Genomic DNA, 56,197 nt, shown 5'->3' with positions numbered 1-56,197 from the left:
GTTTAACACGGCAGTTCCCTTAGGGAAAACAAAAAATTACAGCGCCTTCATCGTACCTTTCGGCAGAACGGCAGCCACGAAATCACGTTTGACCACAACTTCCGTTGTATCGTTCAGCGCGATAGCTACATAGCCGGTTTCCGCGACTTTGGTTACGCGTCCAACCAGGCCACCGGTGGTCAGCACTTCGTCACCTTTGGAGATTGAGTCCATCAGTTTTTTGTGTTCTTTGCTGCGCTTCTGCTGCGGGCGCAGGATCATGAAGTAGAAGATCAGACCAAAAACCACCAGCATAATCACCAGCGAATACGGGCTTCCCTGTGCTGGCGCGGCGGCTGCCACTGCGTCGGAAATGAACAAGCTCATTAATTTTCCCTCATTGTTTAATTATCAGACGTTTAACGGTGGAACCGTCTTGCCCGTCCGCTCGTAGAATTCGGTAACAAAGCGCTCTAATCTACCCTCTTCAATAGCCTTGCGTAAACCCGCCATCAGGCGCTGGTAATAACGCAGGTTATGAATCGTGTTCAGACGCGCGCCCAGTATTTCGTTGCAACGGTCAAGATGATACAGATAAGCGCGGCTATAATGGCGACACGTGTAGCAATCGCACTCTGCATCCAGCGGCGACGTGTCATCTTTATATTTCGCGTTACGGATTTTCACTACGCCGTCGGTAACGAACAGGTGGCCGTTACGAGCGTTTCGGGTAGGCATCACGCAGTCAAACATATCAACGCCGCGACGGACGCCTTCAACCAAATCTTCCGGCTTGCCGACGCCCATCAGGTAGCGCGGTTTGTCTTCCGGGATTTGCGGGCAAACGTGCTCAAGAATACGGTGCATGTCTTCTTTTGGCTCGCCGACCGCCAGGCCGCCCACAGCGTAACCATCAAAGCCGATCTCTACCAGCCCTTTTACCGAGACATCTCGTAAATCTTCGTAAACACCACCCTGAATAATACCGAACAGCGCGTTTTTATTACCAAGCGAATCAAAGCGGTCGCGGCTGCGTTTTGCCCAGCGCAGCGACATTTCCATGGAATTTTTTGCGTAATCCCAGTCGGCAGGATAAGGGGTACATTCATCGAAGATCATCACGATATCGGAACCGAGATCGTACTGGATCTCCATCGACTTTTCGGGATCGAGGAAAATTTTATCGCCGTTGATTGGGTTGCGGAAATGCACGCCCGCTTCGGTGATTTTGCGGATATCGCCCAGGCTAAAGACCTGAAAACCGCCGGAATCGGTCAGAATAGGGCCTTTCCATTGCATAAAGTCATGCAGATCGCCATGCAGCTTCATGATTTCCTGGCCCGGACGCAGCCATAAATGGAAGGTGTTGCCAAGGATAATCTGCGCGCCGGTATCCTGTACCTCTTCCGGCGTCATGCCTTTTACCGTGCCGTAGGTGCCCACAGGCATAAATGCCGGGGTTTCCACCACGCCGCGATCGAAGACCAAACGGCCACGGCGCGCGCGCCCGTCAGTAGTATCTAATTCAAACTTCACGTTACCTCCACCAGAGAGACAGTCTGATGATTCAGAGTAAATCACCGCGCAAGATGCGCGCTGAGTATCACAACCGGCCAAACCGGCTGCTAAAAATTATTGGCTGACCTGCTCGTTAATTGCCTGCGGGTTGCGGGTAATAAACATCGCATCGCCATAGCTAAAGAAACGGTACTTTTCGGCCACGGCCTGCTGATAGGCGTGCATGGTATTGCGGTAGCCCGCAAACGCCGAGACCAGCATAATCAGCGTCGATTCCGGCAGATGGAAGTTAGTAACCAGCGCATCGATAACCTGGTATTCGTAGCCGGGATAGATAAAAATTTTGGTGTCGTCAAAAAATGGCGCAATCAGCGCATCCTTTGCCGCCGCCGCCGCGCTTTCCAGCGAGCGAACAGAAGTTGTCCCTACGGCAACCACGCGATTGCCGCGCGCTTTACAGGCCAGCACCGCGTCTACCACTTCCTGCGGCACTTCGGCATATTCGGCGTGCATAATGTGATCTTCAATGCTTTCTACGCGAACCGGCTGGAAAGTACCGGCGCCCACGTGCAGCGTAACGAAAGCCGTTTCAATCCCTTTAGCGCGTAGCGCCTCCAGCAGCGGCTCATCGAAATGCAGCCCGGCGGTAGGGGCCGCTACCGCGCCCGGACGCTCGCTGTACACGGTCTGATAAAGCTCGCGGTCCGCGTCTTCATCAGGACGATCGATATAAGGCGGCAGCGGCATGTGGCCAACGGCATCCAGAATATCCAGTACGGCACGTTCATCATCAAAATGCAGCTCAAACAGCGCGTCGTGACGGGCAACCATCGTCGCCTTCACGCTTTCATCATCACCCAGCAGCAGTTCAGCGCCAGGCTTAGGCGCTTTTGAAGCGCGAATGTGCGCCAGTACGCGATGCTCATCCAGCATGCGTTCAACCAGCACCTCTATTTTTCCGCCGCTGGCTTTACGACCAAACACGCGCGCCGGGATCACCCGCGTATTATTGAAAACCAGCAAATCGCCCGGATTGAGTAAATCCAGCAAATCGGTGAACACCCCATGCGTTAGCTCGCCGTCCGGCCCGTTAAGGGAAAGCAGACGGCATCCGCTACGCTGGGCCTGCGGATAATGGGCAATCAAAGATTCGGGTAACTCAAAAGAAAAATCGGCAACGCGCATGGTCATTCACTGTCAGAGAAATCAGGGCGCACATTCTAGCTGAAATCCCGTCGTTTCTAAACAATCCGCGTTATCTAATGACCGATGCGGCTATAACATAACCACAATCAAAGTAAAAAACAGCTGCTGACCTGCGCAAATCAGAGGTTGTTAAGAGAGTATCAGGACAAACTGTGCGCAACGACGGTTTGAAAATCTCCCCTGCCCCTTTCATTTTCCGCAAACGTGAAAGAAGCAGGTATACTGCCGCGATGAACTTTCTTGCACATCTTCATCTGGCCACGCTTGCCGATAGCTCGCTGCTTGGCAACCTGATGGCCGATTTCGTTCGTGGCAATCCACGAGAAGTCTGGCCCGACGAGGTCGCGCTCGGCATTTTGCTGCATCGCCGCATTGACGTTATGACCGATGCCTTGCCGGAAGTCCGCACTGCGCGCGGCTATTTCCGGGCAGAAACCTATCGCGTTTCGCCTATTGCGCTGGACGTCATCTGGGATCATTTTCTGTCACGTCACTGGGATAAAATTGTTCCGGAAACGTCTTTACCAGACTTTTTACAGCAGGCCAGGACGCTAATAAGCCCCCACCTGCCCGGCACGCCAGAACGTTTTCAAAATTTGAACCGCTATCTGTGGACCGACCGCTGGATGGAGAAGTACGCCGAAGCGCCTTATCTGCAAAATGTGCTGAGCGGGATGGCCAGCAGACGGCCTCGCCTGGCGGCGCTGGCGGACTGCTATCAGGATTTTACCGACAATTATCAGCTATTCGATGAGCTATTCTGGCAGTTCTACCCGCAGATGATGGCGAAAGCGCGACGGCAGTCGCTGTGAAAATTGATTGCTTCTTGCCCTTTTCATAAAAAAGGTTATTGTAGGCGATTGCCTTGAAAAAACATGGATTTTGATAGGTAAGACCTATCCGAGAAATCGGCGCTTATCGCTGGTTTGCAAACCGATGTCGCCCCATACTGGCGACCGTTTCCCTTAATTTATCCTTACAGGAGTGACTATGGTTCTCGTAACTCGTCAAGCCCCTGATTTTACTGCTGCTGCCGTACTGGGCAACGGTGAAATCGTTGAAAACTTCAACTTTAAAAAACACACCGCTGGTAAAGCCACCGTTGTGTTCTTTTGGCCAATGGACTTCACCTTCGTTTGCCCTTCTGAGCTGATCGCTTTCGACAAGCGTTACGAAGAGTTCCAGAAGCGCGGCGTGGAAGTCGTTGGCGTTTCCTTCGACTCCGAGTTCGTGCACAACGCATGGCGTAAAACGCCGGTTGAAAAAGGCGGCATCGGCGAAGTGAAATACGCAATGGTTGCTGACATCAAACGTGAGATCCAAAAAGCTTACGGTATTGAGCATCCGGACGCGGGCGTTGCCCTGCGCGGTTCTTTCCTGATCGACAAAGCCGGTGTGGTTCGTCATCAGGTTGTTAACGATCTGCCGCTGGGCCGTAACGTTGACGAAATGCTGCGTATGGTTGACGCGCTGCAGTTCCACGAAGAGCACGGCGAAGTGTGCCCGGCTCAGTGGGAAAAAGGTAAAGAAGGTATGGGCGCTTCTCCGGACGGCGTGGCAAAATACCTGTCTGAACACGCTGCCAAGCTGTAATTTTACTTAGCAGAACAAAGCTCGCTTCGGCGGGCTTTTTTGTGTGCCAAAAATGGTCGGGAGATAGTTACGTGTGGGATTATTACATTATTGATGTTGCGAAAGTGTACTTAACTGCTCGCTGTGCTACCCTGTCGACAGGTACACCTTAACGAGGGAAACAAGTGCCCCCAACAAAACCCGCTTATTCTTCAGAAATTTGCGCCCTTATCGGCAGGGCCGTTACCGAACTGCTGGAAGCTGGAGAGCCTGTAGGCAGACATAACATCCTGATTCGTCTTCAGGTTTATAGTGCACAAACCCGCGATGAACAGATGCAGGCCATTATCCAGCAAGCTTTCCGCTCACTTCTCGAACGCTTCCACTGATTTCTTACCCCGCCAAAAACGCCCGAGCGGCCGTTCCCCGTTTACCTGCCACGGCTCACTGAGGCTACTCAGAGCGTCCCTATGGGTTATGCGTCATCAGGTGTACGGGCGACCACCACTTCCAACGCCTGACGGTAGATATCAAGCTGCACAACATCAGAGGTGTTTTCCAGCTTTTCTATCAGTTTCAGGATGATGCTTTTATTGGTGACATAGCCGCCTGCCGCGACGATCTCTCTGATCACCGCACCAATAACTTTTGTTTCCTGAGCCAGTAATTCGCCTTCCTTCTGGAAGTGTTCGAGGATCCCGGACTCTGAAGATTGCTGCTGCATAATTTTCGCCTTTATAAAGGGGCGGAACAACGCCACCTGAAGTTATTCAATGTTTTTTAGTGCCGTTCGGCGGGCCTTCGCTGGTAAACAGATGCGTGACGTTATCGGTGTCACGGATCTCGTGCGTATAGCGATTGCTGCCGGATTTGATATTGTTTCTGACGTCGGTAATAGCCTGACGGCAGGCACGCTGTCGGGTCGCGTTTTTCTCTACCGCGCTCATCGCCTGCAGCTGGCGTATAAGAGCAGCGTTATTAATGGCGGCATCGCCTTTCAACAACGCGAGAACGGCCTCACCCAGAACTATATCAACCAGTTTTTCTTCGTCGTTTCTGTACATAACCGCTTCTCTGATTCAGTGATGTGAGCCCATAGAAAGGGTCACAGTTCCCGGTTGCCTGTTGTGATACGCAAAAAATTTGCCAGCCGCCGCCGACAAAGCATTAGCGAGAAAGCAGACCGGACCGAGCAGAAAAGTTACGAACTTTTATAATCATTCAAGCCCAGGAACTTAGTCCTCACGGCCAAACAGCATGCCAATCAGCTCGTGGTAATGCTTTTCCTGCTCTGCATCTGAAGCCAACTCAAGGCGCCTCAGTAATTTTGAGCAGATCGCTTTGCGATTAATATTTCTGCCAGAGCGCAGAATCTCAACAACAATCTGCCCCAACGTCTCTTGTTGAGAGGGCATCATCGCCTTACTGAAGTAACGACTGATATCGTCTTCAGTTTTCGGGTTAGATCCATCCTGACGCATACAGCCCCCTTCAGTGGGTAGGTTAAAACGTATTTAAATTTTTCTGCGCTTAAGTTAACCATTTTCAGTAAATGTGTACAGCTATTTTGAAGTTGTACAACGAAAAAAAGTTGTTGCAAAAGGGGCTGCTGACAGGGTATTGCTCTGTGGTTACGGGCAATGAGAGGGTTATTTTGGCTCTTCATGCTCATATCTCTTTGTTTTTTACTCTTTCTGCTCACATTTAGCACAATCGACCGCTGCGGTTTAATAACAGGGACTTTACGCATGTACAAGTTTGCTCTTTGGTCATCTGGCGTGCTGCTCTCGGCTTTGTCCATCCTGGTTTGCCCCTGTGCAAAGGCCGAAACGCAGTATGTTCTGGAGAAGGTGGTTGAGGTTAGCCGACACGGCGTTCGCCCTCCTTCGCCAGATAACCGTAGCGCGATAGAAGCGGGTTCCGCCAGGCGCTGGGCCAGCTGGCAGACAACGGATGGCTACCTGACGGGACACGGCTATACCGCCGCCTGGCTGAAAGGCCGTTTTGAGCGTGATGGCTATCTTAAAGCGGGACTGTTAAGGACAGGCTGCCCGGCTAAGGGGGATTTTTACGTGCGCGCCAGCCCCATGCAGCGTACCAGAGCAACGGCTCAGGCCATAGCCGAAGCGGCTTTTCCCGGCTGTGGCGTAGTGGTTCATTCGGAAGAGAAGGACGACCCGCTATTTCATTATCCGCCGGGCAGGGCCAGCAAAGCCGAGGCTGCCGCTCATTACCAGCAAGCGCTTCGCGCTTTGGGCGGTAATGTGCAGGAAGCACAGCGGCGCTTATGGCCACAAATTGCCGCATTGAAACAGGTCGTCTGCCTGCCACAGCAGCCCTGCCCCGCTTTTAGCCAGCGCTGGCAGCTTACCGTCTGGTCAAACGGTACGATTGGCATGCAGGGACTGGATACGCTGGCGGCTATGGCAGAAACGCTGCGGCTGGAATGGAGCGAAAACAAGCCGCTGAAAGAGGTCGCTTTCGGCAACGTGACGAGCCAGTCCGATCTGGTGAAGCTGCTGCCGCTGCTGAGTTTTAAGTATGATTACACCAATGATTTGCCCGGGGTGGCAAAACGTGGTGCCTCGCTGTTAATGGCGCAAATCCACAGCGCCCTGGCTTCAGGCATAAATATTGCGCCGCACCCTTCTTCCATAAATAGTCCGCCGGACGTGCGCTGGCTATTCTACGTCGCTCACGATATCAATATTGCCTGGCTGCGTACGATGCTGAATTTTAGCTGGCAGCAGGAGGACTATCCGCACGGCAATATCCCCCCTGGTGGCAGTCTGGTTTTTGAGCGCTGGCGGCTTGGCGACAAGCGCTTTATCCGTATTTATTTTCAGGCACAGAGCCTGACGCAGCTGCGCCAGCTGACGCCGCTCGGCCCAACAAATTTGCCGCTGCTGACAGAGCTAAATTTTAAAGGCTGTGCAAAAACACCGGTCGGCACGCTTTGCCCTTATCAGACCGCCATGCAGCGTATCGCGAAGAACATAGACCCATCATTGCGGCAGCCCGTCGCTTATCCTGATTAAAGCGTAAATATTACCGGGCCGGGTAATCTGCTGCGGCCCCCGCCTGCGTTTTGCCCTACTTATTGCGCTGGGGTTTGTCAGCCTGACGGTCAGCGCGGGCATTGTTGCCGATCGGCATACTCCCGGCAAACAGCAGCCAACTATCATCCACTCCGCTAACGGCACGCCGCAAATCAATATCCACACGCCCAGTAATAACGGTCAGGCCATCCGCGGTGCAGCCTCACCCTACCTTGTTGAGCAGATACACAAGCTGACCGAAGGTAACCCGTAAGCAAAAGCGATGGCCCATACGGTCGTTGGGGCGGTAGCATCTTACGTGCCCGCTAACTCAGTTCTGGTGGTATGCCAGACGCCCAGACCGAGAAGAATTATCGCAATGAATAAAGGTTAGGAGTAATAAATTATTCTTTTACTTGTAAAGCCGTTATAAAAATAACGCCAGACGGCAGTATCTGGCGTTAACTTTATCACTACAGCAAAAAACGCTTAGCGGTCTTCAATCTGAATAAGGGCGCCCCAGGTATCTATTTTAATAACGCGAATATATTTCCCTGAAAGCTCATCATAGATAGCCTTCCCGGGCAGTAAAGGCGCATCTTTATTAGACGAAGTTTCAGGCGTGGTGTCGACAAGTACGCTTTTAACCGAGCTGCCGCTGTAGTGCATTACACGCACAGTAACGCCGTTAACAAAGGGATCATTGCTGTCCCACTTTTCAAAAGTCCCCTTCGGCTGGCGATACTCCAGCACCAGGACAGAGCCATCATTACGCTTAATCCGATAGCCTCGTCGACCGTCTGAGCGGCTAACGGGTACGATCATATTTTCTGAAAAAAGAGGATAAAGATTATAAATGCCCGCTTTTGTAATTACAGGCATCTCTGTGTCATTTAACCAGGTGGTGTAATGCTGATAGTTCGCCGGATAGAGTTTGCTACCTCCGCCACCCATGGTGTCTGTAGCGTCACCTCCGCCACCTTGCGTACAGGCCGAATTAAGCTGGACGATCCCCCCTGTAACCGGACAGTTTTTTAAGGTTGCGGAATGCTGAAAACCTAAATTATGGCCAAACTCATGGGACCACATCCAGACTTTATGACCGACATTATTAGAAATAATCCAGTTCCCCGGCATGGCCGCTAAACCTTCAAACGAACAGGCGGAATTGCGCGAAATATCCACGAAAAGATAATCATAATCAGCCGGATTTACCCCCAACTTTAGCGCGGCAGCACGAGCGCTCGACAAAATATTGCTGGAGCTGCAGGTAGCAGGACGGTCGCCAATATTGACGTTACGCAGAAATGTCCCTATAAGATTAAGCTTCCCATGAGAGGCCTGCTTCATATAGTTATGAAGTGAGGCATCGCTATCCCGTTCCCCTAATACCGCTTTGCGAATAGGTTCCGGATCGTTTGGCGTAACGCCATTAAAGTGCGTTGCCATTAACAGAACTTTCTTGGTCCCCGTTATTGCTCGTACTGGCGCAGGGATCTCGCCAGCATAGTGCCATTGCATCTGCTCTACGTTGCTGGCGGTTGACATACCGATATTGGCGGCGGAAGTCGCATTAAGCGTTTGTTTTTTCCCCAAATCGTTATTGTATTTATTTCTTAAGGTAATAACGCCTGCCCTTCCTTCTTTTATATCCCATAGCCGCATTGAGGTATAACCGTCGCCGCTACAGGTGCCCAGGTTAACGGTAGTGCCGTTACCCAGAGTGCGTAAACATTTTTCCGAGGATTTATTGCGTATATAGTAATATGCTTCAAATTTTTCCAGCTTCCACTGTTGTGAACTAGCGTCACTACAGGCCGAAAAAAGTAAACTGGCTCCATCACTCGCAAGGGTTAAACAGGACGCATTGCCGATAGCGTTATTTTTCAGGGGATAAAAATCTTGCTGTGCGGCTGAGGCAAAAAAGCTGACGGCGAGGCTCGCAACGATTGGCGATAATAGTTTCCTTACTTTCACAGATATATCCTTATGAAAAAAAGAATAGTCTATGAGAAAAATATCCCTAAAGAATAAGTTATCCCATTAATTAATATTTTCTGCCCTCTTCTGTTAGCAGATAACAGGATACACAGTCTGAATAAGGCAGTTCATCAGGTCAGGTTGTTGGCACCAGCAAGAAACGTAGAGGAAAGCGTCAATATTGCCGCCGCCGTTAAGTTATCTCTTTCCGCTGGGTTCGTGTCTTACTGAGAGCATCTTGCAGGCGTGGAAGCGAGGAAGGAAGCCGCCTTCATCGAAGGCGGCTTTTTATTATGCTTTGATTCTCTTTTTCACCAGCATCCAGCTTGCCAGCAGCAGCACTATCCAGCCGATGCCGACGTAAAGCGACACGCGGGTATCCGGGAAGTAGCCGATCAGGCCGATGATAAAGAACAGGAACAGAATGCCGACGATAGCGGTGAACACGCCGCCAGGCATAGCGAACTTAAGCTCTTTCGCCTGGGCTGGCGTCAGCGAGCGGCGGAAGCCAATCTGCGCGAACAGGATCATAATCCACACCCAGACGGTTGCAAAGGTGGCCAGCGAGGCGATGACCAGGAAAACTTTTTCCGGCATCAGGTAGTTCAGATAGACGGCAATCAGCATGGCTACCATCATCACCAGCACCGTGATCCACGGAATGCCGCGACGAGATACGGTTGCAAACATCGCGGGCGCATGGCCCTGCTCTGCCATACCGTGCAGCATACGACCAACGCCAAACACATCGCTGTTAATCGCCGAAAGCGAAGCCGTAATGACCACAAAGTTCAGAATGGCCGCCGCTGCCGCAATACCCATATGCTGGAAGGTCAGCACAAACGGGCTGCCGTTAGTGCCCACCTGGTTCCATGGATAGATCGACATAATCACAAACAGCGTGCCTACATAGAACACCAGAATACGCAGCGGCACGGTATTAATTGCGCGGGGAATAGAGGTAGCCGGATCCTTCGCTTCGCCAGCGGTAATGCCGATAATCTCAATACCGCCATAGGCAAACATCACAATCTGTAGCGACAGCACCATCCCGATAACGCCGTGCGCAAAGAAGCCGCCGTTCGTCCACAGATTACTGATGCCGGTCGGCTTACCGCCGTTGCCGATACCCCAGAAGATAATCCCGATGCCCGCCACGATCATAATGATGATGGTGGCCACCTTGAACAGCGACAGCCAGAATTCGACTTCGCCAAAGACTTTGACCGTCGCCAGGTTAATGGCGCCGATAATGAGCACCACGCTCAGCACCCAGGCCCAGTGCGGCACGTCCGGAAACCAGACGCTCATATAGATGCCAAAGGCGGTGACGTCGGCAATAGCGACAATCAAAATTTCAAAGCAGTAGGTCCAGCCGGTGATATAACCCGCCAGCGGGCCGAGGTAGTCCTGGGCATAGCGCGAAAAGGAGCTGGACTGCGGGTTATTAACCGACATTTCGCCCAGCGCGCGCATGATGATATAGGCGATAGCGCCGCCGATAATATAGGCGAGGATGACGCTCGGACCGGCCATTTTCATCGCATCGGCCGAACCGTAGAACAGGCCGGTACCAATGGCAGAGCCCAGTGCCATAAAACGAATGTGGCGGGTACTCAGGCCCTTTTTGAGGGTATTATTTTCCATTTTTCATCTGCTTAAGTTCTGTCGACTTCTCCTGCCGGAGATGGGCAGGAGAAGGTATCACATTTTACTGCTGATGCGCATTCACAGCCTTCTGTCCCATGACGCGGTCGCACAGAACAACGACAACCAGCATAGCCAGCGAAGGCGGCAGCCAGGCCAGGCCTTGCTCAGCCAGCGGCAGGCTGCCGGTAAAAGCAGGCAGCGCGTCTTTAAAACCGGTGGTTTTAATGCCGTCGATAATACCGAAGATCAGGCTGACCAGCATGGTCGGCGCGATAATACGGCTGCTTTTATTCCACCAGCGCAGCGTAAAGCTCAGCAGGATCAGCACGATACAAGGCGGATAGATCGCCGTCAGCACCGGAATAGAGAACTGAATCAGCTGGCTAAGACCCAGATTGGATACCAGCATCGAGAACAGGCCCAGAATAAACACCAGCTGGCGATAGCTCAGCGGCAGATACTGCTGGAAGAACTCGGCACAGGCGCAGGTCAGGCCCACCGCCGTTACCATACAGGCAACGAAAATGAGCGCGGCAAGGAACAGGCTGCCTACGCTGCCAAAAGTATGCTGTACATAGGCGTGCAGGATGGCCGCGCCGTTGGCATTTTGATCGACGATAGAAGCACTGTCGGAACCCAGCTTAAACAGGGTCAGGTAAACCAGCGTCAAACCCACGCCCGCAATTAGGCCGGCAATGATGGTGTAACGTGTCAGCAGACCCGCTTCGCTTACGCCGCGGGAACGCGCTGCGTTAACGATAACGATGCCGAATACCAGCGCGCCCAGCGTATCCATGGTCAGATAGCCGTTAATAAATCCGCTGGAGAACGCGGCATGCTGATACGATTCCGTTGCCGGAGCCAGGCCGCCTGCGGGCCAAATCAGCGCGGCGATGCCCAGCACGCCCAGCGCAACGATCTTCAGCGGTGCCAGAATATGGCCAACGGTATCCAGCAGTTTGCCCGGATAGAGCGAAATACCAATCACCAGCGAAAAGTAGATCAGGCTATAAATGAACAAAGGCAGTGCGCCATCGCCGGTCAGCGGAGCAATACCCACTTCAAAAGAGACGGTCGCGGTGCGCGGCGTGGCAAACAGCGGCCCAACGGCCAGATAGCAGACCGTCGCCAGCACAATGCCTGCTGCTTTACCGATTGGCGAGCTAAGCGCGTCGATGCCCCCGCCGACTCGCGCCAGCGCAATAACGGTAATAACCGGCAGTCCAACCGCCGTCAGCAAAAAGCCAAGCGCCGCAATCCAGACATGTTCCCCGGACTGAATACCAACCATGGGTGGAAAAATAATGTTACCGGCACCAACGAACAGGGCAAAAGTCATAAAGCCCAGCGCGAGGATGTCTTTAGAAGTTAAACGTTTTGTCATAAGAAGCGGATATGCCTGTACTGGTGTTAAGTGAATGCGTGATGTTGGCTTTATTTCCCTGCACGCATCGATCGCTCAGTCTCCGTCGCGGCAGTCGATTTTCTGCCTGACGTCGAACGGCGTGATTACGCTGTTTATGTTCTTTTTCCAGGGAAATAAATTTAAAACGGCGCTAAGTAAAACGTTTATAGCGGAGAAAGACAATACGGGATCGAGAAACCAGAGTAATATAACGCAGAAATAGTACACACCAGTTAATAAGTCTGGTTTAACGGCTGGATGCCTTACATGATTTGTATCTTTTTTGCGCTTTGCGGCGTTATTTTCTGCACGAATTTACCGCTGGATGCACAAAAGGCGCGTATAAACGCGCCTTTTGCATTATTTGCCTGGCTTACCAGACCTGTTTAGCGATATCGACAACCAGACGCAGCTTGGCCCACTGCTGCTCTTCCGTCAGGCTGTTGCCCTCTTCCGTCGAGGCAAAGCCGCACTGCGGGCTCAGGCAAATCTGCTCCAGGCTGACAAACTGTGCCGCCTCGTTAATGCGCTTTTTCACCGTTTCCGCCTCTTCCAGCTCACCGTTTTTCGTGGTGATCAGGCCCAGCACAACCTGCTGCTTGCCCGGCCTGACAAAGCGCAGCGGCTCAAAACCGCCAGAACGCTCATTGTCATATTCCAGGAAGAAGGCGTCGACCTTCACCGTGCCGAAAAGGATCTCCGCCACCGGCTCATAGCCGCCTTCAGAAATCCACGTTGAGCGGAAGTTGCCGCGACAAACGTGCAGGCCTACGGTCATATCTTCCGGTTTGCCTTCCAGCGCTTTGTTCAGTACCTGCGCATAAATGTTAGCCAGCTCTTCCGGATTGTCACCGCGTTCGCGTATCTGACGCTTTTGATCTTCAGAACATAAATAGGCCCAGACGGTATCGTCCAGCTGTAGATAACGGCAGCCCGCCTCATAAAAGCCTTTAATGGCCGCACGGTACGTCAGCGCCAGATCGTTAAAATACTCTTTCAGGTCCGGATAAACGTTGGCGTCAATAACCTTACGACCACCGCGAAAATGCAGTACGCTCGGGCTTGGGATGGTCATTTTTGGAATAGCGTCGCCGCTGATGCTTTTCAGGAAACGAAAATCTTCCAGCATGGGATGATTGCCAAAGCCCAGCTTGCCGGTCACCTTCACGCCGCGAGCCTTGGTCTGCACGCCGTTGAATTGAATACCCTGCTCCGCCTCATAACGCTCTACGCCTTCCAGGCCGTCGAAGAAATCAAAGTGCCACCACGCGCGGCGGAATTCGCCGTCGGTAACCACTTTCAGCCCGCTGGCGCGCTGTTGCTCAACCACGTCACGGATGGCTTCATCTTCAATCTGGCGCAGCGCGGCGGCGTCGATTTCACCTGTCTGAAACTGTTCGCGAGCCTGTTTAATCGCAGCAGGACGCAGGAAACTGCCAACAACTTCGGCGCGATACTGGGCTGATTCTCTTTGCATTTTCGGTCACTCCTGGCCTGCGGACGGGCACATCATTTAACGGTAAAAGTGTTATCTTTAAACATCACCAGACTTCTGGATGTCTAAATGGCTGGAAGTAAGAATGTCATGAGAAAGATTTAACGGCAAACGAAGAAATTTCACATTACATGAAAAAAATTCATGTTGATGTGAAGAAGCCGGTATAAAACCGCTATGAGCAGGCGTAACGGAAACTGGCAAAACCGCTACGAGCAAGGCGTAACGGAAACTGGCAAAACCACTATGGGCAAGGCGTAACGGAAACTGGCAAAACCGCTACGGGCGGGCCGCAGCGGATATATGCAAGATAAGGTGGATACGGACAAGAGCAGCAAACACGTACAGGATACAGCGGATTCAGCAATTATAACGGACAGAGCATAACAGCCAGCCTTACTCGCCGATCATCGCCCTGACCCTGTTGAGCTGCTCATCAGAGAGCGGCAGATAGCCCGCCTGCCGCACCAGTGCCTGCCCCTGCGGCGACAGCGCATGCTGTAGGAAAGCTTTGGTCAATGGCTCAAGCGGCTGACCCGGCGCTTTATTCACATAGATATAAAGCGGGCGGGCATAGGGATAGCGTCCGCTGCGAATACTGGCGACGCCAGGCGCTATCCAGTTAACGCCGTCGGGCGAAACCAGCAGCGTTTTTACTCCCGTCAGATGCGCGCCCATGCTGGCGTAGCCGATGCCGTTCAGCGTGCTCGCTACCGCCTGAATGACGGCCGCCGATCCAGGGTATTCACCGACATCATTACGGAAATCGCCGTTGCATAATGCCTGCTGACGGAAAAAGCCCCAGGTGCCGGACGCCGAGTTACGGCCAAAACGCTGTAGCGGCCGATGCTGCCACGCCGGTTGTTTTAACTGTAAATCGCCCCAGCTATGGACGGTGAAGTCTGCGCCGCAGCGGCGGGTAACGGAAAAAATAGCGTCGAGCTGCTGAGCGTTTATCCTCTCAAGCGGATTATCCTGGTTTACCACCACCACTAAGGCATCCAGCGCCACCGGCACGGCCAGCGGCGCATAGCCATAGCGTTTTTCAAACAGCTGGCGCTCAACGGCCTGCATTGGCCGACTCATCGCGCCCAGCTGCGCTGCGCCTGCCGACAATGCCGTTGGCGCGGTAGACGAACCCGCAGCCTGAATCTGCACGTTGACGCCCGGATACTGGCGGTTAAAACTTTCTGCCCACAGCGCCATCAGATTGCCTAACGTGTCTGATCCCACGCTGCTAAGGTTGCCAGACAGCATCCCCTCGGCCGCCCCGGCTTTTACGCAACACAGCAGCATAAAAGCCAAAAGTAACTTTTTCATTAATCTTGTCCGCTCGCTCAGTGAACCGCATTCTGAGTCAATTGCTCACTCACGATCAACCTTGCCGGCAGTAAGAAGCTAAAACTGGTCTCTTTACCCGGCTGGCTGGCGATCTCCAGCCGCGTATTATGATGACCAAGCGCGTGCTTGACGATGGCCAGCCCCAGCCCGCTGCCGCCGGTCTGCCGGGAACGGGCCTTATCAACCCGGTAAAAGCGTTCGGTCAGACGAGGAATGTGTTCCGCAGCAATACCAGGCCCGTTATCCTTCACTTTAAACAGCGCCCCCTGCGCCGTTTTTTGCCAGCTGATATCAATGCGCGTGCCTTCCGGCGTATGGTTAACGGCGTTGTAAACCAGGTTGGAAATGGCGCTGCGCAGCTGTTCATCATTACCAAACACCCGCAGATGCGGATCGAAAGAGAAATGAATATCGTGCCGCCCCTGGCTAAGCGTCTCCGCCTCGCGCTGTAACAGTCGCAGCATCAGCGGCACATCCACTTTTTCCTGCAAATCCAGCGCGGGTGCCGCTTCAATCCTTGAAAGCGTCAGCAGCTGCTTAACCAGCGCATCCATGCGGCGCGTTTGTTCCTGCATAGTGTGCAGCGCTTTGTCCCGCGAAGGGCCTTCCAGCACCGCATCGCTCATCATCTCCAGATAGCCCTGCAGCACGGTAAGCGGCGTGCGTAGTTCGTGGCTGACGTTGGCGAAGAAGTTACGGCGCGCGCCTTCCAGCTGATGCATTTGCGTGACGTCACGCGATACCAGCAGCCACTGGCCTTCGCTGTAGGGCATTACCCGAAATTCCAGATGACGATGGCTGTTCAGCACCAGGGTTAAAGGGCGAGAAAAATCGCGATCGCGCAGGTAGTGAGTAAATTCCGGATAGCGCAGCAGATTTAAAATATTCTGTCCGTTATCTTCCGGCCAGCGCAGTCCCAACAGCTGCTGCGCCAGGCCGTTACACCAGAAGATGGTGCCCTCTTCCGTGGTCAGCACCACCGCATCGGGCAGGGATTCTGCGCCGCTGCGAAAACGTTTAATCAGATGCCCCAGCTCGCGACGACGACGACGGTTACGCGCCTGCATCTGATAAAGACCATAGAAGAGCGGTTCCCAGCTGCCGCGCCCCGCTGGCGGCGTGATACTGCGATCGATCCAGAGCCAGTGGGAAAGACGAAGCAGGTTAGAAAAATGCCAGCCCAGCACGGCCAGCACGGCCAGCAGCAGCAGCCACGGCAGATAGCCGGTGAGCAGACCGATAATCAGCGCTGGCAGACAGGCGAGCAGCAGCTCAAGCAGCAATCTCTTCCAGGAGAGGCGTTCCAGCACGGTGAAAACTCCAGTGGGGACGATCAGTAACGTGCAGAGAAACGGTAGCCCGTACCGCGAACGGTCTGCACCATACGATCGTGCCCGGTCAGTTCAAGCGCTTTACGCAGGCGGCGGATATGCACATCAACGGTACGATCTTCCACGTAAACGTTAGTGCCCCAGACATGATTAAGCAACTGCTCGCGGCTGTAGACGCGCTCGGGATGGGTCATAAAGAAGTGCAGCAGCTTATATTCGGTCGGCCCCATCTCCAGCGGCTGCGTTTCCGACATCACGCGGTGCGAAGACGGGTCCAGGCTCAGGCCCTGGATCTCAATCACCTCCTCCACCGCCATTGGTGAAATCCGGCGCATCACCGCTTTAATGCGGGCAACCAGTTCCTTAGGTGAAAAAGGTTTAATAATATAGTCGTCAGCCCCCACTTCCAGGCCCCGCACGCGATCCTCTTCTTCGCCGCGCGCCGTCAGCATCATCACCGGAATATCGCGGGTCATGGCTTCGCGCTTTAAATGACGGATAAACTGAATACCGGTGCCGCCTGGCAACATCCAGTCCAGCAGGATCAGATCGGGCCACGGCTCAATTAACATGCTGATCGCGCTGTCATAATCTTCCGCTTCTATTGGCTGATAGTCGTTTTGCTCCAGAACAAAACACAACATCTCACGGATTGGGGCTTCATCTTCGACTACCAGAATGCGCTTAGCCATCATTGCTCCTGCGTTTGTGACGGGATGTCACTGGATATGCGGCGTCATTATGCGTCAGATTTATGACACTTTTATGAAAAAAGCCTCAGCCATTCATCAGTTTTATAACACTTTCAGCAGGATGGAAATGCGTAGCTGAGGTTTTTTAGCCAGGCGTTTATAATCGGCCTTTCGCTTTTGCCATCCTGAAGGGATTCTATGCGACTCATTCATACCGCCGACTGGCATCTGGGCCAGTTTTTTTATACCAAAAGCCGTGCGCCGGAGCACGAGGCTTTTCTGACGTGGCTGGTCGCGCAGGTTGAGCTGCATCAGGTTGATGCCGTTATCGTGGCCGGCGACGTTTTCGATACCGGTTCGCCGCCCAGCTATGCGCGCGAGCTGTATAACCGCTTTGTGGTCAGGCTACAGCAAACCGGCTGCCAGCTGATTATTCTGGCGGGCAATCACGACTCGGTAGCCATGCTGAATGAATCCCGCGAGCTGCTGGCCTGCCTGAATACGCGCGTTATTGCCGCCGCCAGCGAAGATCCTGCCGACCAGGTGTTGGTACTGAATCGTCGCGACGGCCAGCCGGGCGCGCTGCTTTGCGCCATTCCTTTTTTACGTCCGCGCGATATCACGCTCAGCAAAGCGGGACAGTCGGGACGAGAGAAGCAGCAGACGCTGCTGGAAGCGATCACCCACCACTATCAGCGCAGCTACGCAGCCGCAACAGAAATGCGTGCGAAACTGAACGGCACGCTGCCCATCGTGGCGACCGGCCATTTGACCACCGTCGGCGTGACTAAAAGCGATGCGGTGCGCGACATCTACATCGGCACGCTGGACGCTTTTCCCGCCCAGGCTTTTCCGCCAGCGGACTATATCGCGCTCGGTCATATTCATCGTGCGCAGCGCATTGCCGATACGGAGCACATCCGCTACAGCGGCTCCCCCATTCCGCTCAGCTTTGACGAGCTGGGCCGTGAAAAAAGCGTTTTCATGGTCGATTTTGCCGACGGTCAGCTTAGCCAGGTCAGGCCGCTGGCGGTGCCGCTCTTTCAGCCGATGCAGATGATTAAAGGATCGCTGGCGGAGATTGAACGGCAGCTGGCAGCGATTCAGCCGCCGGAAACGGGCCAGCAGGTGTGGCTGGATATCGAAATTGTTTCGCAGACCTGGCTAAACGACCTACAGCGCCATATTCAGGAGCTGACTGAAAAACTGCCGGTCGAAGTTGTGCTGCTGCGCCGCAGCCGCGAACAGCGCGACAGCATCATTAACCGGCAGAATAACGAGACCCTGAGCGAGCTGAGCGTGGAGGAAGTGTTTCAACGCCGCCTGGCTTCAGAAGAAGAAGATCCGCAGCGCATTGCGCGCGCTACGCTGCTGTTCAGCCAGACGCTGGCCGAGATTGATGAGGAGCAGCCATGAAAATCCTGACGCTACGGTTTAAAAACCTCAACTCGCTAAAAGGTGAATGGAAAATTGATTTCACCGCCGAGCCTTTCGCCAGCAACGGCCTGTTTGCCATTACCGGGCCAACCGGCGCGGGTAAAACCACGCTGCTGGACGCTATCTGCCTGGCGCTCTATCACGAAACGTCGCGGCTGGGGAAGCTGTCGCAGACGCAAAACGATTTAATGACGCGCGATACTTCCGAATGCCTGGCTGAAGTCGAATTTGAGGTGAAAGGCGTCGCCTGGCGCGCATTCTGGAGCCAGAACCGGGCGCGAGGCGCGGTGGATGGCAACCTGCAGGCGCCGCGCGTAGAGCTGGCGCGCTGTGAAGACAATAAAATCGTCGCGGATAAAGTAAAAGACAAGCTGGAGATGCTTACCGAGCTGACCGGCCTGGACTTCGATCGCTTCACCAAATCGATGATGCTTTCGCAAGGTCAGTTTGCCGCTTTTCTTAACGCCGATGCCAACAGCCGCGCGGAACTGCTGGAAGAACTGACCGGCACGGAAATTTACGGTCGTCTTTCCGCCAGCGTGTTTGAGCGGCACAAAAACGCCAGAACCGCGCTGGAGACGCTACGGGCGCAGGCTGGCGCGATGGCCCTGCTGGATGAGGAACAAGTTCAGCAGCTTACCACCCAGTCTGAACAGCTGTTGGCAAAGGAGCAGGCGCTTACTTCTCAGCATCAGCACCAGCAGTCGCTGCTGCAGTGGTACCAGCAGTATCAGGCGGTGGGACACGCCCAAAAAGCGGCGGAAGCGGAGCACGAGCAGGCGAAAACGGCCTGGCAAGAAGCAATGCCGCAGCTCAACCTGCTGGCACGAGCAGAGCCGGCCGAGAAGCTTCGTCCGCAATGGCTCCTGCGTAACCAGCAGCAGCAGGACAGGCAGCGCCTTAACGAACAGCAGCAGCAAATTGAACAACAACAGCAACAGCTTGGCGAGCAGCTTGCAGCACTTGACGGGCAACTAAAAACGGCCGAAGCCGCCCGGCTCCAGCACGAAGCCGATCGTCAGCAGCAGGAAGCCTTAATAGCGGACAGGTTGCAGCCGCTGGATAACAGCATCGTCACGCTGACGCAGCAGAATCAGCAGCTACAGAAAGAAGTAAGCGATCACCAACTTTTTCTTGCGCAGCGGCGTCAGGTGCTTGAGCAAGCGCAACGCGAGCAGACGGAAAAAACCGCGCAGCAGCAGGAACATCAACGCTGGCAGCAGCAGCATGACCAATTTGCACGCTGGGGCGAATCACTGCCGCTGTGGCGCGCGCGCTTTGAACAGCAGCAGCAAAGCGAACAGGCGCTGGCGGCACTGCGTCAGCGCAAGCTTGAACAGCAGCAGGCAACAGAACAGCTACGAACGCAGCTTGCTCAGGCAGAGCAGCAGGCCAAACCAAAGCAGCTACAGCTTGAAGAAACGCGACTGCGCGTAACCGAAGCGCAGACGGCGCTTGCTCATCAACAGCAACAGCATTCAGAAGAGCAACTTCAGGCCTCGCTGGCCGCTCTTCATCAGCAGCGGCCGCAGCGGCAGAGCCTGGCGCTGATTGCATCGCAGTGGCAGCCGCTGATGCAGCGCATGCAGAAACAGCAGGCCAGCCAGCAGGCGCTGCAACAGCAGCTTCAGCAGGCGCAGCTCGAACTACAAAACCTGCGCACGGGCTGGAAGGAAAAACAGCAGCATTTGCAGGATCTGGAAAAACGCTGCGAGCTGGAACAGCGCATTGCCGATCTGGAGCAGCACCGCGCCCTGCTGGAGCTTGAGCAGCCCTGCCCGCTGTGCGGCTCCTGCCAGCATCCCGCCGTGGCGGCATACCAGGCGCTAAAACCCTCAGAAAATCAGCAGCGTCTTGCAGTACTAAAAAACGAAGTGGAGATGCTGAAAGATCGCGGTACGGCCAGGCGCGAACAGGTCAAAAACCTCGAGCTACAGTCGGGAAAACTACAGCAGGAACAGGCGGAAAACGAAAGCGAAGCCGCCCGTTTACGCGACCAGTGGCAAACGATAGTTCAGGCCCTGAATCTTACCTTCACGCCTGATGAGACAACGCAAACCGCCGCCTGGCTGACTGCTCAGGAAAAGCAGGAAGACGACTTCCAGGCACGGCTGCTGAGCCTACAGCAAAGCGCCCGTCTGCTTCAGCAGCAGAAGGAAAAACTGGCCGTCCAGCAAAACGAGCTTAATGATATCCAGCAGCAGCAAAAGCTAACCGGTCAGCAACTGCTTACTTACACTAACGCGCTGGAAGATCAGGAAAAAGCGCTGGCGACGCAGCAGCACAGCGTAACGCAGCAGCACGAAGCCTTACGCGCCTCGCTGGCTGCGGTGGCACTGGTGCCGCCAGAGCCGGAGAGAGTCGAAAGCTGGCTTGGCGATCGTCAGCAGGAGTGGCAAGAGTGGAACAGGCGCGCGCAAACGTTGACGGAGCTGGCTTCTCAACTGACAGCTCTGACAACGCAGCAGCAGGCGCTGCTGGCGGAAATCAACCGCGAGCAGGAGCAGGTAACCGAGCTGGAAAAACGTAGCCAGAGTGGGCAACAAGAGCTGGCCGCTTTACGCCAACAGCGCCGGGAACTATTTGGCGATAAGGTGATAGCCGAGGTTATGCAGCAGCTTCGTACGCTGTCGCAGCAGCATACTGAACGCTGTCAGCAGCTCCAGCAGCAGTGGCAGCAGCGGCAAAACCAGTTAAATACCCTGACCGGACAGCATAATTCACTGACTGAGCAGCTTCATGCGCTAACGCAGCGGTTGACGCAGGCACAACAGGCTTTTGACGCCGCGCTTCTGGCCAGCGATTTCCGCGACGAAGCGGCCCTCACCCGGGCTTTACTGGATGAAACGGAGCTCTTGCGCCTGCAAACCCTGCAAAAAACACATGAACAGCGGCTTCAGCAGGCCGCCGCGCTTCTTAGCCAGGCGGAAAAAAACCTGGCGGCGCTGGCAGAAAAACCGCAGGCGATGCCGGAGGATCCGCAAACCTTGCCTGCCACAATAGAGAACCTCGCCCGGCAGCTAAGGGAAAATGCGCTCCAGCAGGGCGAAGCGCAGCAGCAGCTTACCAGCGATGCGCAGCGGCGCGAGCAGCAAAAGCAGCTGCTGACCACTATCGAGCAGGAAACGCAGCAGCTGGAAGACTGGAGCTACCTGAACCAGCTAATCGGTTCGAAAGAAGGCGATAAGTTCCGTAAGTTTGCCCAGGGCCTGACGCTGGATCACCTTGTCTGGCTGGCGAACAACCAGCTAAACCGGCTGCACGGTCGCTATCTGCTACAGCGTAAATCGCAGGAGGCGCTGGAGTTACAGGTGGTCGATACCTGGCAAGCTGACGCCCTGCGCGATACGCGTACCCTTTCCGGCGGCGAAAGCTTTTTGGTAAGCCTGGCGCTGGCGCTGGCGCTTTCCGATCTGGTTAGCCACAAAACGCGCATTGAATCGCTGTTTCTGGACGAAGGTTTCGGCACGCTGGATGCCGCCACGCTGGACGGCGCGCTGGACGCGCTGGACGCGCTGAATGCCAGCGGCAAAACGATTGGCGTTATCAGCCATGTCGAAGCGATGAAAGAGCGTATTCCGGTGCAGATCAAAGTGAGGAAAGTTAACGGGCTGGGCTACAGCAGGCTGGAAGTGCCAGAAGCTTAAAAAATAAGGGCACCGACAGGTGCCCTCTGTCCGGCAACCTAGGGTTTTACAGCCTTAGCCCGTGGGCCAGGCAGGATGGCGCCGTCGTCACCAGCCGTCAGCAGACGCGCACTGGTAATGGCCGCGATGTCGTGCGCCTTATCCGTTACGTTACTGGCGATCTGGTTAATGGCGGCACCCACCAGCATGCCAAGCAGCGACTGGTTGTTGTTGTTGCCTTCATTATCGGAAGCCGCAGCCAGCCCGCTCCAGATTTGCTTGCCGCTGCGCAGATCCACTAGCCTCGCCGTGGCCGACACAAGCGTTGTGCTGTCTACAACCATGTATTTGGTGCCGTAATCGGTGATATCGATGTACAGCGCCGCGTCGGCGTTGAAAATAGCATGCAGCTTTTGCGTTGGTACGTTCTGGATATCAGCAGCGTTAGTTAAGCCGTTCTGTTTAAAGGTTTCTTCAACCACCGCAACCGGGAAAACGTAATAGCCGGATTCCGCCAGCGGCTGCGTCACCAGCGAAACAAAGCTGTGCGCCGCATTAACGTCCGGCGTGCTGTTTTGCGCAGGAAGTACCAGAATGGAGGCGGGTTTACTGGCGCGAAACGCGCTGTAATCGTATGGCGCTTTCTTTGCACAGCCGGTCAGCGTCATCACAGCCAGCAGCGCGATAAAGGCGAAAAGCTTTTTCATTATTTTGCTCCCTGCTTATTACGCATCAGGAAATCCATATAGGCCGAAGATTCGGGAAAGGCGATTTTCTCATTGGTAAACTGCTGGAAAGCTTTATCCGGCTGGCCGGCATTGACATAAAGCAGACCCAGCTGAGCATGCAGCCCGGGCGGCAGCGGTTTATTTTTCGCTTTTGCCTGCTCAATAACTTTATTTAATGTGGCAATATCTTTTTCCGGCGCGCTGCCGTTCTGCCAGGCGCTATAAAGGGAGGACTGATAGTCGCCCCAGTAATAGACAGTTTCTTTTTTCTGCGCGCAGGCAGTCATCAGCAGTGCCGTCGCCAGCATGCCGGTTACTTTTAATAAACGCATTATTTTCTCCGTTATTTAACCGGGCGCCACGCACCAGACTGCAGGCCGTTGACCAGATGATTGACCGCTTCACGTACGGCCAGATCCATGACTTTGCCGTTAAGCGTCGAGTCATAGCTGGCGGTGCCGCCAAAGCCAATAACTTCACGGTTAGATAAGGCGTATTCGCCCGCGCCCTGTACGGAATAGACCACTTCCGAGGTAGCGACATCCACTACGTTCAGGTTAACTTTTGCGTAAGCGACCTGAGTTTTGCCGCGTCCCAGAATGCCCCACAGCTGCTGATCGCCAACCTCTTTGCGACCGAACTCGGTGATATCGCCGGTAATAACGTAATCGGCACCTTTAACGGATTGTACGCTGTGCTTATAGCCCGCTTCGGTCTTTAGCTCATCAAGATTGGCGCGATCCAGCACGTTAAAGCGGCCGGTCTGCTGCAGGTGGGTAATAAGGATGGTTTTAGACTGATTGCCCAGACGATCTACGCCGTCCGAAAAAATGCCGTTCATATAAGAGGAGCGATTATCGAATTTGCCCACGGCGACAGGGCTTTTTACGCCCTGGTAAACCGGCTGGCTGGCAGCGGCCACCTGGGGAGCTTCAATCGCGCGGGAAGATTCAGTGGCGCAGCCGCTAAGAAGCGTGCAGCCTAATAAAGAGCATGCAACAAGGTTAGTGTGAAATTTCATTCTTTTCTTTTCCATGAATTAAAACATATCCAGACTTCGCGCACAGAATACAGGGATCAGGCCAAAAGTTCTGGATAATATTTGCGGCCCCCATTACAAAAAATTAATTATTCCTGCCAGGATGCCTGGTGAATAATCTGTAAATAGCTTACGGCCGCCGGAATACGCTGTCAGCCTGACGCTAACAGGGTAAACTATCGGCTTTCATCAGAAATTCTTTAGTAATCATGGGAAGAAAATGTCATCGGCGAAAATTAAAACGGGCGCGCTGGCGCTTTTAACGCTGCTGCTGGCGGCCTGTCAGAGCCGCACAGAGCCGCCTTTGGTCGCCGCCACGCCGCAGGAAATGCAGCAGTGGGCGCAAAAAAACTGTAGCCAGAGTAAAGATGAACACTGCGCTTACTTTGCACAGATGCAGTACGGGATCCAGCGCAATTTTTATGATGCGCACCGCTATCACGGACGCGAATGTGCGGTGACTATCGGCTGGGGCCAGAATGGCCGCTACAACGTGCAGAGCACGGCCGGGGACGAACAGCTGTGTCTGAAAACCTGGGGCGTGATTAGCAGCGCCAAAAACCTGCCGCCGCCGCCAGAGAACCTGCCCGCCACGATGGTGCTGGATTTTAAGCCGGACTAGCTGGCCTGGCGCCACTGCCGCGGGCTGACGCCAAACCAGCGGCGGAAAGCCCGCGAAAAGGCGCTGACTTCAGAGTAACCCAGCAATAGCGCCATTTCAGAAACGGGCAGCTGCCGCTGTTGCAGATACCAGGTTGCCATCTCGCAGCGCACCTGATCCACCAGCAGGGTAAAGCTCAGATTTTCGCTGCGCAGGCGACGCTGTAGCGACCAGCTTGACATGCCCATCTTTTCCGCCACCTCCGGCAGTGCGGGTTCGCCCTGCATCAGCATCAGATGCACCTGCGAGCGCGCCTGATCGACAATGCTTTGCTGTGAGGTCGTGCTGTTAAGACGGCGAATGGCATCCTGCATCACGGTTAACAAAACGGGATCGCTTTCCGGCATCGCGCGCAGCAGATCCTTCTTAGGGATCACCAAAGAATTAAAAGGCTGATCGAACCAGACTGGCGCATCGAATACTTTGCAGTGCTCGTGCCACTGTTCAGGGCGTGGATGCTCAAAGTGGACTTCGCGCGGTGCCCAGCTTTTACCGGCAACGTGGCGAATAAGATTCATAAACATGCCCAACGTCAGCTCCGCGTCCTGACGGCGGCACAGAATAGCGCCATGACGAACCTGATAGTCCAGACGCCAGCAGTCGCCCTTGTCGGTCAGCCGCGTCAGCGTATCGTGCTGGTGCCAGGGGAAAGCATTTACCACGTTGTGCAGCGCCTGCTCCAGCGTGGCGGAACAAAGCCCGACATAGCCAATCAGGCCCAGCGACTGCGGCTTAAACTGCCTGCCGTAGTGCAGGCCAAAATTATCGAAGCCTGAACAGCGCGCCGCCTCTTCCATCACCCGGCAATAGTTCACCAGCCCCAGGCTCATGGTCGGGCTGGCCAGCTGCTCGGGATCGATGCCGCTGACGCCAAAAATCCTGTCGGCGTCACCGCCTTTTTCAGCAATAAACTCGCTCAGGCCACTGGCGGCGGCGGCCAGTACGCCGCGATGGCTGGCAAAACTGGCGTTAAGCGCCGCCGTCATTTCAGGCTGTTTAATGACTCCGCTTTCCATGATTATTGCCCCGCTGCAGAAAACATACTGCTTAACTCAGCAATTTTCATACCAGCTCTGACGGGCGGGCGAGAAACCCTCAGGCACCGATCGGCAGCTCGCTGGTTTCAAGATAGCGATGGCATAGCCGCACCGAGTGGTCTGCCCACTGTGGCCCCAGGCTAAGCGCCATCTCCGTTTGCCGGTGGGAACCTACCCAGGCCAGCAGCTGAATGCGGCGCTGGATCAGCAGCGTCGGCACCATCTCCAGTTCCTTATCGCTGATATGGGCAACCTGTTCGTAGCCTTTGATCCAGTTCTCGACCCACTGTGCTGCACGAGGATGGTGCTCCACGAAGCTAATGGCTGCTGCAAGATCGTGCAGATACCAGCCCATGCCGCAGTCATCAAAATCGATCACCCGCGTTTCGCCTTTATGCAGCAACAGATTAGTTAACCGAAGATCCGCGTGGATCAAACCATAGCGGGAGGGATCTTTGCCAAACGCGTCCAGCTCGCTGCCTGCACGAGCAATCGCCTCTTCTACTACGGCGTCATCGCTGCGGCGCAGGCCTGGCGCATCACGCCAGTCGCCCCAGTGGCTTTGCGGGCTGACCATTGTCTGATGATCCCAGATAATGCGCTGAAAGCCAGCCGGTTTATGCCAGCTTTTGCTGTGCTGGTGCAGTTGCGCCGTAATGCGGCCCAGCTGCTGGAAAGCGCGCGGATCGACATCCGTTCCCGGCATGTCGCCTTCAATCCAGTCAAAAAGAACGGCATGCCGTACGCTACCGTCCTGCAAGGTCAAATCCTGGATCCTTTGTCCTTCTCTGTCCACGATCGCCTGCGGTACCACAATGCCCGTTTCACGTAGCGCGTCCAGCCACTGAAGCTCGCTTTCTATATCCGCGCGCTGATGATAGTTGCCGCGATGCAGGCGTAGCGCATAGCGTTTTCCGGCCGCTTCAAGCAGAAAAGTGGCGTTTTCCGACCGACAAAGCAGGCTGATTTTGCCCTGGAGCGCTGCCGGATAACGCGTTATCGCCTGCTGTGCAAGCGCCAGCAGCGTGCTGCCGTCAAGATTGTCATATTGGCTGGCTGTCATATTTCTGTCTCCGGAAAAAAGGTAACGACCTGATGCCAGCATGGCGCGACGCCTCCCGATCTGCCTGACCGCAGGCCGCACTCTTTTGACCGCAGAAGACAGCAGGCACTTTTTTTGCTTCTGGTTTGACAGCAGAGCGCAAAAATCCTTATGCCCGCGTCAAGTTTCCTGACGGCGTCGGCTGCATTATCGACTGACACTAACTGGCGGGAAGAGTAATGATGACAACCAGGCTAAAGCCCACTCTGGGCACGATACATCTGTGGGGCATTGCGGTAGGTTTAGTGATTTCCGGGGAATATTTTGGCTGGAGCTACGGCTGGGGCGTGGCGGGCACGATGGGGTTCCTGGTCACCACGGCGCTGATTGCCACCATGTATACCTGTTTTATTTTCAGCTTTACCGAGCTGACTACCGCCATTCCGCACGCGGGCGGCCCTTTCGCCTATAGCCGCCGCGCCTTTGGTGAAACCGGCGGATTAATTGCCGGTATGGCTACGCTGATTGAGTTTGTGTTTGCTCCACCGGCCATTGCCATGGCCATCGGCGCTTACCTTAACGTGCAGTATCCGGACCTGAACCCTAAATATGCGGCGGTCGGGGCCTATCTGGTGTTTATGACGCTAAACATCCTTGGCGTAAAGCTGGCGGCGATGTTTGAACTGGTCGTCACCGTGCTGGCGGTCATCGAACTGCTGGTGTTTATGGGCGTAGTCGCACCGGGCTTTAGCCTGACTAACTTTGCGGCGCACGGCTGGTCGGGCGGCGACAGTTTCGGTATGCCGGCGGTTTCAGGCATTTTTGCCGCCATTCCTTTCGCCATCTGGTTTTTCCTGGCGATTGAAGGGGCAGCGATGGCGGCCGAAGAAGCCAAAGATCCCAAGCGTACCATTCCCAAAGCCTATATCGCCGGTATTTTGACGCTGGTGGTGCTGGCGATTGGCGTGATGTTGCTGGCGGGCGGCGCGGGCGACTGGCGCAAGCTGTCCGATATCAACGACCCGCTGCCGCAGGCGATGAAAATGATCGTCGGCGAACATTCTAACTGGATGCACATGCTGGTATGGATCGGTTTATTTGGCCTGATCGCCAGCTTTCACGGGATTATTCTGGGCTATTCACGCCAGTTCTTTGCGCTTTCACGTGCGGGCTATTTGCCTGCCGGACTGGCAAAGCTCTCCCGTTTCCAGACGCCACATCGCGCTATTATCGCAGGCGGCGTGATTGGCATCGCCGCGATTTTTAGCGACGGCTGGATTAATCTGCAGGGCATGACGCTGACGGCGGCGATGATTACCATGGCCGTCTTTGGCGCTATCGTGATGTATCTGATGAGCATGCTCAGCCTGTTCCGCCTGCGCCGCACGGCACCACAGCTGGAACGCAGCTTCCGCGCACCCGGCTATCCTGTTGTCCCCGGCATTGCGCTCGTGCTGGCGCTGGTCTGCCTGGTGGCAATGCTTTGGTTTAATCCGGTTATCGGCGGCATTTTTGTGCTGTTTATGGCAGCAGGCTACGGCTATTTCCTGCTGACCAAAAGCCAGCGTGCCAGCGCGCCGCGTGATGCCATGCTGGCGGGAGAATAACGCGGAAAGGCAATGAAACCCCGTCGCCGATTCGCTATCATGCGCGCTGACTTTGAATAAGCGCGCATGGCGCGCCGGAGAGGGAAAGTACAATGCTGTGGTTTAAAAATTTGATGGTATATCGTCTGAATCGCGAGATCCCGCTGGCGGCAGACGAAATGGAAAAACAACTTGAGGCATTCTCTTTCACTCCCTGCGGCAGTCAGGACATGGCGAAAACCGGCTGGGTTTCGCCAATGGGCCCGAAAAGCGATGCGCTGACGCACGTCAATAACGGCCAGATCCTGATTTGCGCTCGCAAAGAGGAAAAAATCCTGCCGTCGCCCGTGATTAAACAGGCACTGGAAGCCAAAATCGGCAAGCTGGAAGCGGAACAGCAGCGCAAGCTGAAGAAGACGGAAAAGGATTCGCTGAAGGATGAAGTATTACACAGCCTGTTGCCGCGCGCCTTCAGCCGCTACAGCCAGACTTTTTTGTGGATCGACACCGTTAACAACATGATTATGGTCGACTGCGCCAGCGCTAAAAAAGCGGAAGATACGCTGGCGCTGCTGCGTAAAAGCCTGGGGTCTTTGCCGGTGGTGCCGCTGACGCTGGAAAGCCCGATTGAGCTGACGCTGACGGAATGGGTACGCTCCGGCGAGACGCCAGCAGGCTTTGCGCTGATGGATGAGGCCGAACTGAAGGCGCTGCTGGAAGATGGCGGCGTGATCCGCTGTAAAAAGCAGGATCTGGTTTGTGATGAGATCGCCAATCATATCGAAGCGGGCAAGCTGGTGACTAAGCTGGCGCTGGACTGGCAGGAACGCGTTCAGCTGGTGCTGTCTGATGATGGCTCTCTGAAGCGGCTGAAGTTTGCCGACACGCTGCGCGAACAGAATGATGATATCGACAGAGAAGACGTGGCGGCACGCTTTGATGCGGACTTCATTCTGATGACAGGTGAACTGACCGCGCTGATAAGCAACACCATAGAAGCGCTGGGCGGCGAAGCGCAGCGTTAAGCGTAAAAAAGGCCGGATCCCCGGCCTTTTTCTTTTAATCTTTCAGATAGCGGCACAGATAGGCGGAAGGCTCGGCAACCTGCAGGTGGAATTCGCTGTGGCCCGGCACGTGAAAAACTTCGCCTGGTTCATAATGGCGCCATTCGGTTTCTTCCGGCAGCAGCACCTTCAGCGATCCACTCACGACGGTCATCTCTTCCGGCTGGCCGGTGCCAAAGGTGTATTCACCTTCAGCCATCACGCCCACGCTGGCGCGGCCGGTGCTGGCGCTGTCAAACCCAATGGATTTTACCTTTCCTTCAAAGTACTCACTGACGTTGAGCATAAAACTATCCTTAACCAGTAAAGAACACAGATTGGCCGGCTTCCGCCTGCAATGTTAATCCACCAGATCCGCTGCCAGCTTGGCCAGCAACGCATTGGAAAGCAGAACGGGAATACCCAGCAGTTTTTGTAAAAAGTCACGATGGCGCTGGTGATAGCCCAGACAGTCAAGCACCAGAACGTCTGCGCCCTGCTCCTGTAGCTGTAAAGCCGCGTCAATCAGCTCATCATCATCAATCGCCCACGGGCTGGCCACGGCGAAGCACGGCGTAGAGGCCAGGCCCTGCCATTTGTAAGCCTGCTCGCCCAGATACTCTTCCCGCGCAACCATCACGCCTGGTTGCTGGCCGCCGATAATGGCATCGACCAGCGGAGGCAGCATGCGGTACGAATCCAGCAGGATGGCGTTTTTAGTCTTCAGGCCTTTATATTCGCCAGCGCACAGCACAAGGATATTTTCAAATCCTTTGCGCTCAAGCTCGCCGATCAGATTCTGTAACGCGGCTTCCACTTTTGCTGCTGACAGCACGACGTAAGAGCCATCTTCCATATGCGTCATCGCCATTTTCTCACCTGCTACCGGCCCATACAGACGCTCGATTTCGGCCATGGAAAGGCCATCAAGCAGTCCAAAATGGACAATATTTTCTTCAGGCAGGTGTTCCAGCAGCAAAGGAATCAGATCTCTGCGAGGCGCCTTTCCTAACGTTAAGGTAGCCACTTTTTTAAAGTTACTTTCCGCATCATTCAACATATCCGACATAAAGCTTCCGGAAAACAGAGAATTCATTCCGGAAAAAGTCGGCTGTACAGTGCTGGAAGGTAAGGTAGTGATGATGTCGGTCAATGGTCTGTCCAGTTGATGGCTGATGGAAAGCTTCAGGCTTTTTTCGTAAAACCGTTCAGCGAAAATAGGTTGCTGAGCAGGGATGGTCAAGCCTTAATGCCGATAATTTTCTAAGAGCAGACAGCAAAATATATTGAAAATAAAGGAATTAAATAAAAATTCTCTCTCTTTTCTCCTGACCGCCCGAAAAAGAAACGTTTATTGCCCTTTGGGCAGCAGCATTACCTGAACTCTACATGGTAGCGCTTACATTACTTTTTTGAGTCGGGGTAAAGAATCACGCGGCATCCCTGCCGGCACGCCCTACTCTTTTTCGACGTCTTCGTAACGGGCTTTGGCGTCAATAGCTTCCTGTTCGCTTTCGTGTTCGCTAATTAACGTATCTGGCTTAGGGTGATCGGCACGCAGTTCGTACCATGTTTTGCTATTGTCAGCCGTTCCTTTTTTGATCGGAACAACATGCGCTTCACGAGGATATGGCGGTCTGCCTGGCATACAACTTCCCTCCTTAAAGAATTAGAGCTGGCCGCAATAAAGCTGGCGGGCAACTGTCGTTCTTCAAGTATAGACAAAGGCTGACAATTCTCTGCACATCAGGAATAAGTTGAGAAAAATCGTCGCTAGCTGGCACGAGCAAGAGAAAGCAGGCTGATAATTTTTTCTATGACGGCATCCGGATGCTGCATGGCATTGACCACGTAGTGGGCGGCTTGATGGTAAAGCGCTTCGCGGGCGGCCAGCACCTCGACCATTTCATCTGCGATAGGACGTCCGGTCAACGTAGGACGCTGCGCCTGCTCCGGGTAGGCTTCCAGCCTTGCAGCAAGCACGCCAGCTTCGGCCTGCAAATAGATAACCTGCCCTTGTTCGCGCATGTACTGACGATTTTGCTCTGCCAGCACCATGCCGCCGCCGGTGGCAATCACGGTATTTTTTGCCGTTACCGCCTGCAGCGAAAGCGACTCGCGCTGGCGAAAGCCTTCCCATCCTTCCGTTGCCACAATCTCCGTCACGGTTCGTCCCGTAGACTGCTGTAGGTGGCTATCGGTATCGCAAAAAGCGTAACCCAATACCTGAGCCAAAGCATGACCAACGGTAGTTTTTCCGCAGCCGCGTGCGCCGATAAGATAAATGGGTAAGGACATAACAAGTGCTCCTCAGCGCTACATACGGGCTATTTTGATAGCGACAGGCGTTAATAATGTGTGCCGGGCATCATACCGAGAATTCTTTCTGCTCACCAGTAGTCACTTTTTCTTTACACCCTTCTCCCGTTATCAATAGAACATGTCATTGATCGTAAACAATAAAAACCGTGTAATGATAACGTTACACGAACATTAAATAGCCGCAAGGCACGGCAACATTTTCTTACCCGAAGGCCGTTTACTTTCCCCTGAACTGTCCCAAAATAAACAGTACAGCCCGTAATTAAGGATCTCCTATGCAGAGCGAAGAACAAAAGTTAATTGAAAGCCTGTTTGGCCGACTAAAACAGGCTGAAACACAGTCTGGCCCGCGCGACGCGGCGGCGGAAAAACTGATCCAGCAGCAGCTACAGCAGCAGCCAGGCGCGCCTTACTATATGGCGCAGGCAATCCTGATCCAGGAAGCGGCAATGAAGCAGCTAAACAATCGGGTGAGTGAACTGGAAGCCCGGCTGGCCCAACAGCAGCAGCAGCCACAGCAAAGCAGCGGCGGCTTTCTTTCGGGTCTTTTTGGCGGCGGTCGTCAGCAGCAGCAGCAGCAGGCACAATCTTCACCCTGGGGTAATGCGCCGCAGCCACAGCAGCAATCCTGGAATAACAACCAGCAGCCAGCGTGGAATAATGCGCAGCAACAGCCCTACTCTGCCCCGGCCGCGCCTTCTGCGACCAGAGGCTTTTTAGGCGGCGCGCTGCAAACGGCGGTTGGCGTGGCGGGCGGTGTGGTCATGGCGGATATGCTGACCAGCATGTTCCATCATTCTCAACCGGAAGAGATCGTTAACATCATTAACGAACCGGCGATGCCGCAGGAAAGCTTCGACAATAATCTGGATACCTTTAACAACGGTACCGACGCGCCATTTCTGAATCAGGATGCTGGCCTGCCGCAGGATTACACCAGCGACTACAGCAATGATGATTTTGGTAGTGACGATTTTGACGACGACAGCTTTGTCTGACCGCTTTCCAGGCTTTTATCCGAGCAGATAACGGCGTTGATTGAGTAACAAAAAGGCGGGATTTTCCCGCCTTTTTTGCCTCTGGTGCTACTCAAGGCGCTGAGGCATACCGGTTTTACAGGCTATTTAGCTTTCTGCGCCTGTAGCCATTTATCCAGCTCGTTGGCAAACTGCTGGCGATCGCGCTGGCTCAGCGTGGCCGGGCCGCCGGTCTGCACGCCGCTTGCCCGCATCGTATCCATAAAGTCGCGCATCGTCAGCCTTTCCCTGATGGTGGCTTCGCTATAGCGTTCTCCGCGAGGATTCAGCGCCACGGCCCCTTTCTCCATGACTTCTGCCGCCAGCGGAATATCGCCGGTAATCACCAAATCGCCAGGCTCTGCACGACGAACAATCTCATTGTCCGCCACGTCAAACCCGGCCGGTACGCGCAGCGTACGTAAAAATTTTGAAGGCGGGACGCTTAAGGACTGGTTGGCGACCAGCGTTACCATTATTTGCTCACGCTCCGCCGCACGGTAGAGCACCTCTTTAATCACTTTTGGACATGCGTCCGCATCTACCCAGACCGGCATCGCCCTTTCCTTTTATCAGCACATACTGACAGCGATCTTGCCTGCCTTTTCAAAAATGGCAACCCTTCTGCACCGCCGGATACTTATTTATGCAGCGGGCGGGCTAAAAATGCGTTACTTCATGGGAATGATGCTGATTTTGCCATTGGTCTCCAGAATGGCGAATTTGATTTGATCTAAGCGCTCCAGACCTGCCGAGGTGCGGGCGGAGTTAAGAATATCGTCTTTTGAAATGCCCGCCCGCTGCGCCCGTTCCGTCAGTAAATTGCCATTCTCCACCAGGATCAGCGCGCTGCCGTTAATCAGCAGGTCCAGACGTGGGAAGCGTGCTTTCATCATGCCAAACAGGATGTCGACCACTATCAGCGTAATAATCGTCAGCGAAGCACCCGTTACGGAGAAATCATTACCCAACAGCGCCTGCTGGGTAGCTTCACTGATAATCAGCAGCAGGATCAAATCAAACGAGGTCATTTCAAGCAGCGTGCGGCGTCCGGCAATTTTTAGCACCACCATCAACACAAAATAGATGCTGGTAGCCCGTAAAACGGTTTCCATATCTGCTCCTAAGGGTAGATCCACTGGGTAAAATGCACGCTGGCCTGCTGGTCCAGCGTAACGGTGACCGGATAGCGGCCAGGATTTTGCGCCTGCAGGCCAATCCAGACCGTCGCACCGGCAGGACTGCGCGGCATATCCCAGCTCAGTTCCAGCGCATTTTTGCTGCTGCTAGCCCGTTGCGGTTGCGGCTGTAGCGACTGGATCTGGAAATTATCCATCTCTTCCCCGCTGATCTTCAGCGTAAAGTGTTCCTGCTGCGGCTTCACCCTGATGGTCATCGCCATATCGCTGTCGAGCCGCCCAAAACGCTCGTACTCAACCTGTAAGCTTCCATCGTCAGTAGCCTTTCCCGTATCGCTTAATACGCCCTTAGAAAACAAACCGCACGCGCCAAGCAGTACGATGGTAAACAGGCAGGCGTAGCCGATACGCTGTATTTTCCACTCCAGAATTTGCCAGCGCATGTGTTCCACCACCGGATAGCGGCGGCTGCGCTCTTCATCTTTATTTTTCACTGCCACCTCGGGCCGTCTGCTGTTGTTTAAGCGTAGCCGAAGCTGAATTAACCAGCTTAATGACGTAAGCTGGAAGCGATGAAAATGCAAAAAGGTATCGAGATGGAGAAGAAGATTGGTTTTATTGGCTGCGGCAATATGTCTAAAGCCATCATTGGCGGGCTGGTTCGCGCAGGCCAGGTGAAAGCAGAGAACATCTGGGTTTATGACCATAAACCTGGGACCAACCAGGCGATGCATAAAGAGTACGGCATTACGCCGGGCAACAGTGCGGAAGAGGTAGCAAAGCAGGCGGATATTCTGTTTGGTGCGGTCAAACCCAACGTTATTCTCAGCGTGCTGAAGGAGATCTCCGGCTGTTTAAACAAAGATACCCTTGTCGTTTCTATCGCTGCTGGCGTGACGCTGGACTCGCTGGCTCAGGCGCTGGGTCACGATCGTAAACTGGTGCGCGTTATGCCTAACACGCCTGCGCTGGTTAACGAAGGCATGACCTCCGTTACGCCAAACGTTCTGGTTACCAAAGAAGAAGCGGACGAGATCGTGGCCATTTTCAACGGCTTTGGTAAAGCGGCGCTGGTTCCGGAATATCAAATCCACGCGGTGGTGGGCGTCAGCGGTTCCGCACCGGCCTACGTGTTTATGTTTATCGAAGCGATGGCCGACGCCGCCGTGCTTGGCGGCATGCCAAGAGCCCAGGCTTACCAGTTTGCGGCACAGGCGGTAAAAGGCTCGGCGCAAATGGTGCTGGAAACCGGCAAGCATCCTGGCGAGCTAAAAGATATTGTCTGCTCGCCGGGCGGCACCACTATCGAAGCGGTAAAAGTGCTGGAAGAAAAAGGCTTTCGTGCGGCGATTATAGAAGCGATGCAGCAATGTATGGCGAAGTCAGAACGTATGAGCAAAGCCTGATATAGCGCGCCCCTCATCAGCGAGGGGCGCAACGTCGTCAGCCCAGCACGGCTTTTTGCGCCAGCGCCGCCGCCTCCGCCATGGTCATCGGTTTTTGCATTCTGCGCACCAGTTCGGCGGTAAAGGTGTACATTCCGCACGAAGTCACGGCGGCAAGCTGGCCTTTCTGGCCATACAGCGCCACAAAGGTTTTCTCCTTCAGCGAGCCAATCAGCTGGAAATCGTCCCATTCCTGCGCATGTCCCAGATATTCGTAGCGCGTACCAAACTGCGCCGTCCAGAAAAAGGGAACGCGATCGAAAGCCTCGCCTCTGCCGAGCATATTTTTGGCGGCGACTCTGCCCTGCTGCTGCGCCACGCGCCAGTGCTCAATACGCATTGAACCAGAAGCGGCAGGGAATTTAGCAATGTCGCCAGCGCTCCAGACGTTATTGGCAATTTCAAGAAACTCATTGCTGGTCAGGCTGCCGTCATCGTTAAGCGGGATATCGTGAATAAAGCCGGTGCCTGGCGTGACGCCCGTTGCCAGCAGAACAACATCGGCAGGAACAACGGTGCCGCTTTTCAGCACCACGCCGCTTACTTTGCCGTTATCGTTCTGCAATTCTGCCACTTCGCCCTCAATAAACTCCACGCCTTTCTCTTCGTGCAGTTCACGAAAGTAAGTGGCGATCTGCTCACCAAACTGCTTTTTAAACGGCAGCGGATCGCGCGCAATAACCTGAACCTTAACGTTTTGCGCACGTAAAGCAGAGGCCAGCTCCATAGCGATAAAACTGTTGCCCACTATCACCAGCTGGCTCGTTTCATCCACTTCCTGCAGCAGCGTTGCCGCCTGTTCAAGACTGCGCAGTACGTGCACGCCAAACAGCGCCTTGCCGTTAAAATCGGGCCGCTGTGGAATGCCACCGCTGGCAATCAGCAGCTTGTCATATTTCAGCGTTGAGCCGTCGGCGAAGCGCAAAAGCTGTTCGCGGCTGTCCAGCTGCTCCACATCTCCCTGTTTGCGTTCGGCATAGTGCCAGAAATCCTCATCCAGCAAAGGCGGAACATCTTCAATCGCCATGTTACCGGACGGCACAAACTTGGTTAATACGGTGCGGTCGTAAGGGGCTTCAGCTTCCCGGTCTACCAGCACCAGACGTCCTTTGAACCCTTCCCGACGTAGCGTCCAGGCCGCCGCCGCGCCTGCCGCCCCCGTCCCTAAGATAACGAAAACCGGTTCATCATCTTCTTCAGAAAAACGATAAAGCGGAGGAAGCGCCTGCGGACTTACCTGGATCATGCCGTTTTCAATTCTGACCGGGTAACGTTGCAGATCGCTTAAGGCCAGCGGCTCACAAAGGCTACCGTCGCTGATAGCAAAGTTGGCTTTATGCCAGGGACAAACCAGATAGCCATCATAGATCGCGCCTTGTTCAAGCGGCGCGCCGGAGTGAGGACATTTCGCCTGGTAGGCTTTCACCTCTTCTTTTTCGCGAATAAGCAGAATCTCCTGCTCGCCAATCGGTACTCTCACCGGTGTCAGCTGCGGTAAATCCTGCAAAACCATAGCATTTTGATAGCTCACGACAGGCTCCTTTCTTTTTATCTTATGCATTATCAGAACTAATAAGCCTGGCATTTACAGGGGGAACGGCCATAACAAGAAAGGAAAGGCAGGGGAATTAACGATTAACCAACTGTTTTATAAAACTATTTTCCTGGAAAAATTATTACGCCAGGCGGGATGATGGCCACCACAAGATAACGTGCAGAAGACGTCCCGGTAAATTGCGGCCAAAAAAAACCGGAGACATTTTCTCCGGTTTTCTCATTATCAGTGAGGGCCTTGTGAGAAGCCGCCGCGAGGACCGCCGCCGCCGCCCCAACCACCGCCGCCACCGCCGCCGCCGCCACCCGGAGGTGGGAACAGACATCCACTGAGTGCTGTTACCAGCGCAACCACACTTACTGCTTTAATCAAACGACTCATAGCTCTTTCCTCGTGGTAACAATGGCGCTGATAGTAAGCGTCGTTGTTGCTGGCGACAATGCAGAAAACTCCTGTTCGGGCCCGTTTTTACGCGGCGTAACCGCGCTTAACGCTTTCATTGCACAAACCAGCAGATAACCTTAAGTAAAGGACAGCTTTCCGGAAAAAGCGCAGATAATTTGCTGCGAGATGCCTCGCAACTTGAACGCATTCAGCTTTACAGGTTTGCCGTTTCAAATCAGTGTGAGCGCAGAAAAACAATGAGGTATCAATCATGAGATCGCTCTCTCTGCAACAACGGCTCAGTGATCGGGACTGGGAAAACCCTGGCGTAACGCAGCACCATCGCCTGGCCGCGCATCCCCCTTTTTCCAGCTGGCGCTCGCTTCAGGCGGCAAAAGAAGATCTGCCCAGCCAGCAAAGGCAATGGCTGAACGGCTGCTGGAACTTTAGCTATTTCACACGACCAGAACAGGTGCCGGAAAGCTGGCTCTTGCAGGATCTTGACGACGCGCGTCCGCTGGCCGTGCCCTCTAACTGGCAGCTCGCGGGCTATGACGCGCCCATTTACACCAACGTGCAGTATCCTTTTCTGGTTAATCCGCCGTACGTGCCCGCGGATAACCCAACCGGCTGTTATTCACGAACCTTTCAGTGCGACGAGGCGTGGCTGGCAGCAGGGCAAATCCGTATCCAGTTTGACGGCGTCAGTTCGGCCTTTTACCTGTGGTGCAACGGCCACTTCATTGGCTACTCACAGGACAGCCGCCTGCCCGCTGAATTTGAACTGACTCACGCCCTGCAGGCGGGCGAAAACCGTCTGGCAGTGCTGGTGCTGCGCTGGAGCGACGGTAGCTACCTGGAAGATCAGGACATGTGGCGCATGAGCGGTATTTTCCGCGACGTAAGCCTGCTGCATAAGCCTGACGTGCATCTTCAGGACGTGCAGATTGCAACGCATCTCAGCCCGGAACTGCTCAGTGCCCGCCTGCAGGTTTTGGCCGTCTGCTCGCAAACGGCGGCGGAAGGTTATCAGGCGGAAGTCACGCTGTATCAGGGCGATAGCTGCATTGCACAACTTCGGCAGCCGTTCGGGAGCCAGGTCATTGACGAGCGCGGACGCTATCCGGATCGCGTTACCCTGAATCTGCATATTGACCGCCCGGCGTTGTGGAGTGCGGAAACGCCAGCGCTCTATCGCGCTACCGTGGCGCTGTTCGATGCCGAAGACAGGCTGGTGGAAGTGGAAGCCTTTGACGTTGGCTTTCGTAAAATAGAGATCGACCGGGGGCTGCTGAAGCTCAACGGCAAACCTTTGCTGATCCGCGGCGCTAACCGCCACGAGCATCATCCGGAAAATGGCCAGGTCATGGATGAAGCGACGATGCTGCGCGATATCCGGCTCCTGAAACAGCATAACTTCAACGCCGTGCGCTGCTCGCACTACCCTAATCATCCGCTCTGGTATCGCCTGTGCGATCGTTACGGCCTGTATGTGGTGGACGAAGCCAATATCGAAACGCACGGCATGCAGCCGATGAATCGCCTGTCTGACGATCCGCAATGGTTCCATGCCTTCAGCGAACGCGTGACCAGAATGGTGCAGCGCGACAGGAACCATCCCAGCATTATTATCTGGTCGCTGGGTAATGAGTCGGGCCACGGCAGCACGCACGATGCGCTGTACCGCTGGGTAAAAAGCAGCGATCCCACGCGGCCCGTTCAGTATGAAGGTGGCGGCGCGGATACGGCAGCTACCGATATTATTTGCCCGATGTACGCCCGGGTAGATCAGGACCAGCCTTTTGAGGCCGTTCCTAAATGGGCAATTAAAAAGTGGATTGGCCTGGCGGAAGAAAACCGGCCGCTGATCCTGTGCGAGTATGCGCACGCGATGGGCAACAGCCTGGGCGGGTTTGCTGACTACTGGCAGGCGTTTCGCCAGTTCCCACGTCTTCAGGGCGGTTTCGTCTGGGACTGGGTTGACCAAAGCCTGACCCGCTATGATGAGCAGGGCAACGCCTGGCAGGCCTACGGCGGCGACTTTGGCGATAAGCCAAACGACCGCCAGTTTTGCATGAACGGGCTGGTTTTTGCCGATCGTTCGCCGCATCCGGCGCTGTTTGAAGCGCAGCGCGCCCAGCAGTTCTTCCAGTTCTCTCTGGAAAGCAGTACGCCATTGCGGCTAAAAGTCACCAGCGAATACCTGTTCCGCTCCACGGATAACGAGCAGCTACACTGGCAGATTGAACAGAACGGACAAAAGATTACCGGTGGCGAACTGCCGCTGAAGCTGGTGCCGCAAGGGACGGCGACGCTGGATTTAGGCGAGCTGCCAGCGCTGGCCGGTGAACTTTGGCTAAACGTGGCCGTTATACAACCGGGCGCTACCAGCTGGTCGGACGAAAGCCATCGCGTGGCGTGGGATCAGTGGCAATTGCCTGCACAGCTTGCCCTTCCCCGGCCGCTGCCAGATTTGCCCGCGCCACGGTTAGACCAGACTACTGCGGAAATTACCGTTACGCTTGGTCAGCAGAGCTGGCATTTTTCACCGCAAAGCGGCGAGCTGGTGCAGTGGCATATTGACGGAAAGCCGCAGCTGCTTTCCCCCCTACGCGATAGCTTTGTGCGTGCACCGATTGATAACGATATTGGCATCAGCGAGGTGACAAAGGTCGATCCCAACGCGTGGATTGAGCGCTGGCAGCGCGCCGGTTTTAACCAGCTGGAAAGCGAGCTGCTTGAAATGCAGTGTGATTCGTTAAGCAACGGCGTACAGCTGACCACGCTGCATGCCTGGCGCGCCCAGAACGAGCTGAAATTCCTTAGCAGTAAGCGTTACCGCATTAACGGCGCGGGCGAAATGACGCTGGACGTTGAGGTCAGCGTGGCGGCAGGTTTGCCTTCACCGGCGAGGATTGGTCTGCGCTGCCAGCTGAATCAGCGCCCTGAAACCGTAAGCTGGCTTGGCCTTGGGCCCCATGAAAACTATCCGGATCGGCAGCTCTCGGCGCAGTTCTCCCGCTGGACGCTACCGCTGGAAGATCTTTATACCCCGTACGTTTTCCCCTGCGAAAACGGCCTGCGCGGCGGCACTAAAGAGCTGACTGCGGGCGCGATGCATATCAGCGGCGACTTCTGTTTTTCGCTGGGCAGATTCGGCCTGGAGCAGCTGCGGGATACCTCGCATCGTCACCTGCTTAAAGCGGAAGAAGGCTGCTGGCTGCACCTTGACGGCTGGCATATGGGTATTGGCGGGGATGATTCATGGAGCCCGAGCGTCAGCCCGGCGTTTTTGCTCTCCGCCCAACGCTATCGCTATGCTGTCACCTTTGCGCCGGTATCTCTACGACGCCAGACCAACGCCAGCTGAACGGTATTGATCAGCACCACTACCGCCGTGGCGGCGAAGACCCAACGGAAGCCGCCAATGGCGGAAACACCTGAGCCAATTAGCGGGCCAACCACGTTACCCAGATACATAAACGACTGGTTGTAGCCGAAAATACGGCCCGTTATGCGCTCGCTGGAATAGCGCAGCAGCAGGGTTTGCACCGCAGGCATCATCGCGCCTTCAGCAAACCCCAGCAAAAAGCGCAGCGCCCCCAGCTGTAGCGCGCTTCCGGCCCAGGACATGGCGATAAACAGTACGATGGTCAGCGTCAGCGCGGCAAAAAGAATGCGCTGAGCGCCAATTCTGTCACCCAGCTTGCCCAGGCGCGGCGCGGAAAAAAGCGCCGATACGCCCGGGATCGCCGCAACCACGCCGCTGATAAACGCAATATTTTCTACGTTCGGCTCCAGCTGCCGCACAAACAGCGTCAAAATTGGGCTAATGGAGCCGTTGCAAAGCTGGATAACCAGCGTGGTAATAAACAGGCTGATAATCAGACCAGGATGGCTAAGCGAACGAAACACCATGCTGCCGCTGAGCTTCTCCGCCTTGCTGATTTTACGGTGTCCGGTCTCTTTGATCAGAAACAGCGTGATCAAAAAGCTGGTTAGCAGCAGGCAGGCGGTAATCAGAAAAACAGCGCGCAGCCCCACCCAGTCGGCCAGAAAGCCGCCCAGCAGCGGCCCCATGATGACGCCGCATATCTGCGCGGTTGATACCATACTCAGCGCCCAGCCGCTACGATCGCGCGGTACCTGAGAGGCCACCAGCGCCATTGCGTTAGGAATATAGCCGGAGGTCAGCCCCATCAGCGCACGCAGCAGCAGTAGCTGCCAGACGTTGCTGACAAAAGCCTGGAGGAAAATTACCACGCCCATGCCCAGCGAGGCGCGCAGCAGCATCAGCTTACGGCCTTTGCGATCGGCAAGGCTGCCCCACATGGGTGAAACCACGGCGGAAACCATAAAAGTGATACTGAATATCAACCCGGACCAGAGCGTCAGCGAAGCGGGATCGGTAACGCCCAGCTGTTCCACATAAAGCGGCAGAAAGGGGATAATCTGGCTGATAGCCAGCCCGGTAAACAGACAGCCAAACCAGACCGAAATAAGGTTAACCTTCCAGGATTCCATCTTATTTTTATGCGCCTTGCAGGAGAGTGCGAGCAGTGAGTGTAACAAGGCCGGGCTTAAACGCAAAAAACCCGCCAGAGGGCGGGTTTTTGGTCTTCAGAGCGCGTTGCAGAACAACGGCCTGAAAGATTCTCTCGAATTACAGTGCAGTTACGTTAGCAGCTGCAGGGCCTTTCTGGCCGTTTTCGATAGAGAATTCAACTTTCTGACCTTCTTCCAGAGTTTTGAAACCCTGGTTCTGGATTGCAGAGAAGTGTACGAACACGTCTTTGCTGCCGTCAGTTGGGGAGATAAAGCCGAAACCTTTCTCAGCGTTGAACCATTTTACTAAACCAGTCATTTTGTTAGACATTTGTCTTTCCTTCAAAAGTATTAAGCCACAAAGGGCGCGGGGTTTGTCAACAGCATGGACTTATGAGGCACTCAAGAAGGAAGTCAGGAAGAAGAGATATCTGAGATAACGCTTTAACTGAAAACTGCTTTACTAAAATTGCTCGCATACGTTGTCTGTTTCAAAACCGACGGTGCATTTACTCATAACCGGCGTCGCAGCACAAGCCCCGCAGACCAAAAAAAGGTAATTTAATGTCAATCCGCTAATTTTAAAGGAAATAATTTTATGTTGTGCGACAGGAAATAAGATTATGCCCGCGCAATTCTTCACCGGGACAGTACGCCTGCGCTGTTTAAAGATAAAAATATTTTTGCGGCGGCTGGACATTCTTCCACGCCCATCCAGACTAATAAAATCCCCGCCTGTTTATTTTCCAGGCTAAGTGGCGATTTGCCTTTTCGGTAAATCAGGTCTGTCCGTTCCGTTTCCGATCTTATTGTCAGGCTACCCGGCCTGCGATAGCGCTTTGCTGGAGGTTTACCATGGTATATCACGCACCCGGCGCAGGCCGTGCTATTACAGATTACTTTAACAGTCCGGCATTCAGCGCGCCAAAAGAGAGCGAGCTGTTAGCGGCTATTATGACCGAGCTAATGCGTAGCGGCAGGCGCGGCACCAGTAACGCCTTAATCGCCACCGTCATTGCAAGGCTGGAGGGAGAGACAGACGAAGTACGCCTGCAAAGTTACCGCAGCTTATTGAAGCAGCTGCTTGAAGAAGAAGCGCCCTGAGCAGGTTAACTATCCGGCAAGCCCACCGGGACAACTCGGCCAACTCTGGCAAATCGGCCAACTCTGGCAACCCGGACAATTCAGGCAACCCGGACAATTCAGGCAACCCGGACAACTCAGGCAACCCGGACAATTCAGGCAATTCAGGTAATTCAGGAAAAATGCACTAAACCGCATACGGCGAGCGGGCATATCGGTAGTGAGATCAAAACATCACCGCTGGTAGTAAGCTAAGGTAGCGCTTTGCTGTTGCAGAAATGTGACGTTCAAGACCTTTCATAACATGAAAGAGTCTTACCAAGAGAAGGTTAAAATGATGCTCCTGTCACTTTAACCTGTCAGCAGCGGATGGATCCGCTGCGTCTGTTCAGGTAAATGGAAATGCTAATACGCTCAACGCTGCGCAGGCAGCTAACGTCGTGGTTTTCTTCCTCTGGTTTTTACCCCCGCAACAATGTCAGCCAGGGCTTGCGTACCCTTTTTCTCCTGCTGCTGTCGATAGCGCTGCTGCTGTGGTTAATCGATCTTTTTCGCGCGCCAACAGCGCCTGAAGGGTTTGCGCAGCAAAGTCTGCATACGATTGATGGCCGAAAGCTTACCATTGCTGAACTCAGCGCAAGAAAACCTCTGCTTATTTATTTCTGGGCCAGCGGCTGTAGCGTCTGCACCTATACGACCAGCAACCTTATTGCGATGAGCGATAGCGGTTATAACGTGCTGGCCATCGCACAGCATTCAGGAAATGATATTCAGATTGTCCGTCTGCTGCGAGGCAAGCATTTAACCATGCCGGTGGTTAACGATCCTGCTGGCGAGATAGCAACGCAGTGGCGAATCAGCGTTGTGCCTACGCTGCTGATCGTGACTAAAGGCCGGGTGGTGCAAAGCACCACCGGCTGGACCAGCACCACGGGCATGCAGCTGCGCCTGTGGTGGGTGAAGAAATGGTATTAACTGGCTGCTAGCCACAGTACACGCGGGTAATCTTATCCTGCTTGTCGCCTAAAAAGTTCAGACGGTTAAGATTAAAGTCCATTGTTACGGCTGAATTATAAGGTATCGCACGTACCGGCTGTTCAAAGCGCAGATCGCTGATAGCCGAAAGCGGTTTACCCACGTATTGCTGATAATCCGCAGCACCGCAGCGGTCTTCATCATCTACGTTAGCGCTTTTATGCGCGGCAGACTGACAGCCGGCCAGCGCCAGCAGCACGGCTACGCACGCCATCTTTTTCATTAAATGCATGATTTCTCCCCGATCCGTTTTTTTATCTTGCCGCAAGGGTAGCAGATCTGCGCAATCGAAGAAAAACGCCCGCTAACGGCAACAGTAAACGGCACATATTGTTCAAATAAAACGCAGGCAAAGCGCTAAAATTTAGGAATTATCTTAGCAATGGAGAAGATCATGGAACTGGCAATTTTTGTGCTTTTTGCAGCTATGATGACGCTGATAGCGGTAAAAGTCCGCTAAACAACAGCCCGCTTTATGCGGGCTGTTCACGTTGTGGATAAGGTGTTTTCAGGAGGGAAGTTCAGGCGCATCCAGCAAGCGGTTAAAGCGTTCCAGCGGCATAGGTCGTCCAAGATAGTAGCCCTGCCCTTCCTGACAGGCGATGGCCTGTAACTGCTGCAGCTGTTCCCGCGTTTCAATACCTTCCGCCGTCACCGTTAACGAGAAAGCTTTCCCCAGCCCGATAATACCTTCCACAATGGACATGGCCTGGGAGGAGTGAGGAAAATCGTTCATATAGGAACGATCCATCTTCATCCCGTCAAACGGGAACGTTTTCAGATAGCCCAGCGACGCATGGCCTGCACCAAAGTCATCTACCGTCAGCTTAACGCCCAGCGATTTCAGCGCCTGCATGACCTCAAGCGCGCTCTGCGGATTCTCCAGGGTAATATTTTCCGTTATTTCCAGTTCCAGACGACTTGCTTCCAGGCCGCTGGCCTGTAAAGCCTGAGCGACCCGTACCGCCAGGTTACCATCGCGAAACTCCATTGGCGAAATATTCACTGAAACGTACATCGACTTCGGCCAGCTTAGCGCATCCTGACAGGCTTTGTGCAACACCCAGTCGCTGATATCAAGGATCAGGCCGGTTTCTTCCGCCAGCGCAATAAACTTATCCGGCATAATCAGGCCGCTGGTCGGATGTTCCCAGCGAATTAGCGCTTCGGCACCGTCCAGCCGGGATTTATTCAGACAGTAGCGCGGCTGGTAGAATAAACGCAGCTCGTTACCGGCAATCGCTTTACGCAGGTTTCGCTCCATTTCCCGGCGCAGCACTAGCTGTTCCGCCATTTCTGCGCTGTACCACGTCCAGCGATTGCGCCCTTCACGCTTCGATTTATAGAGCGCGATGTCCGCCAGCCGCAATAGCTCGTCGGCCTGGATGGCATCATCCGGCGCCAGCGCAATCCCCATACTCGCCCCGATAAAAATATCCTGCTGGCCCAGCTGGAAAGGCCGACAAATTTCATCCAGCAGCGCCTGGCAGCAGGCGTCAATCTCCTGTTCGCCATGCAGATCCGACACGATAATAATAAATTCGTCGCCGCCCTGGCGTGATACCAGGTCGCCCGCCTTAAGCACGCTGCGTAACCGGTGAGCCACCTCATTCAACACGCTGTCACCCGCCGCATGGCCCCACGTATCGTTGATCGGTTTAAAATGATCGAGATCGAGACTGATCAAGACCAGCGGACGATCCGCCGTAGGATGCGCCTGTAGCCGGCTTAATAAAAACTCGCTCATATAGAGCCGATTGGGTAAGCCGGTCAACGTATCGTGCTGCGACAGATAGTGAATACGCGCCTGCGATTCAATCTCTTGCGTTACGTCGGATACGGTACCGCGATAGCCGACGATCTGGCCATTAACTGCCACCGCGTTGGCTACCAGGCTACAAATTCGTTTTTCACCGCTGGCGGTAATCACGTAGCAGCGTAGCGACTGGCGGTAACAATCTTCCAGTCGCAGCTGCAAAAGCCAGCAGGAAACCGGCTGCGTATCGTGTTGCAAAAGATGATCGAGAGATTTATCCAGCAGCTTTTCTACCGCATAGCCCGTAGCCGCCACAAAGCGCCCGGAAAGATAGCTGATCACGCCCGCTTCATCCGTTTCCCAAATCCAGTCCGAAGCCGTTTCCGCCACGTCACGGAAACGTGCTTCACTGGCGGCCAGCTCGCGCTGGCTGTGCACCAGCTGCAAAAACCGCTCGTCACAAAGCAGGGCATTTTGCATCGCGTGATTAATGACGCGGCGCGCCACCAGCCCTAACACGATGGCGGCCGCCAGCAGCATCGGCAGCAGCACCCAGAGTAATTCCCGGCCCGGCTCATCTGAATCCCAACGGATTACAATGGGCATAGCATCCGCAACGGGCTCCTGGATAAAAGGCGTCATGAAAGCATCCTGCGAGCTTTCCGGAATACGGGCATTGGCTACCCCAACGCTGTCGCCAAAAATTTTCAGTTTTTCCGGCGTAAAGCGGCTAACGAATACCATGACCGAAGGCGGCCCCGGCAGCGTTTTCAGACCAGGCACTTTACCCGTAGTAATGGGGGCCGCCGCCACGATAGCGGGCGTTGAGCCAATCATCGCATTCATCGTAGTAGCGCCTTCGTCTGCCGCCAGCAGCCTTACTTTGGCAATCAGCGGCGCGGCATAAATACCCAGCCAGCTCTCCAGCGGTAAATCACTGAGCTTACCGTTAATGACTGAATAGGTAGTGCGGCCCTGGCCATCTACTACAAACACGCCTTCATAATGATATTCGCTGTATAAACCCGGCCCCAGGTTCTGCTGATCAAAAGCCCAGACCTTGTCCATTTTCAGATGCAGATGGTTCCAGGCCTCGCCCCAGAAAGAGTAATCCCGGATATTGGTCATTAAATCCTGGCGCGTATCCTTCCAGGCGTTGTGCAGCAGAAAGCTCTCTTGCTTAACGGACTCTTCGTTCTGCCGCCAGGCAATGCCGACAACCATCATCATCGAAAGCAGCATCATGACGCTGAGCAAAAGCGATAGCGCCATCAATATTCTTCGGGTAAAAAAAGTCGTTTTCTGCCCGTAGGGCAACTGGTGATTTAATATAGGAAAAAAATTCATTTAATTCGGACCTTATCCTGCAGGCTGACGAATACTTCCTGTTCGTGAAACCCTGACTGGCATCTGAAAAAATCGCAGGTCCATTTATCCTCCAGACGCGATCGTTAAAGCACTATCGGCCTGGAAGCTGAACAATTTAGATACCGTCGCGAGTAATTCCATCGTCTCGACACTGCGGATGACGCTTGCTACCATCCGCGACTCCGCCGCCAGAAATAAAATGATGAATAAACTCACGGACAAAGCTGCTGATGCCCTGCTCTGTGCAGGCATTTGCCTGATCTGGTACAGCATTACGATGGTCGTAGGCACGCCGCCGCTGCGTTCTTTTTTGACCGCACACGGCATGCTGATGCCGGCGCTCTGCCTGCTGGAACTGGTCGTGCTGGTACCGCTCTATTGCCGCTATCGTCAGCGCTGCGGCATCGCCTGGGGAACATTTTCCCTGCGCCCTTGGCTGATATTTAGCCTGCTACTGCTTGGTCTGATTTATTCCCAGTCTTTTTGGTTACTGCAGGAAGGCTGGACGGCCAGCCAGCTGGGGGGTGAAACACAGGTATCGGCCTGGCGCGTGGCAGGCTTTTCGCTGGCGGTGGTGGTGCTGGCTCCGCTCGTGGAGGAGATTGTTTTTCGTGGTTTTCTGTTACAGGCTTTACTGATAGCCGTGCCCGGACAGCGGCTGGCCTGTGCGCTGCTGACCTCTTTTATTTTTGCCGCGCTGCACACGCAATATACTCATCTGCAAACGCTGTTCGCACTGGCGGCGCTCTCTTTACTGCTTTGCTTTGCCCGGTTTTACGGCGGCCTGAAACTTTCTGTCACGCTACATATGCTCAATAACTTTATTGGCGTAGCGCCCTGGCTATGGATAACCTTTGTGCATTGATAGCGAAATGTTGAGTTTTTATAACCTATAGGTTTTGCTTATAACTATTTCGCATATCGATAGCGGATAATCTACTATTTATCCGGCATCCAGGTAATCTACACTCGCCGACAAATTACAACAGGGTAAGGAAACGTCATGAAACTTCTGCTTCCAGCCATCGCCGTCGCGCTGGCCAGTTCTTTTGCAGCGCAGGCCGCCACGCCGCCGGATACGCTGGTTATTGCACAGTCTATCGATGATGCTAACAGCTTCGATCCCGCTCAGGGCTTCGAGCTGACCTCGGTACAGGCGTTTACCAACCTTTATCAACGTCTGGTTCAGCCAGACCCGAAAAACCCTGTCGATTTACAGCCTACGCTGGCCAGCTCATGGCAGGCTGGCAGCGATAACCGCAGCCTGACCTTTGCCCTGCGCGACGGCGTGAAGTTCTCTTCCGGCAATCCGCTTCGCCCGGAAGACGTTATTTTTTCATTAGGCCGCGTGGTTAAACTTAACCTCGACCCCTCTTTTATTCTGACCCAGCTGGGCTGGACCAAAGAGAACGTTGATTCGCACCTGAAAAAGATTGATGACCAGCACGTGCAGATTAGCTGGACGGCTGACGTTAGCCCGACCTATGTGCTGGGCCTGCTTGCCGCGCCGGTCTCCTCTATCGTGGATGAGAAATCCGCGATGGCCAACGCGCAGAAGAACGACTTTGGTAATTCCTGGCTGATCGCCCACTCTGCCGGCAGCGGCCCTTATCAGATCCGCAAATATATCCCGCATGAAGTGCTGCTGCTGAGCGCCAACCCGACCTCACCGGCCGGTGCACCAAAATTGAAAAACGTTTTGATTAAAAACGTGCCGGAACCGGCTGCCCGTCGTCTGCTGCTGGAACAGGGCGACGCGGATATCGCCCGTAATTTAGGCGCCGATCAGATGGCGGCGCTAAAAGGTAAAACGGACGTCAAGCCGATGGCGATCCCAATGGCTTCGCTGTATTACCTGCAGTTCAATATCGATGCCAGCCCGGCCCTGAAAAACCCGGCCTTCTGGGAAGCGTCCCGCTATTTGTTTGACTATAAAGGCATTGCCGACGACCTGTTAAAAGGTCAGTTCCAGGTACATCAGTCTTTCCTGCCGCAGGGCTTCTTAGGCGCGCTGAACGACAATCCTTACACGTACGATCCGGCAAAAGCGAAAGCGATTCTGGCGAAAGCCGGATTGCAAAACGTCAGCTTTAAGCTGAGCGTCAGCAACCAGCCGCCATACCTGGATATTGCCCAGGCGTTGCAGGCGAGCTTTGCCCGCGGCGGCGTTAAGGTTGAACTGATTCCGGGCATCAGTACCGAAGTGGCTACCGCCGTGAAAGCGCACCAGTACCAGGCCACGCTGAATGCCTGGGGTGCCGACTACTTCGATCCGAATACCAACGCCTCCGCTTTCGCCTACAACCCGGAAGACGGCAGCAAAACGCTGGCCTGGCGCTCCAACTGGCATATTCCAGAGCTGAACAAGCAAACGCTGGCGGCCACGGCGGAAAGCGATAAGGAAAAACGCATCAAGCTGTATGAAAATATGCAGCGCGAAGTGCAGAAGAATTCGCCGTACGTGGTGGGCCTGCAGGCGCGGAACCTGATTGCGCTGCGCGCTAACCTGACGGGCTATATTCAGGGCATCAACCCGGATATGGTGTACTACAGCCAGGTCAGCAAGTAATGGCGGGTTTTACCGCTGAAGCCGGGTCCGCCCGGCTGTTCTGGCTGCGCGGCGGCCGTCTGCTTACCGGTCTGCTTTCGCTGGCGGTGACGCTGCTGGGCCTGCTGGTTTTCACCTTTATCCTTTCCCATCTGTCGCCGGTCGATCCTGTTTTACAGATTGCGGGCGATCACGCCAGCGAATCGACCTATGTTCAGGTTCGCCACGAGTTAGGGCTGGATCAGCCGCTGCCGGTCCAGTTCTGGCGCTATCTGGTTCATCTGGCGCACGGTAACTTAGGGATTTCCCGACTGACCAACTCGCCGGTAGCCAGCGATCTGCTGCGCACCTTCCCGGCAACTTTTGAACTGGCGACCTGCGCGATGATCTTCGGCGCATTTTTCGGCATTCTGCTGGCGCTGGTGGCCGCATGGAAACCGGGTAGCGTGGTCGATAACATTGCGCGGATGATTTCGCTGCTGGGCTATTCCGTGCCGGTTTTCTGGCTGGGGCTGCTGGGGCTGCTGCTGTTTTACGCCGTGCTGCACTGGTCGGCCGGGCCGGGTCGTCTGGACGATATCTGGATCTATACGCTGGAGCCGAAAACCGGACTGATGCTGGTCGACAGCTGGCTTTCCGGCGACAAAGAGATGTTCCGCAACACCATTGCACACCTGTGGCTACCGGTAGTGGTACTGGGTCTGCTGGCGATGGCGGCCATCACCCGACTGCTGCGCGCCGCGCTGCTGGAAGAGAGCAGCAAAGAATATGTGACGCTGGCGCGCGCCAAAGGTGCCAGCCGTGGCCGCATTTTGCTGCTGCACGTTTTTCCTAACGTGCGCGGCACGCTGATTACCGTGCTGGTACTTTCTTATACCTCGCTGCTGGAAGGGTCAGTTCTGACCGAAACGGTCTTTGCCTGGCCGGGCGTGGGCCGCTACATGACTACCGCGCTGTTTGCGTCCGATACGCCTGCTATCCTTGGCTCCACGCTGCTGATTGGCGGCTGTTTCATTACGCTGAATGCGCTGGCGGATGCGTTAACTTATCTCACCGATCCGAGAACCCGATGACGCAAAATCTTACCGACCTCGATATCGCGCCGACAGGCCGACGCCGTCGTCCGCGAGTCACCTCTCTGGCGATTGGCGGAACGCTGGTTGCCATTTTACTGCTGGCGGCGCTGTTTGCGCCCTTGCTGGCTCCTTTCGACCCCAACGCGCAGATTATATCGGCCCGCCTGCTCCCGCCTTCCGCCACGCACTGGCTGGGCACCGACGGCTTTGGTCGCGACTTGCTTTCCAGGGTCATTTACGGCTCGCGCCCTACGCTGCTGCTGGTGTCGCTGATCCTGCTGCTAACCATTCCTGTTGGTATGCTGGTTGGCATCTGCGCGGGTTACCTGGGCGGCTGGACCGAGCGCGTGCTGATGCGCATAACCGATATTTTTCTGTCGCTGCCCAATCTGGTGATCGCGCTGGCGCTGGTGGCCATGCTGGGTCCTGGCCTGATGAATGGCGCGCTGGCGCTGGCGTTAACCAGCTGGCCGCCGTTTGCCCGCCAGGCGCGCGCCGAAACGCTGGCGCTGCGCCGCAGCGACTACCTGGCCGCCGCAAAGATGCAGGGCATTAACGGCCTGCGCCTGATGTTTGGCCATATTCTGCCGCTTTGCCTGCCAAGTGCCGTGGTGCGTGCCGCGCTAAGCCTTGGCGGCATTATTCTTTCCGCGGCCGGCCTGGGCTTTTTGGGCATGGGCGTGCAGCCGCCGACGGCAGAGTGGGGCTCGATGGTGGCGGAAGGCAGTAAGGTCATCTTCGATCAGTGGTGGGTTGCCGCCGCGCCTGGCGGGGCGATTCTGTTTGCCAGCCTGGCTTTTAACCTGACGGGCGACGGCCTGCGCGATCGACTGGATACCCGAAATGCTAACTGAACATTCCCCGCTTGTGGTAGCAAAAAACCTGACCATCAGCAGCCCAGCCGGTGCGACGCTGGTCAACAACATCAGCTTCAGCCTGGGCCGCGAACGCGTGGCGCTGGTGGGCGAATCGGGTTCCGGCAAATCGCTGACTGCCCGTAGCCTGATGGGCCTGCTCTCCCCTGCTTTGCATTTGCAGGCCAGTACGCTCAGCGTGGCGGGAGAAAACGCGCTGATGCTAAATGAGCGCCGCTGGAGCCAGCTGCGCGGCAGTAAGCTGGCAATGGTGATGCAGGATCCTAAATACGCGCTGAATCCGATGCGCACTATCGGCTGGCAGGTAGCGGAACCGCTGAAGCTGCACGCCCGCTTCAGCCGTGCGGAAATCAAAGAAAAAGTCTGCGATATGCTCAATGCGGTTGGCCTGCCGCAGCCTGCCGAGCTGATGAAACGTTATCCCCATCAGCTTTCCGGCGGCATGGGGCAGCGCGTCATGCTGGCCATTGCGTTGATTGCCGATCCGCAACTGCTGATTGCCGATGAACCGACCTCCGCACTGGATCACGCCATGCGCGATCAGGTGCTGGCGCTGATACGTCGACTGGTAGAAGAGCGCAATATGGGACTGCTGCTGATCAGTCACGATTTGCAGCAGGTCTCTGAGCATTGTGAACGAGTGATGGTGATGTATCAGGGCGATATTCTGGATACGCTACCCGCCGCTGAACTGCCGCAGGCGACCCATCCCTATACCCGTACGCTATGGTCATGCCGACCGAGTAAAGCAACCCAGGGCAAACCTTTACCGACGCTGGATCGCGCCGCGCTGGAGGCTCATCGTGAACATGATTGATCTGCAAAACCTTAGCGTGGCGCATCGCCAGGGCTATGAAAAGCGCACCGTGGTGCATGAGGTAACGCTTCAGGTTAAGGCCGGAGAATGCTTTGGCCTGGTTGGGCCGTCGGGCTGCGGTAAATCTTCTCTGCTGTGGGTGATGGCCGGGCTGAATCCAGAATGGCAAGGCGGCATGACGCTGGCCGGCCATCAGGCCAGACCGGGTAAAGCCTTTACCGGACAGCTGCGCCGCGATGTACAGATGGTCTTCCAGGATCCTTATGCTTCGCTGCATCCACGGCACCGCCTGCGTCGTACGCTGGCTGAACCGTTAAAGCTGCTGAAAGTACGGGATATCAATGACCGAATTGAGCAAGGTTTTCGTCATGTCGGCCTGGATCCCGCGCTGGCGGATCGCTATCCGCATCAGCTTTCCGGCGGTCAACGTCAGCGCGTGGCCATTGTACGAGCGCTGCTGCTGGAGCCCAAAATCCTGTTGCTGGATGAACCAACCTCCGCGCTGGACATGTCGGTACAGGCCGAAATTCTTAACCTGCTGAACAACCTTAAGCAGCAGGATAACCTGACGATGGTGCTGGTCAGCCACGATCCGGACGTTATCGATCACATGTGCGATCGGGCGGTCAGGATGGCGCGCGGCCATATTACCTGACCCCGCTGGCCGATCGTTAAGATCGGCCATAAGCAATTGATCTGGCTAATATCTTAAACAGCTAACCCTTGCCGGAATTCGCATTTCCCTGCCGCTTCTTTCGCCCTATAGTCCTGCTATCCCCCTACTCAGGACATGCCGATGCGCAAGACCACTTTTGCTCTTCTCGCCACGCTTTACGCTGCCCAGACTTACGCAGCCACGCCAGCCGATACGCTGGTGGTGGCAATCCCGCTGGATGGTATTATTAGCTTTGATCCGGCCGAAAGTTTTGAAACGGTCAGCAGCAGCAGCCTGGTTAATCTCTATCAGAAACTGGTCGATGCCGATCGCACCGACTCACGCAAGCTGGTGCCGCAGCTGGCCAGCGCCTGGCAGCCCGGCAGCGATGACCATAGCCTGATCTTTACCCTCAGGCCCGGCGCCACGTTTGCCAGCGGTAACCCGGTGACGGCGGATGATGTTATCTGGTCATTAAGCCGCGTCATTAAGCTGAACAAAACGCCCTCTTTTATCCTGGCGGAGTTTGGCTGGACGCCGGAAAATATTGGCCAGCAGCTGATTCGCCGTAGCGACAGCCAGGTTGAAATCCGCTGGCCTGCCGCTATCGGCCGCGATCTGGCGCTGCGCCTGCTGAGCGCGCCGGTCGCTTCCATTGTCGACAGCAAGCTTGCTCAGCAGCATGCCAGTAATCAGGATTACGGTAACGGCTGGCTGCGCGATCACTCCGCAGGCGGCGGCGCTTACAGCATTCGTAACTTCGTTCCACAGCAGGCGCTGGTGCTGGAGGAAAACACCCATGCCGTGCCGCTACCTAAGCTAAAACGTATTCTCCTGAAAGGCGTAGCCGATGCGGGTTCGCGTCGCCTGCTGCTGCAACAGGGCGATGCCGACGTGGCCTACGACTTAGGTGCCGATCAGTTCGCCGCGCTGAAAAACCAGCCCGGCGTGAAGATTGCCAGCTTCCCTTCCAGCCTGGTTTATTATCTTGGCTTTAATACTCAGGACAAACAGCAGCCCGCGCTGGGCAATCCGGCGCTCTGGCAGGCCGCGCGCTGGCTGGTAGATTACGACGCTATCTCTAAAGATCTGCTTAAAGGGCAGTACCAGGTGCATCAAAGTTTTCTGCCGCAGGGCTTTGATGGCGTGCTGGAAGATAAACCTTTCCATTACGACCTGGCTAAAGCAAAGCAGATTTTGCAGCAGGGCGGCATTAAGCCCGGCACCCGCTTTTCGCTGACAATCATTAACCAGCCGCCTTATACCGATGTGGCGCAGGCGCTACAGGCCAGCTTTGCCAAAGCGGATATTCAGCTTGCCATTCAGCCAGTGGCGGAAGCCGAGCTGTGGGGGAAAATGCGCGGGCGTGATTTTCAGTCGATCTTTATCTATTGGGGCGCGGACTATATCGATCCCAATACCAACGCCAGCGCCTTTGCGTATAACGTGCCGGGCGGGCCAAAAACGCTGGCGTGGCGGCTGGGCTGGGCTATCCCCAAACTGAGCGAAGAAACAAAGGCGGCTGCCGCCGAAAGTAACGTACAGAAGCGCAACGCGCTTTATCAGCAGCTACAGCAACAGATTCAGCATGATTCGCCTTATGTCGTCACGCTGCAGGGACAAAAACTGGTGGGATTACGCGATAACGTGCAGGGTGCGCAGCAAAGTATCGGCGTGAGCATGCTTTATTATGACAGCGTCAGCAAACGCTAAGCCTTGTAACGGGGGATGTCTGACAGAGGACGCTTGCTCCCGGAGCCTGCGCTTTAAATCTCAAACGGGCGGTAAACCGCCCGTTTGTCACCTCAGGAGATAGCAGAGTCAGAAGCGTGTTTATGCTTATCGGACTCAAAATGCGCCTTAAACTGCTCATAGATAGAGATCATGTTTGAAGCGTCGCCCTGCATCGGGCTGAGTTTACCTGCGCGTACCAGTTCGATAACCAGTTGCAACGCGGCCTGTTTAGGGCTGCTGGAGGGGTGAGCGATTTCAGATGACATAGCGGCTTCCGTGAAAAAGAGTAAAGGCTAATTTTAACAACTTTCCCCACTCTCGGTGGAAGTTTTTCACCGTGCCCGGTTCGCTTTGCTTTTACCTCTTTTACCTTGTCGGTGACCATCCATCCAGCGCAGAAAAAATCAGCGGGAAAAGTGAATAATTATGCACTTAGCAAACTTTGTACAACTTTCAAATTAAACTTGTACAACGTCTCAAAAACGTCTACATTTCAATCCGTAACGTATTATGCATTTGCATAGCCTCAGGAAGTGCAGTAGGGTTTCCCACTTCCCGAGGCAATTTTTTCCTCTCTACTGACCACATTTTTTCCCTCCTAAGGCAAATTTAATTTTTCCGCTCAATACTTTACCTTATTTTGGCACTGAAAATAGCCACATAGCGCCTTCAACTTCAGCTAGCCCGTATTTTACTGCCTGAAAACAGAGGTTTTCCTCTGTAAATCCCACGATTTTGTTAAGACCAGCCAGTTTAAGACTATTCCAGCGGATCTCCCCAGGCTTCCTCCGATATTATTGTGCGAGGCTTGCAGGCCGCCGTAACGTAGCGCTAACTTCATAGCTTATGACTGGCAGTGCCCCTTAAAAGCAGAGCCGGCCCTTTTATCAACTTCTGGCTTTTTATTATGACTAAATTTATTACGCTGGTAATACCGGTGTTTTTTGCCGCGACGCTGTCGACGGCTACCCAGGCAAAACAGGTGACGCTGAACCTGTCGCAGGAGCAGGATGGCGGGTCTGCAGGACGCGCCTGCATGTATATTCATCAGGGCCAGGCGGAATATCGCATCGTCAAAGCGGGCGAAAACTGTCCATCAACGGTCACCATTGAAGCGATAACCCATCGTACCTGAGCGCTTTTTTCCTGTCCGGAGATACGTCTGCCGCACGGAGTATGTTACCTTTAGCCTAATGGCTATAGTCTGACTGCTTGCGTCCGATTGTGCTTCCTGACAAGGAGTTAAGTGTTGAAAAAAATTAATATTAAGCTGCTGACGGTGGTGGCGACATATTTGGTTATTTTGCTGCATACGGCCGCTATCCCTTTTAGCTATTTTCATCTTGCCTGGTCCGTTTCGGTAATGTATGAAGCGCTTGGCCGCATTGCTTTCCCGCTATTTCTACTGATTGCTGGCTATGTATCCTTAAATAAAAAT

Annotated in this window: 56 protein-coding genes (2 of these 56 running past the window's edge); 22 read left to right on the top strand and 34 right to left on the bottom strand. The window is 54.6% G+C overall.

The window, feature by feature from the left end; genetic code table 11:
* The 4 genes from secD to queA all read right to left on the bottom strand — a co-directional run.
* Positions 1-9 carry the beginning of a protein translocase subunit SecD gene (secD, locus tag KUE00_RS05195; RefSeq protein WP_246758522.1) on the bottom strand. It extends 1,839 nt beyond the left edge of the window, so 9 of the gene's 1,848 nt are visible here — the first part of the coding sequence; the start codon lies at positions 7-9; its stop codon lies beyond the left edge, outside the window.
* Positions 10-36: 27 nt separating this feature from the next.
* Complete coding sequence (gene yajC, locus KUE00_RS05190; protein ID WP_246758520.1) at positions 37-366, bottom strand: preprotein translocase subunit YajC; 330 nt, start codon at positions 364-366, stop codon at positions 37-39.
* A 24-nt stretch (positions 367-390) separates the two neighbouring features.
* Positions 391-1,515 (bottom strand): tRNA guanosine(34) transglycosylase Tgt, encoded by a 1,125-nt coding sequence (gene tgt, locus KUE00_RS05185; RefSeq protein WP_246758519.1) that lies wholly within the window; start codon positions 1,513-1,515, stop codon positions 391-393.
* Positions 1,516-1,611: 96 nt separating this feature from the next.
* Positions 1,612-2,682 carry a tRNA preQ1(34) S-adenosylmethionine ribosyltransferase-isomerase QueA gene (gene queA, locus KUE00_RS05180; protein WP_246758679.1) on the bottom strand — a complete coding sequence of 357 codons (1,071 nt, stop codon included), beginning with the start codon at positions 2,680-2,682 and terminating at the stop codon, positions 1,612-1,614.
* A 251-nt stretch (positions 2,683-2,933) separates the two neighbouring features.
* Between queA and KUE00_RS05175 the strand changes: the two genes are divergently transcribed.
* Positions 2,934-3,515 (top strand): ACP phosphodiesterase, encoded by a 582-nt coding sequence (locus KUE00_RS05175; protein ID WP_246758518.1) that lies wholly within the window; start codon positions 2,934-2,936, stop codon positions 3,513-3,515.
* A gap of 178 nt (positions 3,516-3,693) precedes the next feature.
* Complete coding sequence (locus KUE00_RS05170; RefSeq protein WP_246758517.1) at positions 3,694-4,296, top strand: peroxiredoxin C; 603 nt, start codon at positions 3,694-3,696, stop codon at positions 4,294-4,296.
* Between the two features lie 454 nt (positions 4,297-4,750).
* Here KUE00_RS05170 and KUE00_RS05165 read toward each other — a convergent pair whose 3' ends face one another.
* The 3 genes from KUE00_RS05165 to ycgZ all read right to left on the bottom strand — a co-directional run bounded on the left by KUE00_RS05165 (position 4,751) and on the right by ycgZ (position 5,756).
* Positions 4,751-4,999 (bottom strand): biofilm/acid-resistance regulator YmgB/AriR, encoded by a 249-nt coding sequence (locus KUE00_RS05165; protein WP_246758516.1) that lies wholly within the window; start codon positions 4,997-4,999, stop codon positions 4,751-4,753.
* Between the two features lie 46 nt (positions 5,000-5,045).
* Positions 5,046-5,339, bottom strand: coding sequence for a hypothetical protein (locus KUE00_RS05160; protein ID WP_246758515.1), 294 nt, complete (start codon positions 5,337-5,339; stop codon positions 5,046-5,048).
* 171 nt (positions 5,340-5,510) lie between these two features.
* Positions 5,511-5,756 carry a regulatory protein YcgZ gene (gene ycgZ / locus KUE00_RS05155; RefSeq protein WP_246758514.1) on the bottom strand — a complete coding sequence of 82 codons (246 nt, stop codon included), beginning with the start codon at positions 5,754-5,756 and terminating at the stop codon, positions 5,511-5,513.
* Between the two features lie 267 nt (positions 5,757-6,023).
* Between ycgZ and KUE00_RS05150 the strand changes: the two genes are divergently transcribed.
* Positions 6,024-7,313 (top strand): histidine-type phosphatase, encoded by a 1,290-nt coding sequence (locus KUE00_RS05150; protein ID WP_246758513.1) that lies wholly within the window; start codon positions 6,024-6,026, stop codon positions 7,311-7,313.
* A gap of 489 nt (positions 7,314-7,802) precedes the next feature.
* Here the strand turns inward: KUE00_RS05150 and KUE00_RS05145 are convergent, their stop codons facing one another.
* From KUE00_RS05145 to phoB, 7 genes are all read right to left on the bottom strand, one after another.
* Positions 7,803-9,290: an RICIN domain-containing protein gene (locus KUE00_RS05145; protein WP_246758512.1), complete on the bottom strand. Its 1,488-nt coding sequence runs from the start codon at positions 9,288-9,290 to the stop codon at positions 7,803-7,805.
* A 294-nt stretch (positions 9,291-9,584) separates the two neighbouring features.
* Positions 9,585-10,940, bottom strand: coding sequence for a proline-specific permease ProY (proY, locus tag KUE00_RS05140; RefSeq protein WP_246758510.1), 1,356 nt, complete (start codon positions 10,938-10,940; stop codon positions 9,585-9,587).
* Positions 10,941-11,004: 64 nt separating this feature from the next.
* On the bottom strand, positions 11,005-12,327 hold the full coding sequence (gene brnQ / locus KUE00_RS05135) for a branched-chain amino acid transport system II carrier protein (RefSeq protein ID WP_246758508.1): 1,323 nt from the start codon (positions 12,325-12,327) through the stop codon (positions 11,005-11,007).
* Positions 12,328-12,721: 394 nt separating this feature from the next.
* Complete coding sequence (locus KUE00_RS05130) at positions 12,722-13,825, bottom strand: cobalamin-independent methionine synthase II family protein (RefSeq protein ID WP_246758506.1); 1,104 nt, start codon at positions 13,823-13,825, stop codon at positions 12,722-12,724.
* 414 nt (positions 13,826-14,239) lie between these two features.
* Complete coding sequence (locus KUE00_RS05125; protein ID WP_246758505.1) at positions 14,240-15,163, bottom strand: PstS family phosphate ABC transporter substrate-binding protein; 924 nt, start codon at positions 15,161-15,163, stop codon at positions 14,240-14,242.
* 17 nt (positions 15,164-15,180) lie between these two features.
* Entirely contained in the window at positions 15,181-16,494 is a 1,314-nt protein-coding gene (gene phoR / locus KUE00_RS05120; protein WP_246758504.1) for a phosphate regulon sensor histidine kinase PhoR, read from the bottom strand.
* Positions 16,495-16,517: 23 nt separating this feature from the next.
* Entirely contained in the window at positions 16,518-17,207 is a 690-nt protein-coding gene (gene phoB / locus KUE00_RS05115; RefSeq protein ID WP_246758503.1) for a phosphate response regulator transcription factor PhoB, read from the bottom strand.
* 198 nt (positions 17,208-17,405) lie between these two features.
* Here phoB and sbcD point away from each other — a divergent pair, with 198 nt between their 5' ends.
* Together sbcD and KUE00_RS05105 are read left to right on the top strand one after the other, a co-directional pair.
* The gene (sbcD, locus tag KUE00_RS05110; protein WP_246758502.1) at positions 17,406-18,623 is read left to right on the top strand and encodes an exonuclease subunit SbcD; all 1,218 of its coding nucleotides are present in this window, start codon (positions 17,406-17,408) and stop codon (positions 18,621-18,623) included.
* Positions 18,620-22,291 (top strand): AAA family ATPase, encoded by a 3,672-nt coding sequence (locus tag KUE00_RS05105; protein WP_246758500.1) that lies wholly within the window; start codon positions 18,620-18,622, stop codon positions 22,289-22,291. Before sbcD ends, KUE00_RS05105 begins: the two co-directional genes overlap by 4 nt.
* 38 nt (positions 22,292-22,329) lie before the next feature.
* Here the strand turns inward: KUE00_RS05105 and KUE00_RS05100 are convergent, their stop codons facing one another.
* Genes KUE00_RS05100 through KUE00_RS05090 form a run of 3 tightly spaced genes read right to left on the bottom strand, consistent with a single transcriptional unit; the run spans position 22,330 to position 24,019 of the window.
* On the bottom strand, positions 22,330-22,977 hold the full coding sequence (locus tag KUE00_RS05100) for a DUF799 domain-containing protein (RefSeq protein ID WP_246758498.1): 648 nt from the start codon (positions 22,975-22,977) through the stop codon (positions 22,330-22,332).
* On the bottom strand, positions 22,977-23,330 hold the full coding sequence (locus tag KUE00_RS05095) for a DUF4810 domain-containing protein (protein ID WP_246758496.1): 354 nt from the start codon (positions 23,328-23,330) through the stop codon (positions 22,977-22,979). Before KUE00_RS05095 ends, KUE00_RS05100 begins: the two co-directional genes overlap by 1 nt.
* 11 nt (positions 23,331-23,341) lie before the next feature.
* The gene (locus tag KUE00_RS05090; RefSeq protein WP_246758494.1) at positions 23,342-24,019 is read right to left on the bottom strand and encodes a CsgG/HfaB family protein; all 678 of its coding nucleotides are present in this window, start codon (positions 24,017-24,019) and stop codon (positions 23,342-23,344) included.
* 238 nt (positions 24,020-24,257) lie between these two features.
* Here KUE00_RS05090 and KUE00_RS05085 point away from each other — a divergent pair, with 238 nt between their 5' ends.
* Positions 24,258-24,659: a cell envelope integrity TolA C-terminal domain-containing protein gene (locus KUE00_RS05085; protein WP_246758492.1), complete on the top strand. Its 402-nt coding sequence runs from the start codon at positions 24,258-24,260 to the stop codon at positions 24,657-24,659.
* On the opposite strand, the gene qhpR is transcribed toward KUE00_RS05085, so the two are convergent.
* A complete protein-coding gene (gene qhpR / locus KUE00_RS05080; protein WP_246758678.1) occupies positions 24,656-25,684 on the bottom strand; it encodes an AraC-like transcriptional regulator QhpR in 1,029 nt (342 codons plus the stop codon). The genes KUE00_RS05085 and qhpR overlap by 4 nt on opposite strands.
* 109 nt (positions 25,685-25,793) lie before the next feature.
* Entirely contained in the window at positions 25,794-26,798 is a 1,005-nt protein-coding gene (locus KUE00_RS05075; protein WP_246758490.1) for a phosphotransferase enzyme family protein, read from the bottom strand.
* Between the two features lie 221 nt (positions 26,799-27,019).
* Here KUE00_RS05075 and eat point away from each other — a divergent pair, with 221 nt between their 5' ends.
* Together eat and rdgC are read left to right on the top strand one after the other, a co-directional pair.
* Complete coding sequence (gene eat / locus KUE00_RS05070; protein ID WP_246758677.1) at positions 27,020-28,384, top strand: ethanolamine permease; 1,365 nt, start codon at positions 27,020-27,022, stop codon at positions 28,382-28,384.
* Positions 28,385-28,476: 92 nt separating this feature from the next.
* Positions 28,477-29,388: a recombination-associated protein RdgC gene (gene rdgC / locus KUE00_RS05065; RefSeq protein ID WP_246758489.1), complete on the top strand. Its 912-nt coding sequence runs from the start codon at positions 28,477-28,479 to the stop codon at positions 29,386-29,388.
* 34 nt (positions 29,389-29,422) lie between these two features.
* Here the strand turns inward: rdgC and ppnP are convergent, their stop codons facing one another.
* The 4 genes from ppnP to aroL form a co-directional block, all read right to left on the bottom strand.
* Entirely contained in the window at positions 29,423-29,713 is a 291-nt protein-coding gene (ppnP, locus tag KUE00_RS05060) for a pyrimidine/purine nucleoside phosphorylase (protein WP_246758488.1), read from the bottom strand.
* A gap of 54 nt (positions 29,714-29,767) precedes the next feature.
* A complete protein-coding gene (locus KUE00_RS05055; protein ID WP_246758487.1) occupies positions 29,768-30,475 on the bottom strand; it encodes an AroM family protein in 708 nt (235 codons plus the stop codon).
* A gap of 387 nt (positions 30,476-30,862) precedes the next feature.
* Entirely contained in the window at positions 30,863-31,054 is a 192-nt protein-coding gene (locus KUE00_RS05050) for a YaiA family protein (RefSeq protein WP_246758486.1), read from the bottom strand.
* 125 nt (positions 31,055-31,179) lie between these two features.
* Positions 31,180-31,704, bottom strand: a complete 525-nt coding sequence (gene aroL / locus KUE00_RS05045) for a shikimate kinase AroL (RefSeq protein WP_246758485.1) — start codon at positions 31,702-31,704, stop codon at positions 31,180-31,182.
* Positions 31,705-32,003: 299 nt separating this feature from the next.
* Here aroL and KUE00_RS05040 point away from each other — a divergent pair, with 299 nt between their 5' ends.
* Positions 32,004-32,726, top strand: coding sequence for a DUF2076 domain-containing protein (locus KUE00_RS05040; RefSeq protein WP_246758483.1), 723 nt, complete (start codon positions 32,004-32,006; stop codon positions 32,724-32,726).
* Between the two features lie 122 nt (positions 32,727-32,848).
* Here the strand turns inward: KUE00_RS05040 and KUE00_RS05035 are convergent, their stop codons facing one another.
* The 3 genes from KUE00_RS05035 to KUE00_RS05025 all read right to left on the bottom strand — a co-directional run bounded on the left by KUE00_RS05035 (position 32,849) and on the right by KUE00_RS05025 (position 34,377).
* Positions 32,849-33,301 (bottom strand): YaiI/YqxD family protein, encoded by a 453-nt coding sequence (locus tag KUE00_RS05035; protein ID WP_246758481.1) that lies wholly within the window; start codon positions 33,299-33,301, stop codon positions 32,849-32,851.
* Positions 33,302-33,415: 114 nt separating this feature from the next.
* The gene (locus KUE00_RS05030) at positions 33,416-33,859 is read right to left on the bottom strand and encodes a DUF421 domain-containing protein (RefSeq protein WP_246758479.1); all 444 of its coding nucleotides are present in this window, start codon (positions 33,857-33,859) and stop codon (positions 33,416-33,418) included.
* An 8-nt stretch (positions 33,860-33,867) separates the two neighbouring features.
* Positions 33,868-34,377 (bottom strand): hypothetical protein, encoded by a 510-nt coding sequence (locus tag KUE00_RS05025; RefSeq protein WP_246758477.1) that lies wholly within the window; start codon positions 34,375-34,377, stop codon positions 33,868-33,870.
* 102 nt (positions 34,378-34,479) lie between these two features.
* Between KUE00_RS05025 and proC the strand changes: the two genes are divergently transcribed.
* Positions 34,480-35,289 (top strand): pyrroline-5-carboxylate reductase, encoded by an 810-nt coding sequence (gene proC, locus KUE00_RS05020; protein WP_246758675.1) that lies wholly within the window; start codon positions 34,480-34,482, stop codon positions 35,287-35,289.
* Between the two features lie 37 nt (positions 35,290-35,326).
* Here proC and KUE00_RS05015 read toward each other — a convergent pair whose 3' ends face one another.
* The 3 genes from KUE00_RS05015 to KUE00_RS21825 form a co-directional block, all read right to left on the bottom strand.
* Positions 35,327-36,859, bottom strand: coding sequence for an FAD-dependent oxidoreductase (locus tag KUE00_RS05015; RefSeq protein WP_246758475.1), 1,533 nt, complete (start codon positions 36,857-36,859; stop codon positions 35,327-35,329).
* Positions 36,860-37,108: 249 nt separating this feature from the next.
* Positions 37,109-37,264, bottom strand: coding sequence for a hypothetical protein (locus KUE00_RS05010; RefSeq protein WP_246758474.1), 156 nt, complete (start codon positions 37,262-37,264; stop codon positions 37,109-37,111).
* The gene (locus KUE00_RS21825) at positions 37,261-37,383 is read right to left on the bottom strand and encodes a hypothetical protein (protein ID WP_281434491.1); all 123 of its coding nucleotides are present in this window, start codon (positions 37,381-37,383) and stop codon (positions 37,261-37,263) included. Before KUE00_RS21825 ends, KUE00_RS05010 begins: the two co-directional genes overlap by 4 nt.
* A 155-nt stretch (positions 37,384-37,538) precedes the next feature.
* On the opposite strand from KUE00_RS21825, the gene KUE00_RS05005 reads away from it, so the two are divergent.
* Positions 37,539-40,637 (top strand): beta-galactosidase, encoded by a 3,099-nt coding sequence (locus tag KUE00_RS05005; protein WP_246758473.1) that lies wholly within the window; start codon positions 37,539-37,541, stop codon positions 40,635-40,637.
* Here the strand turns inward: KUE00_RS05005 and KUE00_RS05000 are convergent.
* A complete protein-coding gene (locus tag KUE00_RS05000) occupies positions 40,583-41,791 on the bottom strand; it encodes a multidrug efflux MFS transporter (protein WP_246758472.1) in 1,209 nt (402 codons plus the stop codon). The two genes, KUE00_RS05005 and KUE00_RS05000, sit on opposite strands and share 55 nt — an antisense overlap.
* 139 nt (positions 41,792-41,930) lie before the next feature.
* Positions 41,931-42,143, bottom strand: a complete 213-nt coding sequence (gene cspE / locus KUE00_RS04995) for a transcription antiterminator/RNA stability regulator CspE (protein WP_125288360.1) — start codon at positions 42,141-42,143, stop codon at positions 41,931-41,933.
* A 524-nt stretch (positions 42,144-42,667) separates the two neighbouring features.
* Between cspE and KUE00_RS04990 the strand changes: the two genes are divergently transcribed.
* Entirely contained in the window at positions 42,668-42,916 is a 249-nt protein-coding gene (locus tag KUE00_RS04990) for a biofilm development regulator YmgB/AriR family protein (RefSeq protein ID WP_246758471.1), read from the top strand.
* Positions 42,917-43,297: 381 nt separating this feature from the next.
* On the top strand, positions 43,298-43,870 hold the full coding sequence (locus KUE00_RS04985) for a redoxin domain-containing protein (protein WP_246758469.1): 573 nt from the start codon (positions 43,298-43,300) through the stop codon (positions 43,868-43,870).
* Positions 43,871-43,877: 7 nt separating this feature from the next.
* Here KUE00_RS04985 and KUE00_RS04980 read toward each other — a convergent pair whose 3' ends face one another.
* Positions 43,878-44,162, bottom strand: a complete 285-nt coding sequence (locus KUE00_RS04980; RefSeq protein ID WP_246758467.1) for an I78 family peptidase inhibitor — start codon at positions 44,160-44,162, stop codon at positions 43,878-43,880.
* A 276-nt stretch (positions 44,163-44,438) separates the two neighbouring features.
* Positions 44,439-46,958: a bifunctional diguanylate cyclase/phosphodiesterase gene (locus tag KUE00_RS04975; protein ID WP_246758466.1), complete on the bottom strand. Its 2,520-nt coding sequence runs from the start codon at positions 46,956-46,958 to the stop codon at positions 44,439-44,441.
* 295 nt (positions 46,959-47,253) lie between these two features.
* On the opposite strand from KUE00_RS04975, the gene KUE00_RS04970 reads away from it, so the two are divergent.
* The 7 genes from KUE00_RS04970 to KUE00_RS04940 all read left to right on the top strand — a co-directional run bounded on the left by KUE00_RS04970 (position 47,254) and on the right by KUE00_RS04940 (position 54,738).
* On the top strand, positions 47,254-47,919 hold the full coding sequence (locus tag KUE00_RS04970; RefSeq protein ID WP_246758465.1) for a CPBP family intramembrane glutamic endopeptidase: 666 nt from the start codon (positions 47,254-47,256) through the stop codon (positions 47,917-47,919).
* Between the two features lie 138 nt (positions 47,920-48,057).
* Positions 48,058-49,623, top strand: a complete 1,566-nt coding sequence (locus tag KUE00_RS04965) for an ABC transporter substrate-binding protein (RefSeq protein WP_246758464.1) — start codon at positions 48,058-48,060, stop codon at positions 49,621-49,623.
* Entirely contained in the window at positions 49,623-50,675 is a 1,053-nt protein-coding gene (locus KUE00_RS04960; protein ID WP_246758463.1) for an ABC transporter permease, read from the top strand. Before KUE00_RS04965 ends, KUE00_RS04960 begins: the two co-directional genes overlap by 1 nt.
* Positions 50,672-51,532, top strand: coding sequence for an ABC transporter permease (locus tag KUE00_RS04955; protein ID WP_246758462.1), 861 nt, complete (start codon positions 50,672-50,674; stop codon positions 51,530-51,532). Before KUE00_RS04960 ends, KUE00_RS04955 begins: the two co-directional genes overlap by 4 nt.
* Positions 51,522-52,370 carry an ABC transporter ATP-binding protein gene (locus KUE00_RS04950; RefSeq protein WP_246758461.1) on the top strand — a complete coding sequence of 283 codons (849 nt, stop codon included), beginning with the start codon at positions 51,522-51,524 and terminating at the stop codon, positions 52,368-52,370. Before KUE00_RS04955 ends, KUE00_RS04950 begins: the two co-directional genes overlap by 11 nt.
* Positions 52,363-53,025 (top strand): ABC transporter ATP-binding protein, encoded by a 663-nt coding sequence (locus KUE00_RS04945; protein WP_246758674.1) that lies wholly within the window; start codon positions 52,363-52,365, stop codon positions 53,023-53,025. Before KUE00_RS04950 ends, KUE00_RS04945 begins: the two co-directional genes overlap by 8 nt.
* Positions 53,026-53,166: 141 nt before the next feature.
* On the top strand, positions 53,167-54,738 hold the full coding sequence (locus KUE00_RS04940; RefSeq protein WP_246758459.1) for an ABC transporter substrate-binding protein: 1,572 nt from the start codon (positions 53,167-53,169) through the stop codon (positions 54,736-54,738).
* 92 nt (positions 54,739-54,830) lie between these two features.
* Here the strand turns inward: KUE00_RS04940 and KUE00_RS04935 are convergent, their stop codons facing one another.
* Complete coding sequence (locus KUE00_RS04935; RefSeq protein WP_246758457.1) at positions 54,831-55,025, bottom strand: hypothetical protein; 195 nt, start codon at positions 55,023-55,025, stop codon at positions 54,831-54,833.
* A gap of 641 nt (positions 55,026-55,666) precedes the next feature.
* On the opposite strand from KUE00_RS04935, the gene KUE00_RS04930 reads away from it, so the two are divergent.
* The gene (locus tag KUE00_RS04930; RefSeq protein WP_246758455.1) at positions 55,667-55,894 is read left to right on the top strand and encodes a hypothetical protein; all 228 of its coding nucleotides are present in this window, start codon (positions 55,667-55,669) and stop codon (positions 55,892-55,894) included.
* A 111-nt stretch (positions 55,895-56,005) separates the two neighbouring features.
* Positions 56,006-56,197 carry the beginning of an acyltransferase gene (locus KUE00_RS04925; protein WP_246758453.1) on the top strand. Its footprint extends 825 nt past the window's final position, so only the first 192 of its 1,017 coding nucleotides appear in the window; the start codon lies at positions 56,006-56,008; its stop codon lies beyond the right edge, outside the window.

Origin of the sequence: Erwinia phyllosphaerae, assembly GCF_019132875.1 — a bacterium.
Taxonomy (GTDB): Bacteria; Pseudomonadota; Gammaproteobacteria; order Enterobacterales; family Enterobacteriaceae; genus Erwinia; species Erwinia phyllosphaerae.
This window is presented reverse-complemented; position numbering and strand designations above follow the sequence as displayed.

What these genes read in the sequence shown, in the direction of transcription:
- KUE00_RS05035 (WP_246758481.1), bottom strand. Translation starts at nt 33,301, where the DNA reads ATGCCGGTCTGGGTAGATGCGGACGCATGTCCAAAAGTGATTAAAGAG.
- cspE (WP_125288360.1), bottom strand. Translation starts at nt 42,143, where the DNA reads ATGTCTAACAAAATGACTGGTTTAGTAAAATGGTTCAACGCTGAGAAA.
- sbcD (WP_246758502.1), top strand. Translation starts at nt 17,406, where the DNA reads ATGCGACTCATTCATACCGCCGACTGGCATCTGGGCCAGTTTTTTTAT.
- qhpR (WP_246758678.1), bottom strand. Translation starts at nt 25,684, where the DNA reads ATGACGGCGGCGCTTAACGCCAGTTTTGCCAGCCATCGCGGCGTACTG.
- KUE00_RS05005 (WP_246758473.1), top strand. Translation starts at nt 37,539, where the DNA reads ATGAGATCGCTCTCTCTGCAACAACGGCTCAGTGATCGGGACTGGGAA.
- KUE00_RS04950 (WP_246758461.1), top strand. Translation starts at nt 51,522, where the DNA reads ATGCTAACTGAACATTCCCCGCTTGTGGTAGCAAAAAACCTGACCATC.
- KUE00_RS05160 (WP_246758515.1), bottom strand. Translation starts at nt 5,339, where the DNA reads ATGTACAGAAACGACGAAGAAAAACTGGTTGATATAGTTCTGGGTGAG.
- KUE00_RS05175 (WP_246758518.1), top strand. Translation starts at nt 2,934, where the DNA reads ATGAACTTTCTTGCACATCTTCATCTGGCCACGCTTGCCGATAGCTCG.
- KUE00_RS05130 (WP_246758506.1), bottom strand. Translation starts at nt 13,825, where the DNA reads ATGCAAAGAGAATCAGCCCAGTATCGCGCCGAAGTTGTTGGCAGTTTC.
- KUE00_RS05090 (WP_246758494.1), bottom strand. Translation starts at nt 24,019, where the DNA reads ATGAAATTTCACACTAACCTTGTTGCATGCTCTTTATTAGGCTGCACG.
- KUE00_RS05095 (WP_246758496.1), bottom strand. Translation starts at nt 23,330, where the DNA reads ATGCGTTTATTAAAAGTAACCGGCATGCTGGCGACGGCACTGCTGATG.
- KUE00_RS04965 (WP_246758464.1), top strand. Translation starts at nt 48,058, where the DNA reads ATGAAACTTCTGCTTCCAGCCATCGCCGTCGCGCTGGCCAGTTCTTTT.
- KUE00_RS04935 (WP_246758457.1), bottom strand. Translation starts at nt 55,025, where the DNA reads ATGTCATCTGAAATCGCTCACCCCTCCAGCAGCCCTAAACAGGCCGCG.
- ppnP (WP_246758488.1), bottom strand. Translation starts at nt 29,713, where the DNA reads ATGCTCAACGTCAGTGAGTACTTTGAAGGAAAGGTAAAATCCATTGGG.
- phoB (WP_246758503.1), bottom strand. Translation starts at nt 17,207, where the DNA reads ATGGCTAAGCGCATTCTGGTAGTCGAAGATGAAGCCCCAATCCGTGAG.
- KUE00_RS04985 (WP_246758469.1), top strand. Translation starts at nt 43,298, where the DNA reads ATGCTAATACGCTCAACGCTGCGCAGGCAGCTAACGTCGTGGTTTTCT.
- rdgC (WP_246758489.1), top strand. Translation starts at nt 28,477, where the DNA reads ATGCTGTGGTTTAAAAATTTGATGGTATATCGTCTGAATCGCGAGATC.
- KUE00_RS05040 (WP_246758483.1), top strand. Translation starts at nt 32,004, where the DNA reads ATGCAGAGCGAAGAACAAAAGTTAATTGAAAGCCTGTTTGGCCGACTA.
- KUE00_RS05075 (WP_246758490.1), bottom strand. Translation starts at nt 26,798, where the DNA reads ATGACAGCCAGCCAATATGACAATCTTGACGGCAGCACGCTGCTGGCG.
- proY (WP_246758510.1), bottom strand. Translation starts at nt 10,940, where the DNA reads ATGGAAAATAATACCCTCAAAAAGGGCCTGAGTACCCGCCACATTCGT.
- KUE00_RS04955 (WP_246758462.1), top strand. Translation starts at nt 50,672, where the DNA reads ATGACGCAAAATCTTACCGACCTCGATATCGCGCCGACAGGCCGACGC.
- KUE00_RS05085 (WP_246758492.1), top strand. Translation starts at nt 24,258, where the DNA reads ATGTCATCGGCGAAAATTAAAACGGGCGCGCTGGCGCTTTTAACGCTG.
- aroL (WP_246758485.1), bottom strand. Translation starts at nt 31,704, where the DNA reads ATGTCCTTACCCATTTATCTTATCGGCGCACGCGGCTGCGGAAAAACT.
- KUE00_RS04970 (WP_246758465.1), top strand. Translation starts at nt 47,254, where the DNA reads ATGATGAATAAACTCACGGACAAAGCTGCTGATGCCCTGCTCTGTGCA.
- brnQ (WP_246758508.1), bottom strand. Translation starts at nt 12,327, where the DNA reads ATGACAAAACGTTTAACTTCTAAAGACATCCTCGCGCTGGGCTTTATG.
- KUE00_RS04990 (WP_246758471.1), top strand. Translation starts at nt 42,668, where the DNA reads ATGGTATATCACGCACCCGGCGCAGGCCGTGCTATTACAGATTACTTT.
- KUE00_RS04945 (WP_246758674.1), top strand. Translation starts at nt 52,363, where the DNA reads ATGATTGATCTGCAAAACCTTAGCGTGGCGCATCGCCAGGGCTATGAA.
- KUE00_RS05170 (WP_246758517.1), top strand. Translation starts at nt 3,694, where the DNA reads ATGGTTCTCGTAACTCGTCAAGCCCCTGATTTTACTGCTGCTGCCGTA.
- KUE00_RS21825 (WP_281434491.1), bottom strand. Translation starts at nt 37,383, where the DNA reads ATGAAAGCGTTAAGCGCGGTTACGCCGCGTAAAAACGGGCCCGAACAG.
- KUE00_RS04975 (WP_246758466.1), bottom strand. Translation starts at nt 46,958, where the DNA reads ATGGCGCTATCGCTTTTGCTCAGCGTCATGATGCTGCTTTCGATGATG.
- KUE00_RS05100 (WP_246758498.1), bottom strand. Translation starts at nt 22,977, where the DNA reads ATGAAAAAGCTTTTCGCCTTTATCGCGCTGCTGGCTGTGATGACGCTG.
- KUE00_RS05030 (WP_246758479.1), bottom strand. Translation starts at nt 33,859, where the DNA reads ATGGAAACCGTTTTACGGGCTACCAGCATCTATTTTGTGTTGATGGTG.
- yajC (WP_246758520.1), bottom strand. Translation starts at nt 366, where the DNA reads ATGAGCTTGTTCATTTCCGACGCAGTGGCAGCCGCCGCGCCAGCACAG.
- KUE00_RS05010 (WP_246758474.1), bottom strand. Translation starts at nt 37,264, where the DNA reads ATGAGTCGTTTGATTAAAGCAGTAAGTGTGGTTGCGCTGGTAACAGCA.
- KUE00_RS05165 (WP_246758516.1), bottom strand. Translation starts at nt 4,999, where the DNA reads ATGCAGCAGCAATCTTCAGAGTCCGGGATCCTCGAACACTTCCAGAAG.
- KUE00_RS04940 (WP_246758459.1), top strand. Translation starts at nt 53,167, where the DNA reads ATGCGCAAGACCACTTTTGCTCTTCTCGCCACGCTTTACGCTGCCCAG.
- KUE00_RS04960 (WP_246758463.1), top strand. Translation starts at nt 49,623, where the DNA reads ATGGCGGGTTTTACCGCTGAAGCCGGGTCCGCCCGGCTGTTCTGGCTG.
- KUE00_RS04930 (WP_246758455.1), top strand. Translation starts at nt 55,667, where the DNA reads ATGACTAAATTTATTACGCTGGTAATACCGGTGTTTTTTGCCGCGACG.
- KUE00_RS05000 (WP_246758472.1), bottom strand. Translation starts at nt 41,791, where the DNA reads ATGGAATCCTGGAAGGTTAACCTTATTTCGGTCTGGTTTGGCTGTCTG.
- ycgZ (WP_246758514.1), bottom strand. Translation starts at nt 5,756, where the DNA reads ATGCGTCAGGATGGATCTAACCCGAAAACTGAAGACGATATCAGTCGT.
- KUE00_RS05125 (WP_246758505.1), bottom strand. Translation starts at nt 15,163, where the DNA reads ATGAAAAAGTTACTTTTGGCTTTTATGCTGCTGTGTTGCGTAAAAGCC.
- eat (WP_246758677.1), top strand. Translation starts at nt 27,020, where the DNA reads ATGACAACCAGGCTAAAGCCCACTCTGGGCACGATACATCTGTGGGGC.
- KUE00_RS04980 (WP_246758467.1), bottom strand. Translation starts at nt 44,162, where the DNA reads ATGCATTTAATGAAAAAGATGGCGTGCGTAGCCGTGCTGCTGGCGCTG.
- KUE00_RS05150 (WP_246758513.1), top strand. Translation starts at nt 6,024, where the DNA reads ATGTACAAGTTTGCTCTTTGGTCATCTGGCGTGCTGCTCTCGGCTTTG.
- queA (WP_246758679.1), bottom strand. Translation starts at nt 2,682, where the DNA reads ATGCGCGTTGCCGATTTTTCTTTTGAGTTACCCGAATCTTTGATTGCC.
- KUE00_RS05050 (WP_246758486.1), bottom strand. Translation starts at nt 31,054, where the DNA reads ATGCCAGGCAGACCGCCATATCCTCGTGAAGCGCATGTTGTTCCGATC.
- proC (WP_246758675.1), top strand. Translation starts at nt 34,480, where the DNA reads ATGGAGAAGAAGATTGGTTTTATTGGCTGCGGCAATATGTCTAAAGCC.
- KUE00_RS05105 (WP_246758500.1), top strand. Translation starts at nt 18,620, where the DNA reads ATGAAAATCCTGACGCTACGGTTTAAAAACCTCAACTCGCTAAAAGGT.
- KUE00_RS05055 (WP_246758487.1), bottom strand. Translation starts at nt 30,475, where the DNA reads ATGTCGGATATGTTGAATGATGCGGAAAGTAACTTTAAAAAAGTGGCT.